Here is a 54,115-nt window from a genome sequence, read left to right on the forward strand (position 1 = left end):
CATGGTGGGCCAGCAGACCGTCGTCGCCCGGCTGGACTTGGGCAGCGACCGCGACCGCGGATTCGGCTCGCTGACCGCCGCGGCGTCGGTGGGGCAGATGGTCGGGGCGGGCGGGGGGGGGGCGCCGGCCCGCCGCCCCCCCCCCCCCGCCGGATCACTGGACGGACCAGGTCTCCGCGTTCCAGAGCGGACCGGCCTGGCTGGAGTTGTCCTCCACGCCCTCGATGGAGCTCTGCCACGCGATGAAGGTCGGCTTCTGGTACAGCGGGATGGTCGCGACCTCCTCCCACAGCAGGGCGTCGATCTGGTTGCCCAGCTCGGCCTGCGCGTCGGGGTCGGGCTCGGCGACGAACTGCTCGAACAGCGCGTCGATCTCCGGCGTGCCCTGGCGCGAGTAGTTCTGGCCGAGGCCGTTGGCCGGCGACCAGTAGATCGACTGGGTCGAGGACCGCAGCGGCGAGCCGACCCAGGCGAACAGCGCCGCCTGGAAGCCACCGGCCTCGAGCGAGGTCGGCTGCTCGGCACCGGCGAAGATGTCCGGGTTGGCGTTGAAGGTGGCCTCGATGCCCGCCTCGGCCAGCTGCGGGATCATGACCTCGATCGTGGTCTGCCGCAGCGGGTTGTTCGCGGTCGTGTCGATCTGGATGGCCAGCCGCCCGCGCTGCGGGTGGGTGTACACGCCGTCCGGACCCAGGGTGTAGCCCGACTGCTCGAGCAGCGCCTTGGCCTGGTCGACGTTCTGCTCCTTGTACTCCTCGGGAGCGGTGTCCTGGTACTGCGGCTGGTTGTTGAAGTAGATGCGGTTCTGCAGCACCTCGGCGTCGGAGGAGAACTGGCCGACGGTCTGGTCGACGATCTCCTGCCGGTCGAGCGCCATGGCGAACGCCTTGCGGACGTTCGGGTCGGCCAGGTGCGGGTCCTGGGTGTTGAAGTCCAGGTGCTCGAACGACAGACCGAAGGTGATCTCGCTGCCCACGTTCGGCTCGAGGCCCTCGATCTGGTCGACCAGGTCGAGCTGCGGCTGCGGGTAGATCACGCCGAGCTCACCGCTCTGCATGCCCTGGACCGCGGTCGTCGGGTCGTTGCCGATGTTCTGGATGATCAGCTGGTCCAGGTTCGGCGCCTCGCCCCAGTACTCGGGGTTCGGGGTGAGGACGACGATCTGGCCACCGACGTCGATGTTCTCCTGCAGCAGCTGGAACGGACCGCCGGAGATGTCCTCGGGCAGGCCCTCGGCGATCGGCCAGCCGGTGGTGATGGTCTCGCAGAGCGCCGCCGGGTCCGGGTTGTCCATCAGGTGCGCCGGCAGGATCCCGCCGCCGAAGTCGCCGCTGAACAGCGACTGCCAGTCGGCGAAGGGGGTCGCGTAGGTGACGGTGACGGTCTTGCCGTCGTCGGAGCCCTCGACCGAGGCGATGTTCTCGTACCCGGTGGTCGACAGCAGCGACGGGCAGCCGCCGGCCGCGGGGTCGGTGCTCTTGCCCGACCGCCAGGTGAACTCGAAGTCGTCAGCGGAGATCGGCGTCCCGTCGCTCCACACGGCGTCGGGGTTGATCGAGTAGGTGACGACCTGGCTGCCCCCCTCGTCGGAGAGGGTCGGCTCCTCGGTGAGCAGGTCGTCGTTGTAGACGACGCTGAAGTCGGGCTGGATCTCGAAGGCGCCCGGCAGGATGCCCCTCAGGATGTTGGCCGTCGAGGTGGCGTTGCCCGAGGCGATGTTCGGGAACAGGTTCTCGGGGAAGTCCGTGGACTCCCCGTAGACCACGCGACCACCCTGCGCGGCTTCGCCGCCCTCGCCGCCGCCACTGTCACCACCGCCGCAGGCGGTCAGCGCCATCGCGCCGGCCACGCCGGTCGCGACCAGCGCGGCGGAGCGCTTGCTCAACTTCACGTGCGATGCCTCCCTCGTCCCGCGACGCGCGGGGGGAACGGACCCGGTCGCCAGCACCGGCGGCGCAACCGTCCGGCGCTGGATGTTCATTCGGTAGCCACGCAGCGCAGGTGGACGCCTGCGCAGCGCGTCGGGGCGACAGTAGGCACGGCCTCGGAGAGGCGTCCACGACCGACACCGATTTGTGACCTGGGCTCACGATCGTCCCGCGACCGCACAACATACCCAGCGGTAACAGGCGCCCGACGACACCCGTTGCGGTCTCCCGGCCCTCCAGCCGCAGACCTTTCGGTTCCGTTGGGGTGTCGGCGTCGTCACCTGCGGGTATGCGCGCTGCTGTCCCACGGACCAGAGGAGGTCTCCGCGATGAGCGACAAGATGGAGAACAAGGCGCAGGAGCTCGCCGGCCGCGCGAAGTCCGCGGCGGGCGCCGCCACCGACAACCGCGACCTGCAGGCCGAGGGCGAGAAGGACAAGGCCGCGGGCAGCCTCAAGCAGGCGGGCGACAAGGTCAAGGACGCCCTGAAGTGACCCGGTCCGCCTGAGGACCACCGCCGAGCGCCGCTCCGGCCCCCGGGGCGGCGCTCCGGCGTGCCCGCGCTCAGACGAGCGGGTTCTCCGTCGCGAAGACGCCGTCCGGGTTCTCGTGCCCGGGGACCACCCAGGCGTGCAGCATCCACGACCAGTCCCACGGCGACCGGCACACGCCGACGCCGTCCCCGGCGAACAGCGGCCCGTCGGGACCGATGCACACGTCCCGGTGCTGGTGCCACACGTCCTGGTCCCCGGCGAAGCCGGTGGGCGGCTGGTGGACGACGTAGTAGGTCAGGCCCACCAGGACGGCCCCGGGCTGGTCGCCCGCGAACATCAGCATCTCCGGCTCGGCCGGGTCGAAGACCGCGTCGATGCGGTCGTAGCGCATCCAGTGCGAGCCGATGCGCGGGATGTAGTCGTCGGCGAGCGTCCAGCCGTCCGCGCGCGCGTCGGCGAGCGTCGGCCACCGGGTGGCGGCGGCACGGGCGGCAGCGAGCTGCTCCTCGAGGGTCGCCGCCGCGAGCGGTGGCACCGCGGGCCGCGCCGGGCCGGACGGCTCGTGGCCGGCGTGCTCGTGACCGGCCGGTCCCGGCGCGCCCGCGTTCGACGGCGCGCCCCCGAACGGGACGAGCACCGCGACCACCAGGGCGGCGGCCGCGACGGCCCCCGCGCGCAGGGCCAGGGCCCGCCCGCCGTCGCGGCGCCGGCCCAGCCAGAGCAGTCCGGCGACGGCGGCCGCGGCGACCGAGACGCCGGCGAGCGGGTCCCAGGGCCGCGCCGGCCGACCGGGGAGGCCGCCGACGTGCACGAGCAGCACGAGGGCGAGCAGGCCCGTGGCCAGCGCCCCGGCGCGCCCCCAGCTGCGCCGGTCGCCGCGGGCGGCCAGCAACCCCGCGACGACGCCCCCGCCCACCACCAGGGCCCACGCCGCCCACGTGCCGGGGGAGCCCGTGCCGACCGCGGCCGGGAGCAGCGCCGCCTGGACCAGGACGGCGACGAGCAGCGCCAGCGCTGCCACGAGCCTGCGCGCCATGGGCCTCTCCTCGGCGTCCCGCGCACGGGTAGCCGGCACGGTAGGGCATCGGCGGGCCGCCGGGGAGGCGTCGCGGCGTCAGCGCTCCAGCCGGGTCAGCAGCGCACGGACCGCCGGGAGCAGCGGGCGGTCGGCCGGGATCCAGTCGAGGGCGTCCAGCTCCCCGGCGCGCACCCACCGCAGCTCGGCGTGCTCGTGGGCGACCGGCTCGCCGCCGCCGCTCACCCGGGCCCACCACACGCGCAGCGTCGAGGCGCCGGGCTCCCCGCCGGCGACGACGCCGTCGAGCAGCACCTCCCCCACGAACGCCTGGGGGACGACGTCGACGCCGAGCTCCTCGCGGAGCTCCCGCACCAGCGCCGAGAGGTCGGACTCCCCCGGCTCGACCTTGCCGCCGGGGAACTCCCAGCGGCCGGCGTAGGGTCCGCCGGCCCGCTGGGCCACCAGCACCCGGTCGCCGTCGACGACCGCCGCGCCGACCACCTGGACAACCTCGAGCGCCCGGCGCGCGGCCGCGGCGGCGTAGAGGTCGAGGTGGGACTGCATCGCCCGCAGCACGCGCCGGCGCAGCAGCAGCTGGTCGACGAGGCCGCCGAGCACCCCGGGCAGCCCCGTCTCCCAGTCGACCTGCTCGTCGACGAGCGTGCCGGCCCCCGTGGCGGAGAAGCGGCGCGAGTGGGTGATCCAGCCGCGCCCCCGGCGCACGGCGTACACGTCGCGCTCCGGCCGCACCGACACGACCTCCTCCAGCGGGCCGCGCCAGGGGCGGCCGAGCGCCCGCGCGACGTCGAAGGCGACCGTCAGCGGCGCCTCCACCAGAGTGGTGAAACGCAGCTGGTGCACCGCTCGACCTTCCCAGACCCGGCAGGATGGGCACCGTGCGCATCACCGCCCGGGTCGACTACGCCGTCCGCGCCGCCCTCGAGCTGGCCGCGGTGGCGCCGGAGGCCCTGACCTGCGACCGCATCGCGACCTCGCAGGGCATCCCGAGCCGGTTCCTGCAGGCCATCCTCGGCGACCTGCAGCACGCCCGGCTGGTCACCAGCCAGCGCGGCCGCGAGGGCGGGTACCGGCTGGCGCTGCCGCCGTCGGAGATCTCGGTGGCCCGCGTGATGCGCGTGGAGCAGGGGTTCCTCGCCGACGTGCACGGCGAGCGGCCCGAGCTGCTCGAGTACCCGGGGCCGGCCGCGCCCCTGGCCAGCGTCTGGGTCGCCGCGCGGGAGGCCTACCGGCAGGTGCTCGACGACGTCACCCTGGCCGACGTCGTGGCCGGCAAGTTCCCCGGCCACGTCGCGGAGCTCATCGCGCTGGAGAGCGCCTGGCGGTCGTTCGGCGACGACCCGGCCGACCGCTGACGGGGGCCCGCGGCGCGTCGGGGACACTGGGCGGCATGTCGAGCCGCGGCACCACCGTGTTCCTCACCGGCCTGTCCGGGGCCGGCAAGTCGACCATCGCCGACGCGCTCGTCGCCGACCTCGCGCAGGACGGCGTCCCGGTCACGCTGCTGGACGGCGACGTCGTGCGCACCCACCTGTCCAGCGAGCTGACGTTCAGCCGCGAGCACCGCGACCTCAACATCCGCCGCATCGGCTTCGTCGCCGGCGAGGTGGTCAAGCACGGCGGCACGGTCGTCGTCGCCGCCATCGCGCCGTACGAGCAGGCGCGCGAGGAGGCCCGCAAGCTGGTGGAGGAGCACGGCCGCTTCCTGCTCGTGCACGTGTCGACACCGCTGGAGGTGGCCGAGCAGCGGGACGTCAAGGGGCTGTACGCGAAGGCGCGGGCCGGCGAGCTCCCGCACTTCACCGGCGTCAGCGACCCGTACGAGGTCCCCGAGCGCGCGGACGTGACCATCGACACGAGCGTGACGCCGCTGGAGGAGTCCGTGGCCCGCATCCGCCGGGCCATGGCCGGGTGAGCTGAGCCACACGGCCCGGACGGCGGGAGTGTGACACCATGGAGCGCATGACGGACCGTGGCGCCCTCCTCGTCGCGCGTCTGCACATCGACCTGGCGCTGGTGTCCAGCGCCGTGTGTCGCGCCGCGCGCTGACACCGGTCCTCATCCCGCAGCGACGCGGCTGCACCCTCCGGCCACAGCGCCCTCCCCCGCCCGGGCGGCTGCCCCGTGCGCGGACGGGCGCAGAAGGAAGCTCCCACGTGACCACCCCTCCCCGCACCAGCAAGCGGCCCGAGCGCGGCCAGGGCCAGTGGGCGCTCGGCTACCGCGAGCCGCTGAACCCGAACGAGCGGTTCAAGAAGGACTCCGACGGCCTCGACGTCCGTCAGCGCATCCTCGACATCTACGCGCACACCGGGTTCGACGGCATCGACCCGACCGACCTGCGCGGCCGGATGCGGTGGATGGGGCTCTACACCCAGCGCCGTCCCGGCATCCCCGGCGGCAAGACCGCCGTCCTGGAGCCCGAGGAGCTCGAGGACCCGTACTTCATGCTGCGGGTCCGCATCGACGGCGGGCAGCTGACCAGCGAGCAGCTGCGCGTCATCGCCGGGATCAGCACGGAGTTCGGCCGCGACGTCGCCGACGTCACCGACCGGCAGAACGTGCAGCTGCACTGGATCCGCATCGAGGACGTGCCCGAGATCTGGCGGCGGCTCGAGGCCGTCGGGCTGGGCACGACCGAGGCCTGCGGTGACACCCCGCGCGTGATGCTCGGCTGCCCGCTGGCCGGGATCCTCGAGGACGAGGTGCTCGACGCGACCCCGTACCTGGCGGAGACGGTCGACAAGTACGTCGGCAGCCGCGAGTTCTCCAACCTGCCGCGCAAGTGGAAGACGTCGATCTCCGGCTGCGCGGACCACTGCACCGGCCACGAGATCAACGACGTCTCCTTCGTGGGCGTGCGCGACGCCGACGGCCGGGCCGGCTTCGACCTGTGGGTCGGCGGCGGCCTGTCCACCAACCCCATGCTGGCCCAGCGGATCGGCGTCTTCGTCCGGCCCGAGCAGGTCAGCGACGTGTGGGCGGCCTGCACCGCGATCTTCCGCGACTACGGCTACCGCCGGTCGCGCAACCGCGCGCGGATCAAGTTCCTGATGGCCGACTGGGGCCCGGAGAAGTTCCGCCAGGTGCTGCAGGACGAGTACCTGCACCAGGAGCTCCCCGACGGCCCGGCCGCCGCGCCGCCGAAGCACGACGAGCGCGACCACGTCGGCGTGATGAAGCAGAAGGACGGCGCCAACGCGCTCGGCTTCGCGCTGCGCACCGGCCGGATCAGCGGCAGCCTGCTCGCCCGGGTCGCCGAGCTCGCGGACACCTTCGGCCGGGGCCGGATCCGCACGACGGCGCAGCAGAAGCTGGTCGTCCTCGACGTCCCCGACGAGAACGTGGAGCCGCTCGTCGAGGCCCTCGCCGCGCTCGACCTGCAGGTGCGCCCGAGCGCCTTCCGCCGCGGCACCATGGCCTGCACCGGCCTGGAGTTCTGCAAGCTCGCCATCGTCGAGACCAAGCAGCACGCCCAGGACCTCTACGCCGAGCTGGAGAAGCGGCTGCCGGGGTTCGACACCCCGATCTCCATCAACGTCAACGGCTGCCCCAACTCCTGCGCCCGGTTCCAGACGGCCGACATCGGCTTCAAGGGCTCCATGGTCCGCGACGACAACGGCGAGATGGTCGAGGGCTTCCAGGTGCACCTGGGCGGCCACCTCGGCGTCGAGGCCGCGTTCGGCCGCAAGTTCCGCGGGCACAAGGTGACCAAGGCCGAGACGGCGGACTACTGCGAGCGCGTGCTGCGCGGCTTCGAGGAGCGGCGCGAGCCCGGCGAGAGCTTCGCCGCGTACGTCGCGCGCGCCGACGAGGCCTGGCTGCTGTGACGGGCTCGCTGTGACGGAGGAGGCGCCGGGCGGGCGGACCCGCCAGCTCCCGCCGTTCCACTGCCCGTACTGCGGCGACGAGGAGATCTCGCCGTACGGGGACACCTCGGACGGCTGGCGCTGCGCGGCCTGCCTGCGCGCCTTCACGGTTCGACTGATCGCGACGGGAGTGAACGAGTGACGACCGCCGTCCGGCCCAGCCCGGAACTGGCCGCCGAGGCGAACGCCCGCTTCGAGGACATCGCCGACCCCGTGGAGCAGGCCCTCGCCGTGCTCGCCTGGGCCGGTGAGACCTTCGGCGACGACTTCGCGATCACCTCCTCGATGGCCGACGGTCTGCTCGCCCACCTGGCCAGCACCGCGATCCCCGGCGTCCGCGTGGTCTTCCTCGACACCGGCTACCACTTCGCCGAGACCATCGGCACCCGGGACTGGATCGCCAGCGCGCTGCCCATCACCCTGGTCAACGTCACCCCGCCGCAGACCGTCGCGGAGCAGGACGCCGAGCACGGGGCGAAGCTGCACGACCGCGACCCCGACCTGTGCTGCTCGCTGCGCAAGGTGCAGCCGCTGGCCGCCACGCTGGCCGGCTTCGCGGCCTGGGGCTCGGGCATCCGCCGCGACGAGTCCCCCACCCGTGCCGGCACCCGGCTGGTCGACTGGGACGCCAAGCGCGGCATGGTCAAGGTCAACCCGATCGCCGCCTGGACCCAGGACGACGTCGACGCCTACGTCGAGCGCCACCAGGTGCCGGTGAACCCGCTGTTCGAGCTCGGCTACGGCTCGATCGGCTGCGCGCCCTGCACCCGGCCGGTGGCGCCGGGCGAGGACGCCCGCGCCGGGCGCTGGGCCGGCCGGAACAAGGTGGAGTGCGGCCTGCACACCTGACGGAGGAGCTCCCCCCGCGACCGCGGGTCCCTGGAACGAGGCCCGTCCGGCACGGCAGGATCACCGCATGGCCCGTCCTCCGCGCCTCTCCCCCGACGAGCTGTCGGCCGCCCTCGCCGACCTGCCGCTGTGGTCCGGTGACGGCGAGGGGATCCACCGCACCGTGGAGCTGCCGAGCTTCCGGGACGCCGTCGCCGCGATCGGCGCCGTCGCCGACGTCGCCGAGGAGCTCGACCACCACCCCGACGTCGACCTGCGCTGGCGCACGCTGCACCTGCACCTGGTCACCCACTCGGCCGGCGGCGTGACGGCGAACGACCTCGAGCTCGCCCGCCGGATCGACGCCCTGCTGCCCGGCTCCTAGGAGAGCGGGCAGAACAGGTCGACACGGTAGCCGTCGGGGTCGGCCACGGTCGCGTAGCGCTGCCCCCACGGGGCGTCGAACGGCTCCAGGTGGACGGTGTGCCCGGCGTCCCGCACCCGGCCGGCCACCTCGTCGACTTGCGCCGGGGAGTCGCACAGCACCGCGAACGCCGAGGTGTTCCCCGCCCGCGGCTCCTCGCCGAACATGCCCTCGATCAGCGCGGCGCTGTCGATCATCAGCCGGATGCCCGCCTCGGCCTCGAGGTGCTGGGTGTCCGCCTCGACCGGCGGGAACGAGAAGCCGAGGAGCTCGTAGAAGGCGACGGCCCGGGACAGGTCGGTGGCGCACACACCCACGGCGGCGATCTGCATGCCCGGGGTCTACACCCGCCGTCCGACGGCTCCGGCCGGGACGGCGCCGCGCCGGGCCCCGCGGTGCGGGACCCGGCGCGGGCGGTCGGGTGCGGACGGTCAGCTGCCCAGGCGGCCGCCGTCCTGGCGGTAGGCCACCACGACGCTGGGTCGCGGGAACGGCCGCACCGGCAGGCGGTCGGGCCAGACGCTCGACGGGGTGTCCCGGGTCGACCCGGTGGTCTCACCGGGGTGCTGGACCGACACGAACACCGACCGGCCGTCGTCGGTGATCTCCGGTCCGCTGCACTCCGCGCCGACGGGGACGGTCAGGAACGCCTTGAGGTGACCGCGCTCGGGCCCCTCGGTCGGGACGGCGAAGAGCCCGTCGTTGGTGCCGGCGAACGTGCCGGCCTCCTGGTTGCGGGTGGACAGCACGTTGCCGTCGGTGGAGATCCACAGGTTGCCGGCCGGGTCGAACTCCAGGTTGTCCGGGCACGACATGGCGCTGACCTGCGACTTGTCGTAGCCGGCGAAGTAGGTGCCGGGGTCTTCGGGGTCGCCGGCGAGGAGGAAGATCCGCCAGTCGAACTTCTCCCCGGCGACGTTGCCCCGTTCCTCCCACTCGATGACGTGGCCGTTGCGGTTCCCCGCCCGCTGCTCGTAGGTGCCGTCCTCGATGTCGAAGGCGAACGAGCGGGTCAGCGGGTTGGCCTCGTCGGCGCCCGGCCGGCCGTCGGCGCCGGTCCGGTTGGAGTTGTTGGTCAGCGCCGCGTAGACCCGTCCGGTGACCGGGTTGACCTGGATGTCCTCGGGCCGGTCCATCTTGGTCGGCAGCAGGCTCTCGTCCACCACGACCGGGTTGTCCGGGTCGGGGAAGTCGCCGTTCGCGTCGAGCTGCTTGCCGAGCCGGTCGGCGGCCAGCCGGGTGAAGGTGAGCACCCACGCGACGTCCTTGCCCGGGATCATCGACCGCCCGTCCCGGACCAGCGGGATCCAGCGGCCGGTGCCGTCGAACTCGCCGTCCGCGGGGAGCCGGCCGCTGCCGTCGATCCCGGCGGCCGGCGAGTCGCCGGTGAAACGGGCGACGTAGAGGTCGCCCTCCTCGAGCAGGGTCATGTTGTGCTCGCGGGTGCGCCGGTCGTTCCCCTGCGCGTACTTCTTCCTCGAGACGAACTTGTAGATGTAGTCGAACCGCTCGTCGTCGCCGGAGTAGGCGACGACCCGGCCGTCCTGGCTGATCCGGACGTTGGCCGCCTCGTGCTTGAAGCGACCGAGGGCGGTGTGCTTGCGCGGGGTCGAGGTGGGGTCGTAGGGGTCCACCTCGACGATCCAGCCGAACCGGTTGATCTCGTTCGGCTCCTGCGACACGTCGAAGCGGCGGTCGACCTCCTCCCAGCCCCGCGTGGCGGCGTCCTCCGCGCTGACGCCGTACCGGCTGAGGCGCGGCTCGCGCGGGTCCTCCTCGAGCGGCACCGTGGTGCCGAAGTACTGGTTGAAGTTCTCCTCGCCGTGCAGGGTCGTCCCCCACGGGGTGAGGCCACCGGCGCAGTTGTTCAGCGTGCCCCGCACGGTCCGGCCCTCGGGGTCCTCGCTGGTGATCAGGTACTCCGAGCCGGCGGCGGGGCCGGTGAGCCGGAAGGGCGTCTCACCGGTGATCCGCCGGTTGCGGTCGCGCTGGCCGCTGGGCCGCCACAGCGCCGACCGGCCGTCCCGCTCGATCTGAACCACCGAGATGCCGTGGGCCATGATCGCGATGCGCTTCTGCTCAGGGGTGGTCGGCGCGCCCTCCTCCGCCACCCCCGAGAACATGAGCTGCTCGTCGGTGTACTCGTGGTTGACGACGAGCAGCGCCTTCCCCCCGTCCAGGGGCAGGAAGCCGATGAAGTCGCAGTTGTAGCCGAACTGCTTGGCCTGGGCCTCGGGGGTCTGGGCGTCGATGTCGAACTCCGGTGCGTCCCGCTCGACCGGGTCACCCCAGCGCAGGACGACCGAGTACGTGTAGCCCGCCGGGACGACGACGTCGTCGAGCAGGTCCTGCTCCACCGGCTGGAACGTCAGCGCCCCGTCGGGCCGCCCACCGCCTCGGCCGCGCCCGCCCCGGCGGTCGTCGGCGGCCGCGACGCCGACCGGGCCGGCCGCCACGACCAGCGCGCTCGCGCCGGCGGCCTTCAGCAGGTTGCGCCGGCTGAAGGCGGTCTCGACGACGGCGGCGAAGGTGGGGTTGTCGGTCCGGTTCGGCACGGGCGCGTCGCAGGCGTTCCCGCACTTGTAGAAGCAGGTGGTGTGGCTGCGGCTGCCGTGGCGCAGCGAGTTCAGCACGGGGAGGAGGCGACGCCGGGGCTCGCGGATGTCCGTCATCAGGGTCCTTCGGACAGGTGACACAGGGCCTTCGGACCCTAGGCAGACGGCCGCCGGGGGCAGGTGGCCGCGAGGTGAAGCCCTAGTGACCTGTGCGGCGGGTGTGCGCTGCCTGGGCGGACGGGGCGTCCACAGGCAGCACCAGCAGCCGCAGCAACCGGTCGGCCTCGGCGTCCGGGTCCTCGGTCAGCCCGGTGTGCACCGGGCCGGGCTGGACGACGGTGCTGCGCGGGGCGGTGAGCCAGCGGAACCGCGAGCCGAGGGCCTCGCGGCCGGCCGCGCCGGCGACCGGGTCGGCCGCGCAGACGTCGGCTGCGGCCTGCAGCGCCCGGCCGATCGCCTCGGCGTCGGCCGTCGGGTCGAGCGCGCGCAGCCGGTCGAGGTCGAGGTGCACCCGCGAGCCGAGGTAGTCCCGCTGCCGGCAGTAGACCAGGACGCCGGCGTTGAGCGCCTCGCCCCGCTCGACGCGCGGCACCACCCGCAGGACGGCGTACTCGAACGTGTCCCTCACCGCTGCGTCACCCCCTCGGGCGGCGGCGGGCCCAGCCAACCCGGCCGGTTCTCCCCGCGCGGTGCCCGGCGCCGCCCGGCGCCCCCGGCGGCGGCCGCGGCCACCAGCCCCGGCAGCCAGTCGTCGCGGGCGGCCAGCCGGTCCAGCAGCTGCACCGCGTACCGCTCCCGGACGGCGGACGGCGGCTCGTCCGGCGAGGGACCCTCCAGCCACTCGTCGGGCACCTGCGCCAGCACCTCGTCGAGCAGGGGGCGGGTCACCCGCGGCGCCAGCGCGGCGTCGGCCGCGACGACGTCCGGCGCGCACTCGACGAGCGCGTGCTGGCCCGCGTCGTACGGGCGGGCGACGGCGGCACCGGCGCCGGGCCAGTGGTGGTGGAAGGTGAGCGCGGCGCCGTGGTCGATCAGGTACAGCCCGCCGTGCCAGAACAGCATGTTGGGGTTGCGCCACGAGCGGTCGACGTTTCCGACGAGCGCGTCGAACCACAGCACCCGCCCGGCCAGCCCGGGCTCGACCGAGGCGACGCCGGCCTCGAAGTCCAGCGCCCCGGGCAGGTAGTCCAGGCCGAGGTTGCGCCCCGCGGAGCGCTGCATGAGCTCCTGCACCTCGAAGTCGGGCTCGCCCACCGCCAGCTCGGCGGCGACGTCGACCGTCACCAGCGCGGGCACCGGCAGGCCGAGGGCGCGGGCGAGCTCGCCGCAGACCACCTCGGCGACGAGGACCTTCACCCCCTGGCCGGCCGCCCGCCACTTGACCACGTAGGTGCCCAGGTCGTCGGCCTCCATGAGCCCCGGCAGCGAGCCACCCTCGCGCAGCGGGGTGACGTAGCGGGTGGCGGTGACGGCGGGCAGCACAGTGCGCAGGACGTTACCGGCAGGGAGGCTGACCCCGTGGGCCTGTTCCGCGCCGCCGACCTCCACCGGCTCGCCGCCGCGCCGCTGACCTACGCCGAGGTGGGTGCGACGCGGGACGGCGTGCTGCCCGCCGGCTACGCGCACGGCGTCCGCGAGGCGGTCGTGGGGCACGGGCCCGTCGCCTTCGAGCGGGCCGTCGCCGCCGTCTTCGACTGGCGCATGCAGAAGGGGCTCGGGCTGCGCGTCCGGGCGAGCGGGTCCCCGCGGGAGGTCGGCACCGTCGTCGTCCTCACCGCCGGGCCGCCCCGCCTCGGCTACGACATCCCGTGCCGCGTCGTCTGGGCGCGCACCGACGGCGACGAGCAGGGCTTCGGCTACGGCACCCTGCCCGGGCACCCCGAGAGCGGCGAGGAGGCCTTCGTGGTCACCCGCCGCCCCCGGGGCGAGGTCGTCTTCACCACCCGGGTGTTCTCCCGGCTGGCGAGCCCGCTGGCCCGGCTCGGCGGACCGGTCAGCCGGGCGGTGCAGTCCGCCGCGCTGGACCGCTACGTCGCGGCGGTCCGGCGGGCCGCCCGGGGCTAGACGTCGCGCCGCTCCAGCAGGACGGCGGCGAGCGCCCAGGCACCGACCCCCCACACCGCGAGGACGGCGACGCCGAGCGGCCACGCCGCCGCCCCGGCCAGGAACGCGTCCTCGCCCACCCGCAGCGCGGGCAGCGCCTGGCTGAGCCACGCGGTCACCCGGCCGCCCTCGGCGGCCAGGATCGGCGGGAGCAGGAACACCAGGGCGGTGCCCAGCCCGATCCCGCCGGCGCTGGACCGCAGCGCCGTCCCGAGGGCGACGGAGAGGACGACGACCAGCGCCGCGCAGGCCACCTGCAGCCCCAGCGCGCGCAGGACGCCGGGGTCGAGCAGCGGGACGCCGCCGGGCACCGTCGTGAGCGTCCGCGCCGCGAACACGCAGCCGACCTCGAGCAGCACCGTCAGCGCCGCCGCGAACAGCGCCACGACGGCCGTCTTCGCCAGGAGCAGCCGCGTCCGGCGCGGGACGGCGGTGAACGACGACACCGCCGACCCCGAGGTGAACTCTCCCGCCCCGGTCAGCACGCCGAGGACGACGAGCACGAGCTGGCCGAAGCCGAAGCCGGTGAGCGCGACGGCCACCGCGAAGTCGGCGCGGGGGGCGTCGTCGGTGATCGCCGCACCGAGCAGGCCCAGCGGGAGGACGACGACGGCGTACACCCCGGCGCACCACCAGGTGGAGGCCAGCGACCGCAGCTTGGTCCACTCGGACGCGAGCAGGCTCACCGGGCGGCCGCCCGGTACTCGACGTCGTCGCCGGTCAGCGCCAGGTACGCGGCCTCCAGCGACGCGGTGACGCGGGTGAGCTCGTGCACCGGCACGCCGGCGGCGAAGGCGACGTCGCCCACCGCGGCCGGCGCCAGCCCGGTCACCAGGAGCGCGCCGTCGTCCCCGGGCTCGACCCGCGCGCCGGCGCGTTCGAGCGCCGCTGCCAGCAGCCGGGCGGCGGGGGTGCGGACCCGCACGGCCGCGCGGGCGCCGAGCAGCTCGTCGATCGGCACGTCGGCGAGCAGCCGACCGCGTCCGACGACGACGAGGTGGTCGGCGGTGTCCTCCATCTCGCTCATCAGGTGGCTGGAGACCAGCACCGTGCGCCCCTCGGCGGCGAGGTCGCGCAGCAGCTCGCGCACCCAGCGGATGCCCTCCGGGTCCAGGCCGTTGACCGGCTCGTCGAGCAGCAGGACGTCGGGGTCGCCGAGCAGCGCCGCGCCGATGCCCAGCCGCTGGCCCATGCCGAGGGAGAAGCCGCCGACCTTCTCGTCGGCGACGTCGGCCAGGCCGACCAGCTCGAGCACCTCGTCGGCGCGGGACCGCGGCAGCCGGTTGCTCTGCGCCAGCGCCCGCAGGTGCGCCGACGCCGTCCGCCGCGGGTGCCGGGCGCGCGGGTCGACCAGCGCCCCGACCCGCCGCATCGGCGCGTCGAGCTCGCGGTAGGGCACGCCGAGGACCGTCGCCGTCCCCGCGGTGGGCCGGGTCAGGCCGACGACGCAGCGCATCGTCGTCGTCTTGCCCGAGCCGTTGGGGCCCAGGAAGCCGGTGACGCGGCCGGGCTCGATGCGCACCGTGAGGTCGTCGACGGCCACCCGCGCGCGGAAGCGCTTGGTCAGCCCGTCGAGCTCGATCACCCGACCAGCATCGCCAGCCGGGGCCGCGCGACCGCGGAGGCGCGGCCGTCAGCCGCCGTTCGTCACGGCCGCCCGCTCGCGCTGGATGAGCTCCTTGCTGCGCAGCAGCCGCAGGAAGGTCACCACCAGCAGCCCGCCGGCCATGTTCAGCAGCGCGGTGTACCAGAACCAGCCCAGCCAGTCGGCGTAGCCGAACGGGGCGCCGGTGTGCAGCGCGCCGAAGATGATCAGCGAGTCGAGGATGGAGTGGAACAGCGACAACCCGGCGAGCACGAAGGCGCCGGCGACCGCGGCCACGATCTTCGCCGGGTCGGACGTCGTCCCGTGCTGCATGCGGGTCATCAGGGTCAGCGTGCTGCCGGCGAGCAGGGCCAGGCAGACCGCGCGCGGGTCCAGCGGGGCGTCGACGAACGTGACCGCCGACTCGACCGCCGTCGGCGCCAGCTGCGGGAACGCGGTCATGATCAGCCACATCACCACCCAGCCACCGGCCAGGTTGGCGACGAGCGTGCCGCCCCAGAGCTTGCCGAGCTGGGCCCAGGAGGCCCGCTTGGCCACCACCGCCGTCACCGGCACGAGGAAGCCCTCCGTGAACAGCTCGCTGCGGGCCAGCAGCAGCGCCACGAAGCCGATGCTGAAGGCCAGCCCGGCGAGCAGGTGGCTGCCGGTCTCGGCGAGCACCGCCAGCAGGGCGAGCACGCCGGTGGCCACCTCGAGGCCGCCGGCGAGGCCGGTGGCCAGCACCTCGCGCCAGGTGCGGTGCAGCCGCTGGGCGCCCTCGCTGACGATGGTCTCGAAGGCCTGCGACACCTCGTCCTCGGCCGGTGCGTCCGAAGCGCCGAGCTCCGCCCGGGTGTCGTACGTCGTCACGGCGCTGCGGTACCCGGGTGGCGCACGGGCACGCCTCCCCGCGCGGCCCGCGTGCGGTACGGTCCACCGCGGCGGGCCCCCCGCCGCACCCTCTGACCGGTCGCCCACGCCGCCGGCACTCGCGAGGGCAAAGGGGATCGATGTCCTCGGGGCGACCTGGAACCGGCGGTGCCCACTTCTTCGCCGCGGCCGGGTCCGCTCGACGCGTGGGGTCGACGGACCCCTGCCGCCGAGGGAGCAGCGATGACCCGCCAGAAGCACCTCAAGGACCTCGTGCGCGCGCGCATGGAGCGCACCGGCGAGCGGTACAGCGCCGCCCGCCGTCACGTGGCCGGGGCGGCCGAGCCCGGCCCCGGCTCCGCGCACGACCCCGGCTCCGAGCACGACGCGCTGCTGCTGACGCGCGTGCTGGCGGCGGCCGGCGTGGCCGACCGGGACGGCCGGCCGCTGACCGAGCCGGTGGTGGCCGGCCTCGCCGGCGGCATCGGGTTCATGTACTTCTCGTTCAGCTACGCCGGGCAGCTGCCGACGATGACGATCGTGCCGCGGGTCCACCCGCGGCCGTTCGTCGCCGGGGCGCTGGAGCGGGCCGGGATCGCGCACCGCGTGGTGGAGACGACGAGCCCGGCCAAGGCGGGGCGGGAGCTCGACGCCGCCCTCGCCGCCGGGCGCACACCGATCTGCACCGTCGACCTGGCCGCGCTGGCGCACCGCCGGTGGGTGGTCGACCTGCCGGGCGCCTCGCCGCACGACGTCGTCGTCCTCGGCCGCCGGGACGGCGACGTGCTGCTCGACGACGCCCTGGGGGTGCCGGTCGAGATGGCGGCCGACGCGTTCGCCGGGGCGCGGGCCGGGCACCGGCAGAGCAGGCACCGGATGGTCGTCGTCGAGCCGTCGGACCCGGTGGACCTCGCCCCGGCGGTCCGGGCGGCGCTCGCCGTGACCGTGCACGACCTGACCGAGGACGTGGTGCCCGGCAACTTCGCGGGCAACTTCGGCCTGCGCGGGCTGGCCAAGTGGGCCGACGCCGTCGCCGACCACCGCCGGCGGACCGGCTGGGCCCGGCTGTTCGACAGCCGGCCCGCGTTCCACTCGGCGATGCACCGGCTGCACGACTGCCTCACCGCCGAGTACTCCTCCCCGGGCGCCACCCGGCCCCTCTACGCCGCGTTCCTCGCGACGGCGGCCGACCTGCTCGACGAGCCGGCCCTGCGGGAGGCGGCGGCGCGGTACGCCGACGCCGGCCGGCTGTGGCGCCGGATCGCCGAGGAGGCGGTCGCGGGGCCGCTGGCCCCCTACCGCGACCTGTGGGCCCGGCGGACGGCGCTGCTGGGGACGCCCGACCGGGTCGAGGAGATCCGCGCGCTGGCGCAGGAGGCGGCCGACCTGATCGCCGACGGGTACTCCGGCGAGGCCGACCGGGCGGCCCGGCTGGACGCGATCGCCGAGCTCGCCACGGCCGTCGTCCCCGTGGAGCGGGAGGCCTGCGCGGCGCTGCAGCAGGTGGTCGGCGCATAACCTCGGCCGGGTGAGCGGCGAGCCGGTGGTGACCCTGCACGTGTGGGGTGTGCCGGGGCGTGCGGTCCCCGCAGCGGTCGCGCGCATGGCGACCGACCGCCGGCCGCTGCGCCGCTCCCCCGGCCTGCGCTTCGCCAAGCTGCTCGGCACCGGCAGCGGGCGCACCTTCACGGTGCGCGACTCCGACCCGCGCCGGTGGGCGGCGCTGGCGGTCTGGGACGACGACGCCGCGGCCGACGCCTTCGACCGCGGCGCCGTCGTGACCGGCTGGCGGCGGCTGGCCGAGGAGGAGTGGCGGGCCCGCCTGCGGCCGCTGGCCGCCCGCGGCCGGTGGTCGGGGCGCGAGCCGTTCGGCGCGCCGTCGCCCCGGCGGTGGGACGGCCCGGTCGCCGCCGTCACCCGCGCCCGGCTGGTACCGCGCAAGGCGGTGACGTTCTGGCGCGCCGTGCCGCCGGTGTCGGCCGACCTGCACGCCGGCCCCGGGCTGCGCCTCGCCCTGGGCATCGGGGAGGCGCCGCTCGGGCTGCAGGGGACCTTCAGCGTGTGGGAGTCGGCCGCCGCGCTGAACTCCTTCGCCTACGACCGGCCGGCGCACGCGGCCGCGATCACCCGGACCGCGCGGGAGCGCTGGTACGCCGAGGAGCTGTTCGCCCGCTTCGCGCTGCTGGACGCCGCCGGCACGGTCGGCGGGCGGGACCCGCTGGCGTGAGCGGCTGGGACCCGGCGGCGCCCGGCGTGGTGCGGCTGCCCTCCGGCCGCCTGGTGCGCGGGCGCGGCGTGCGCCGGCCGGCGCCGGACGGGCCGCTCCCGGAGTTCGGCGTGTACCTGCTCGGCCGGGCGCCGGAGCCGCCGGCCTGGGACTCGGTGTGGGTGCGCTGGCCCGACTTCCGGCTGCCGCGCGACCCGGACGCGCTGCGCGCGGCCCTCGAGGAGGCGCTGGGCCGCGCCGCCGGTCAGCGCGTCGAGCTGGCCTGCGGCGGCGGGCGGGGCCGCACCGGCACCGCGCTGGCCTGCCTCGCCGTGCTCGACGGCGTCCCCGCCGCCGACGCCGTGGCCTGGGTGCGGGCCCGCTACGACCGGCGGGCGGTGGAGACGCCGGGGCAGGCCCGCTTCGTGCGCGGGTTCTCCTGAGGAGGTCCGCGCCCGGAGGCGCGCGGGAGCGGTGTCCCCTCAGCCGGACACCGCTCGCGTGCGCACGCCGGCGGCCGGCGGGCAGCTAGAGGCAGTCGTGCACGGCCGCCCAGAACGCGGTCGGCTCGTCCTCCTCGCCGAGCCACATCCGCTGGGTGAGCAGCACCGCGGCCAGGTCGCGCGCCGGGTCCACCCAGGCCGAGGTGCCGGTGCCGCCGTCCCAGCCCCACCGGCCGGGGGTGCGCCACGGCTGCACGGCCTCGACGTCGACGCTCACGTGCAGCCCCCACGAGCGGCCGGCGCCGAGGAAGTCCTGCACCGGCGCCCGCTGCTGCGGGGTGAGCGCGTCGCGGGTCATCGCGGCCGCGGACGCCGCGCTCAGCACCGGCCCGCCGCCGTCGGCCACCGCGCAGAGGAACGCGAGCACGTCGGGCGCGGTGCTCACCAGGCCGGCGGCCAGGCTCTCGAACCGCGGCTCCCGGGAGAAGACGCCGTCCCGGCCGTCGATCTCCTCGAGCCCGCCCTCCTGCGGCCAGTACTGGACCGCGAGCCGCGCGGGGTCCACCGCCCGGAAGGCGGTGCCGGCCAGCCCCAGGGGTCCGGTGACCCGCTCGGCGAGCAGCTCGCCCACCGACCGGCCGGTCGCGCGGGCCAGCAGGACGGACAGCACGTCGCTGCAGGTGTGGTAGTTCCAGACCTCCCCCGGCTGCCCGGACAGCGGCAGCTCAGCGAGCCGCCCGAGGTACTCGTCCGGCGCCAGCTCGGGCGGGAAGCCGCTCGGCCCCACGCCGCGCTCGTCCATCGCGTCGGCCAGCGGCCCGATGTCGGGCGCCCAGCCCAGGCCGGCGGTGTTGGTGAGCAGGTGCCGGACGGTGATCGGCCGCTCGGCCGGGACGGTGTCGTCCAGCGGTCCCCCCCGGCGCGCGGTCACCCGCGGCTCCGCCAGCTCGGGCAGCCACCGGGCGACCGCGTCGTCGAGGCCCAGGACCCCGTGCTCGGCCAGCGCGAGCGTCAGCGCGCCGGCGAAGGGCTTGGTCACCGAGGCCAGCCGGAACAGCGTGCCCGGCGCCATGGGGCTGCCGCCGTCGACCGCCGTGCGCCCCACCGCGATCACCTCGGTCGCCCCGCGGTGCCGGATCGCGGCGACGCAGCCGGGGAACCGGCCGGCGTCCACCTGCGCCTGCAGCAGCCGTGCCACGTCCTCGAAGGGCATGTCCTCGAAGGGCATACGGCTTCCGACCGGGCCGGCGCCCGGGACTCATCGGTCAGCCGCTGGGTCCGAAGCGCTCCACCCGGATGTCGTGGTCGGGCACGCCGACGTCGAGCAGCAGCTGGCTGGCCGCCTCGGCGAAGCGGGCCGAGCCGCAGACGTACGCCGTCCGGCCGGGCTCCCACAGCGCCCGCAGCTCGTCGGCCATCAGCCGGGCGGCGGCCCGGTCGCCGTAGGGCTCCCGGGTCAGCACGATGAGCGCCCCGGCGTCCATGAGCTCCATGGCGTAGGGCAGCTCGACCAGCGTCCGGCTGGACACGGCGATGCGCAGCAGGTCGGTGCGCCCCAGCCGGACGGCGTGGCGCAGCATCGCGAGGAACGGGACGACGCCGGTGCCGCCGCCGACCAGCAGCGCCGGTGACTCGCCGTCCCAGACGAACCAGCCGCCGATGGGCCCGCGCACCTCCAGCCGGTCGCCGGGCTCGACGACGTCGGCCAGGTAGGTGGACACCTCGCCGTCGTCGAGCCGCTCCACGAACAGCTCCACCAGCGCGTCCCCGGGCGCCGACGCCACCGAGTAGGAGCGCTGGGCCCGGTAGCCGTCGGGCGCGGTGAGCCGGACCACGTAGTGCTGGCCGGCCAGGTGCTCCACCCGGTCGGGGACGTCGAGGCGCAGCTCCACCGTGCGCGGGATCGGGTGGCGCACCGTGGCGACGGTGGCCGTCCGCCAGCCCCCCGCGGGGGCCGACGGGCGGGTCGCGAGCTCAGTCACCCTGGTAGCGCTGCTCGCGCCATGGGTCGCCGCGGTCGTGGTAGCCGTTCTGCTCCCAGAAGCCCGGCTGGTCGCGGGTCAGCAGCGTCAGCTTGGAGATCCACTTGGCGCTCTTCCAGAAGTACAGGTGCGGCACGAGCAGCCGCACCGGGCCGCCGTGCTCCACCGGCAGCGGCCCGCCGTCGTACTCCCACACCACCCACGCCTTGCCGCCGGTGACGTCCTCCAGCGGCAGGTTGGTGGTGTAGCCGGTCTTGGACGTCGCCATGACGAAGTGCGCGTCCTCGGTGGGCTGCGCGGCCTCGAGCAGGGTGTCGACGCTGACCCCGGCGAACCAGGTGTCGAACTTCGACCAGGTGGTGACGCAGTGGATGTCGCCGCGGTACTCCGAGCGCGGCAGGGCGTGCGCCTCGTCCCAGGTCCAGGTCGTCGGGGTGGCGACCCGGCCGTCGACGGTGATGGTCCACGTCTCCGGGGCGATGCGCGGGGTCGGCTCGGCGGTGAGCACCGGCCAGTCGCGGCCGACGTCGTACTGACCGGGAGGCAGCCGCGGATCGCGCTCGCGGCGGCGGCCGAAGAAGCCGCGGGTCGGTGTGGTCATGACCGGTGTCCTCCCCACGGCCCCCGGGACGGCAGGGGCCGGTCGAACCCTAACGGCCGGACCCGGGTAAGGGTGCCCTTACGAGAGCGTGATCACCTCGTGTTGACATGGCCGCAACCTTCGGTGCGGCTTAGCGTGGTGGCTTGTGGTGACGGTGACTTCCGCGGGCCAACGACGGACCCCGAAGGCGGCCAAGACGAACTCGGTCGCGAAAAAGATCATCATGGCCGTCAGCGGCATCGTCATGGTGCTGTTCCTGATCGCGCACATGATCGGCAACCTGCACGCGTTCCAGGGGGCCGAGTCCTTCAACCACTACTCGCACTGGCTGCGGACCTTCGGTGAACCGGCCCTGCCGCCGCGGACCGTCCTCACGCTGATCGAGGTCGGCCTGGTGCTGGCGGTGGTCGCGCACATGTGGGCGGCGATCTCGCTGTGGAAGCAGGCGCGCCTGGCGCGGCCCGAGCGGTACGCGGTCAAGAAGGCGGCCGCCCAGAGCTACGCGTCGCGCACGATGCGCTGGGGCGGCGTGATCATCGCGCTGTTCATCGTCTACCACATCCTCGACCTCACGGTCGGGGTGGCGAACCCCGCCGGGCGCGACTCCACGCCCTACGAGCGGCTCGTGGAGGGCTTCCAGAACCCGATCGTCACCGCCGTCTACACGATCACGCTGATCCTGGTCGGGATGCACCTGCGGCACGGGATCTGGAGCGCCACGCAGACCCTGGGGCAGAGCAACAAGCGCCGCGAGAAGACCGTCAACCTCTTCGCGCTCGGCTTCTCGGTGCTGCTCATCGGCGGGTACCTGCTCGTCCCCTTCGCCATCCTCTTCGGGATCGTCGACTAAGGAACTCCATGCCTCTCGACCTCTTCACCGTCGGCGACCCGATCGCCGACACCAAGGCACCCACCGACGTCCCGATCAACGAGCGCTGGAGCGAGCGCCGCTTCCGCGGCAAGCTGGTCAACCCGGCCAACCGGCGCAAGATGACGATCATCGTCGTCGGCACCGGGCTGGCCGGCGGCTCGGCCGCCGCCACGCTCGGCGAGCAGGGCTACAAGGTCAAGTCGTTCTGGTACCAGGACAGCCCGCGCCGCGCGCACAGCGTCGCCGCGCAGGGCGGCATCAACGCCGCGAAGAACTACCGCAACGACGGCGACAGCGTCCACCGGCTGTTCTACGACACGGTCAAGGGCGGCGACTTCCGCTCCCGCGAGAGCAACGTGCACCGCCTCGCCGAGGTCAGCGTCAACATCATCGACCAGTGCGTCGCGCAGGGCGTGCCCTTCGCCCGCGAGTACGGCGGCCTGCTCGACAACCGGTCCTTCGGTGGCGCGCAGGTCTCGCGCACCTTCTACGCCCGCGGCCAGACGGGCCAGCAGCTCCTCTACGGCGCCTACCAGGCGCTGGAGCGGCAGATCGCGGCCGGCAACGTCGAGCAGCACGCGCGCACCGAGATGCTCGACCTGGTCGTCGTCGACGGTCGGGCCCGCGGCATCGTCGCCCGCGACCTGGTCACCGGCGAGATCAGCACCCACTTCGGCGACGCCGTGGTGCTGGCCACCGGCGGCTACGGCAACGTCTTCTACCTGTCCACCAACGCCAAGGGCTCCAACGCGACGGCGATCTGGCGGGCGCACAAGCGGGGGGCGTACTTCGCCAACCCCTGCTACACGCAGATCCACCCGACGTGCATCCCCGTCAGCGGCGACTACCAGTCGAAGCTGACGCTGATGAGCGAGTCGCTGCGCAACGACGGTCGCGTGTGGGTGCCCAAGGAGCGCGGCGACACCCGCGACCCGCGGCAGATCCCCGAGGACGAGCGCGACTACTACCTCGAGCGCATCTACCCGTCGTTCGGCAACCTGGTCCCCCGCGACATCGCCTCCCGGCAGGCGAAGAACGTCTGCGACGAGGGCCGCGGCGTCGGTCCGAACGGCCTGGGCGTCTACCTCGACTTCGGCGAGGCGATGCAGCGGCTGGGCCGCAAGGCGATCGAGGCCAAGTACGGCAACCTCTTCGACATGTACGCCCGGATCACGGGCGAGGACCCGTACGAGGTCCCGATGCGGATCTACCCGGCCGTGCACTACACGATGGGCGGCCTGTGGGTGGACTACGACCTGCAGTCGACCATCCCGGGCCTGTTCGTGATCGGCGAGGCCAACTTCTCCGACCACGGCGCCAACCGGCTCGGCGCCAGCGCCCTCATGCAGGGCCTGGCCGACGGCTACTTCGTGCTGCCGGCGACGATCAGCGACTACCTCTCCGGCGCGCCGTTCCCGAAGGTCGACGAGAGCCACCCGGCCGCCGTCGAGGCGGTCGACGGCGTGAAGGCGCAGATCCACAAGCTGCTCACCATCGACGGCAACCGCAGCGTGGCCTCGTTCCACCGCGAGCTGGGCCGGCTGATGTGGGACCTGTGCGGCATGGAGCGCTCCGAGGAGAGCCTGCGCAAGGCGCTGGACCGGATCCCCGAGATCAAGCAGGAGTTCTGGACCAACGTCAAGGTCGTCGGCGACTGGAGCTCGTTCAACCAGAACCTCGAGCACGCCGGCCGCGTGGCCGACTTCATCGAGCTGGCCGAGCTGATGTGCATCGACGCCCTCCACCGCAACGAGAGCTGCGGCGGCCACTTCCGCGCGGAGAGCCAGACCCCCGAGGGCGAGGCGCTGCGCGACGACGAGAACTTCGCCTACGTCGCCGCCTGGGAGTGGACGCCCGACGGCCAGCCGCCGGTCCTGCACCGGGAGAACCTCGAGTACGAGTACGTCCACCTCGCGCAGCGGAGCTACAAGTGACGATGACGGCCCCCGGCCCGCACACCGAGCGGCGGACCATGAACCTGACCCTGAAGATCTGGCGGCAGAAGGGCCCGTCGGTCAAGGGCAAGCTGGTGACCTACCAGGTCTCCGACATCTCCCCGGACATGTCGTTCCTGGAGATGCTCGACGTCCTCAACGAGAAGCTGATCCTCGACGGCGACGACCCGGTCGCCTTCGACCACGACTGCCGCGAGGGCATCTGCGGCATGTGCGGCGTCATGATCAACGGGCAGGCGCACGGCCCGGAGCAGACGACCACCTGCCAGCTGCACATGCGCTCGTTCCGCGACGGCGACGAGATCGTCATCGAGCCGTGGCGGTCCCGCGCCTTCCCGGTGATCAAGGACCTCGCCGTCGACCGGCGGGCCCTCGACCGGATCATCCAGGCCGGCGGCTACATCAGCGCGCCCACCGGCACCGCGCCCGAGGCGCACTCGATCCTGGTGGACAAGAAGTCGGCCGACGCCGCCTTCGACGCCGCCACCTGCATCGGCTGCGGCGCGTGCGTGGCGGCCTGCCCCAACGGCTCGTCGATGCTGTTCACCGCGGCCAAGGTGACCCACCTCGGCCTGATGCCGCAGGGCCAGCCCGAGCGCAACGACCGGGTGGTCAACATGGTCGCCCAGCAGGACCGGGAGGGCTTCGGCGGCTGCACCAACATCGGCGAGTGCTCGGCGGCCTGCCCCAAGGGCATCTCGATGGAGACCATCTCCCGGCTCAACCACGACCTGCTCGGCGCCCTGCGCGCCGGCGCACGCCCCAAGAGCTGACGCCGTCCCTCCGCGAGATCTGCGCAGTGGTGGCCCTCAGCGGCTGATGGCCGCCACTGCGCGGATCTCGCGCGGCTCGGCCGTGCTGCGTGGCGCCGCGTCGGTTTGATGTGCAAACCTGGGCGCGTGGTGCAGCCCTTCGCGTTCGACACGCTCCCCGGCCGGCCCTGCCCCATCGCGGCCTCCCTCGAGCTGGTCGGCGAGCGCTGGGCGCTGCTGGTGGTCCGCGAGGTGTCGCTCGGCAACCACCGCTTCGGCGAGATCGCCCGCGGCACCGGTGCGCCGCGCGACCGGCTCTCGGCGCGGCTGTCGGCGCTGGTCGACGCCGGAGTCCTGGAGCGGCGCCCGTACAGCACCGCTCCCCCGCGCTCGGGCTACCACCTCACGGCCGCCGGGCGCGACCTGCTGCCGGTGCTGCAGGCCCTCCTGCAGTGGGGCAACCGGTGGCTCACCGAGGAACCGCCGGTGGAGCTGCACCACGCCCCCGCCGGCCACGAGGACCACGTGATCGACGCGGAGTGGGTGTGCCGCACCTGCGGCGAACCCGTGACCGGCTCGCGCGCCGAGCGCGTGCTCACCCCCGCCGGCCGGCTGCTGTCCGGCCTGCCCACCGAGGAGGACGACGTCCGTGACCGCTGAGCTCGCCGCCGAGGGCACCGCACCGGACGGCTGGGGCGAGCCGCGCTCGCGCACGGTGACCTGGCACGACCCCATGCTCACCGCCGCCGGCGCGCTGGAGCGGTCGGGCCTGGAGACCATGCAGGCGATCCGCGACGGCGTCCTGCCGCCCCCGCCGATCGCCCGGCTGCTGCAGATGGAGTTCGTCGACGTCGCCGAGGGCCGCGTCGAGTTCCGCTGCGACCTCGACGAATCGGTCTACAACCCGATCGGCGTCGTCCACGGCGGCGTCGTCTGCACGCTGCTGGACTCCGTGCTCGGCTGCGCGGTGCACACGACGCTGCCGCAGGGCACGGGCTACACCTCGATCGAGCTCAAGGTGAACTACCTGCGCGCGGTGCACGCCACCAGCGCCCCGCTCACCGCCGTCGGCACCGTGGTCAAGCCCGGGCGCCGGGTGGCGTTCGCGGAGGGTGAGGTGCTCGACGCGCAGGGCCGCGCGGTGGCGACGGCGTCGAGCTCCCTGCTCGTCTTCCCGATCCCGGCGTAGCCGTCTACCGCGACGGGACGGCGGTCTCCGCGGGGCTGCGCTCCTCGAGCCAGGCCCACAGCGCCTCGGGCGGCAGCGGCCGGCTCAGGTGGTAGCCCTGCAGGACGTCGCAGCCGAGGAAGGTGAGCACGTCCACCGTCTCCTGGTCCTCGACGCCCTCGGCGACGAAGACCAGCCCGAGCGCGTGGGCCAGCTGCAGCGTCGAGGTGACGATGGCCTCGGCCCGCGGGCTGCCGGCCATGCCGCCGACGAAGGCGCGGTCGAGCTTCAGCTCGGTCACCGGCAGCGTGGCCAGGTACTCGAGGCTGGAGTAACCGGTGCCGTAGTCGTCGATCGCCACGCCCACGCCGTAGGCCTGCAGCCGGCCGAGCACGTCGGCGGCCCGCTCGCGGTCGGCCATGAGCAGGCTCTCGGTCACCTCCAGCACGAGCACCCCCGACGGCACGCCGTGCTCGCTCAGCAGCCGGGCGACGTCGGACGGGAACTGCTCGTCGACCAGGTTCGACGGGCTGACGTTGACCGCGACGGTCAGCCAGCGCCCGGCGTCGGCCCACCGGCGGCACTGCGCCAGCGCCAGGTCGATGACCCGGGTGGTCAGCTGCGCCATGAGACCGGCCGACTCGGCCAGCTCGATGAACTGGTCCGGGTAGACCAGGCCCTTCGTCGGGTGCTGCCAGCGCACCAGTGCCTCCACCCCATCGACCTCGCCGGTCGAGAGCGTGAGCTTGGGCTGGTAGTGCAGGACGAGCTGCCCCTCCTCGATGCCGCGGCGCAGCATGGCGACGTCCTCCAGGCGGTGCCGGCCCGACCCGTCGCGCGCCTCGTCGTACACCGCGGCGCCGGTGCGGCTGCCCTTGGCCGCGTACATGGCCAGGTCCGCCAGCTGCAGCAGCTCCTCGGCCGAGCGGGCGTGCCCGGGGCCGACGGCGATGCCGAAGCTGGCGTCGACGGTCAGGCCCATGCCGCCGAAGCGGAACGGGCGCTGCAGCTCGGAGCGCAGCCGCGCGGCCAGGGCCAGCGCGCCGTCGCCGTCGAGGTCCTCGGCCAGGACGACGAACTCGTCGCCGCCCAGGCGGGCGAGCAGGTCGCCGGAGCGCAGGTGCTCGGCCAGCCGCGGCCCGACCTGGCGCAGCAGGGCGTCGCCCGCCGCGTGCCCGAGGGAGTCGTTGATCTCCTTGAACCGGTCGAGGTCGATGACGACGACCGCCATCTGCCCGCCGGCGGCGAGCCGCTGGTCGGCCTCCCGCAGCGCCTCGTACACGGTGCGCCGGTTCGCCAGGCCGGTGAGCTCGTCGGTGCGCGCCTGCCGCCGGCTGTCGGCGAGGGCCCGCACGTCGCGGAAGGTCAGGGCGGTCCGGGCGAGGGCGGCCAGCACGGCGCCGAGCGCCAGCACTCCGGCCAGGGGGTCGCCGCCGTCCTGGTAGCCGTGGAAGAGCAGGCCGAGGGCGGCGATGGCGCACGCCGCCGGCACCACGAGAGCGGTGGCGCCCTCCGGCCGGTACGGCTCGGCCTGGGCCCGCGGCAGGCAGGCGGCGACGCCGAGGCACCCCAGCGCCAGCCCGTAGCCGGCGTCGAGGGAGCCGGACTCGTAGCCGCCGTGGACGAGCCCGTAGAGGAAGAGGGTGTCGGTGACCGCGAAGACGGCCACGCCCCCGGCCAGCCACCACCAGCAGCCGCCGGCCCCGCGCCCGATGACCACCAGCGCGGCGGCGACGAGCACGAGCAGCAGCAGGTCGGCGATGGGGTAGGCGGCGCCGGCGAGGACCACGGCGACACTGCCGCCGGTCAGCCGCAGCGCCGCGCCGAGCGCGAGGGTGGCGGCGAAGGCGGCGACGGTGAGGCCGGTGACCACGCCGTCGAGCAGCATGCTCGGGGTCAGCCGGCGCACGCGCGAGCGCAGCATGAGGAACAGCGCGACGTAGGTGAGCGGGTAGAAGCCGACGAAGCCGAGGTCGGCCCACGAGGGCCGGGGCACGACGGCGGCGTCGCGGTAGAGCAGCTGGTGCACGACCGCGCCGGCCAGGTAGGAGCCGGCGCCGGCGGCGAGGAACCGCCACGCCGCGCGGTCCTCGGCGGCGACGCGCGACCGCAGGACGAGGACGACGACGAGGCCGACGAGGAACAGCACGTGCCCGCCGCCGGCGAGCACCCCCCAGACGCCCGTCGCCCCGAGACCGGTGGCCAGCAGCGAGAGCAGGTAGGTCCCGCCGAACGTGGCGGCGATCGCGCGCACGGCGGCCAGCGGCCGGTCGGCGCTGCGCCGGTCGTACGGGCGCCGCTCGACGCCGATCCGCATCAGGACCATGCGAAGGGCATCGGCCGTTCTCCTCCCGGGCTGCAGCCGGACACCCCCTTCGGGTGGCATCGGTGCGACGATCCGACCCCGACCAGGAGGGACGAGATGGCGAGCTGGGACGACGTGAGCCGGGCGTGCCTCGCGCTGCCGGGCACAGAGGAGGTCGTGTCGCGCGAGGGCCACCGGCAGTGGCGGGTGCGGGACAAGTCCTTCGCGTGGGAGCGGCCGCTGCGCCGGCGCGACCTCGAGGAGCTCGGCGAGGCCGCCCCGGACGGTCCCGTGCTGGCCGCCTCGGTGCCCGACGAGGGCGCCAAGTTCGCCCTGGTCGCCGACGAGCCCGAGGTCTTCTTCACCACCGCCCACTTCGACGGCTACGCGGCCGTGCTCTGCCGGCTGGACGCGCTCACCGGTGAGGCGCTGACCGAGCTGGTCGGCGAGGCCTGGGCCTGCCGCGCCCCGAAGCGGCTGCTGGCCGAGCACCGCGGGACCTGATCGTCGGTCTTGCGGATCTCTTGCGCCTTCCTCGCGGGCCCGGTGCGGGACGCCGCGCAGAGTCCGTTCTGCCGGCCGGCGAACGCCCGGGCGGAGCGGAACGAGAAGGAGATCTCGGCATGCGGGTCCTCACTCCCGGCCGGGCGCGCACGACGAAGAGGGTGGCCGGCTCGGTCGCCGTCCTCGGCGTGGCCGCCGCGGTGGCCGGCCTCGGCACCTACAGCACCTTCACCGACAGCACGAGCCCGGTCGGCACGCAGGTCGACACCGGCGTGCTGTCGCTGTCGCTCACCAGCGGTGGCGTGGCGGCGACCCAGCCGTTCGCGGGCGGCGCGCTCATGGCCGGCGACTCGATCAGCGAGGTCCTCGACCTGGTCAACGACGGGACGACGGCGTTCGGCTCGGTCACCATGCGCATGACCGCGACGTCGTCGAGCATCCTGGACAGGGACGCGACGCACGGCCTCCAGCTGCGGGTGCAGTCCTGCACGCAGCCGTGGAGCGGCGGGAAGGGCGCGTTCTCCTGCCCCGGCACGCGCAGCACGGTGTACTCGGGCCCCGTGGTGGTCACCGAGGACCTGACCGGGGCGGCGAGCCTCGCGCCCGGCGGCACCGACCACCTGCTGCTCACCGCCAGCCTGCCGGAGTCGGCGAACGGCTCGGCGTACCAGGGCCAGGCCAGCACCCTGAGCCTGACCTTCGAGGGGGTGCAGCGTGCGGGCGGCGACCGCTGAGCACAGCGAGGTGACCTACCTCGCCACCGTCGTCCTGCCGTACCACGACGTGCGCAGCGCGGCCCGCGGGCTGCGCTCGGAGCTGCGGCACCGCGTGGCCGCCGTGGGCGGCGGGGACGCCGACTGGGACAGCCTGGTGCTCTCCGGCCCGGTGCCGGTCAGCGACGGCCTCGGGCGGCCCTGGTTCGAGTACACGGCCGCCGTCCGCGGCCCGGCCGGTGCGGAGGTCGCCGTCCGTCAGTCCTGACGGGCGGCGGCCACCGCCGCCAGGTGCCGCTGCTTGTCCGCGTCCGGCAGGAAGCTGGCGTGGAAGCTGTTCTCGGCCAGCCGCCGGCGCTGCGCCGGCGTCAGGCCGAGGGCGCGGGTCACCGCCGCGACGTTGTCGTGGAGGTACCCGCCGAAGTAGGCCGGGTCGTCGGAGTTGACGGTGGCGACCAGGCCGGCGTCGAGCATGGCGCGCAGCGGGTGGTCGGCCAGCCGGTCCACGCAGCGCAGCGCCACGTTCGACAGCGGGCACACGGTCAGGGGCACCTGCTCCTCGCGCAGGCGGGCCACCAGGTCGGGGTCCTCCAGGCTGCGGATGCCGTGGTCGACGCGCTCGACGCCGAGGCGGTCGAGGGCCGCCGCCACGTACGCGGGCGGGCCCTCCTCGCCGGCGTGCGCCACCCGGTGCAGCCCCTCGTCGGCGGCCCGGGCGAACACCCGCTCGAAGAGCTCGGGCGGGCGGCCGGCCTCGGCGCTGTCGAGGCCGACGCCGATGACGAGGTCGCGGTAGGGCAGCAACCGGGGCAGCAGCTGCTCGGCCTCGGCCGGATCGCGGTCGCGGAGGAAGCACGCGATCAGCCGGGCCGTCAGGCCGTGCCGCTGCTCGGCGGCGGCGAACGCCTCGCCCACCCCGTCGAGCACCACCTCCAGCGGCACCCCGCGGGCCAGGTGGACCTGCGGGTCCACGAACACCTCGGCGTGCCGCACGCCCTGCCCCGCCGCCCGGGCCAGGTAGGCCTCGGCCAGGTCGGTGAAGTCCCGCGCGGTCCGCAGCACGCCGGCGAGCTCGTAGTACAGGTCGAGGAACGACTGCAGGTCCGAGAACGCGTACGCCCGGCGCAGCTCGTCGAGGTCGGGGAAGCGCAGCGGCGTCCGGTTGCGGGCGGCCAGCTCGAGGGCGAGGCCCGGCTCGAGGGTGCCCTCGAGGTGCACGTGCAGCTCGGCGGTGGGCAGCGGGGGGACGTCGTCCGAGGGGGTGTCGTCGGCGGGGGTCACGCCGCGCATCCTGCCCCGGTCAGGCCAGGTCCATCGCCTCGGCGGTGAGGGTGACCGACCGCAGCCGCTGCTCGGTGGTCGGCGACTGGTGGGCGACGATCAGCTCGTCGGCGTCCGCCTGCTTGGCGAACCCCTCGAGGAAGTCGCGGACCTCGTCGCGGGTGCCGACGGCGCTGTACGTGAGCATCTGCTCCACGTGCCGCCCGGCCGGCGACTCCAGGAGCAGGTCGGCCTCCTCGTCGGAGTAGGTGCGGTCGCGCCGGCCGAACAGGCCGACGGCGCGGATCCGGCGGGTCTCGTCCAGCTGCCGCTGGGCGTCCTCGCGGGAGTCGGCGGCCAGGACGTTGACGCCGGCGATCACGTACGGCCGGTCGAGCTGCGCCGACGGGCGGAACTCCTGGCGGTAGGCGGCCACCGCGGGCTCCAGCATCTGCGGCGCGAAGTGCGACGCGAAGGCGTAGGGCAGCCCCAGCGCCGCGGCGAGGGTGGCGCCGAACATGGACGAGCCGAGGACGTAGAGCGGCACGTCCGACCCCTTGCCGGGGATCGCGTCGACGCCGGGGACGCGGGACTCGCCGGCCAGGTAGGCCTGCAGCTCGAGCACGTCCTGGGGGAAGCGGTCGGCCGAGCGCTCGTCCCGGCGCAGCGCGTACATGGTGTTCTGGTCCGACCCGGGCGCGCGGCCGAGCCCGAGGTCGATCCGCCCCGGGTACATGGCCTCGAGCGTGCCGAACTGCTCGGCGATGGTCAGCGGGGCGTGGTTGGGCAGCATGACGCCGCCGGCGCCGAGCCGGATGGTGCGGGTCTGCGCCCCGACGTGCGCGATCAGCACGCTGGTGGCCGACGAGGCGATGCTCGGCATGTTGTGGTGCTCGGCGTACCAGACCCGCGACCAGCCGGTCTCCTCCGCACGCTGCGCCAGCGCGACGCTGGCGGCGATGCTCTCGCTCACGGTGCCGCCCCGGGAGATCGGAGCGAGGTCGAGGACGGACAGCGGGATGCGCATGGGGTGCCTTTCACGAGGGGTGCGCTCAGGGCAACCGCGCCGGCGCCCCGAGGCTTCCCGCCCTTACCCCGGCCGAGCAGGCGGGCGGCGTCGTACCGGCCAGCAGCCCGCGGATCACCGGCTCGTCGTCGACCACGAGCACGCGCGGCGCGCCGGGCTCGAGGTCGGGGTCCGCAGGGTCGGGGCGGAGGTCGTCGTCATGCCGAAACCGTGCGCCCGCTGCCCGTGCACCGGCTGGGCGCCGGGGTGGAACTGCCGGTCAGCGGCTGCCCAGCGCGTCCGGGGCGCGGTCAGCGCGCCGCCGTCGGGGTGCGGCGTCGAGCGTGCCGCCCCGCAACGCGACCAGCCACCCGACCAGGACGACGTTCGCGGCCAGGTCGATCCCGGCGCCGTAGCGGACCCCGAGGAGGTCGGTCTCCAGGCTCGCCCGCGTGGCCGAGGCCGGGTCGAGGTGCCGCCCGGGTCCGCCGTCCTCCGTGGCGTGGTCGGCGTGCTGCACCTGCAGCAGCGCCGCCTGCAGGCGGTAGTCCGCCGCCGCGCTGAGCCCGAGCTCCGCGGTCCCCACCACGGTGGCCGCCGCCGCGACGAGCAGGGCACCGGCCACGACCTTCCGCGCCGAGCGCAGGTCCGCACCCATGCGCCGACGGGCGAACAGCAGCGCCCCCAGCACCGCCGCGTAGAAGACCGGGAGGCTGAGCGCCGAGAACTCCAGCCAGCTGACGAACGGGCCCTGGCTGCGCTCGATCGCCCCGACCGCGCCCTGGACGGCGACGAGGACGAAACCGTCGGCGGCCGCGAGGAGCACCGCGAGGACGGTGACGACTCCCCAGGGGAACGGCGCCGGGCCCAGGACCGCCCGGAGGCGCTGCCGGCCCGGCGACCGGCGGACGGCCACGGTGGTCACGGCGTGATCTCCCAGCCGAACATCATGGCGTGGTCCTCGTGCGCGAGGTTGTGGCAGTGGGCGACGTACTGCCCGGTGAAGTCGCGGAACCCGCGGTAGATGATCACCGACTCGCTGGGATCGAGGGCGACGAGGTCCTCGCGCGAGTAGTCGTCGGGGTGCCCGGGGCTGCCGTTGCGCGCGGTCACGTCGCGGTTGTTCCGCATGACGACGCGGTGCTCCTCCATGTGCAGGTGCATGGGGTGGACCCAGCCGCCGCCCCCGTTGCGGATCTCCCAGAGGTTGAAGCTGCCGACCTTCTGCTGCGCCAGCGGCGTCTTCCCGGCCCGGTTCTTCAGGCTGGCCGCGGGTTTCGACGGGTCGAATGCCTCACCGTTGATCAGCCACTCGGCCTCCCCGCCCGCGCTGCCGCGCTGGAGCTCGAAGATCATCCGGTTGTCGAGCATGCTCTGCCAGTTGCTCGGCAGGGGCGGAAGCGCGCGCAGCGCCCTGCCGTCGGAGACGACGCTGTTGTCCTCGACCATCTCGGGTCCCTCGATGACGATCTTCATGATCGGCACCTTGTACTCCCTGTCCGGCGAGAACCGCGACGAGTTCGACCACATGCGGCCGTCGGGCATCTTCATCACGTTCGTCAGGTAGATGACGTCGCCGTCGCTGGTCGGCGAGCCGTCCATGTACCGGGAGAAGTCCACGACCATCTCGCGCCGCTTCGCCGGCCAGAGCTCGAACGAGTCGCGGGTGAACGCGAACGGCACCAGGCCGCCGTCGGAGGCGATCTGCAGCCACTTCATGCACTGCTGCCCGTCGGGGATGCGGTACTGGCCCTGCAGGTCGGCGTCCTTCAGCCCGAGGTCGCGCGCGGCCACCGGGCCCTTGGTGGAGGTCATCAGCTGCAGCTCGTAGACGCGCGCGATCGACGCGTCGAGGAAGCGCAGCCGGTACTTGCGCCGCTTGACGCGCAGCGTCGGGTAGGCGACGCCGTTGACGGTGAAGACGTCGCCGACGAAGCCGTGGTTCGGGAAGTGCTTGAAGAACGTCGTGCCCCACCACTCCGGGTGCGCCCTGTTGCCGGACTCCGGGAACTCCGCGTCGTGGATGTCGTGGTGCGTGGTGACGCCGTCGTCGAGACGGCAGTCGTAGAGGGCCAGCGGGATGTCGTACTGGACGTCGAACGCCCCGTCCGGCCGGTCGGTCCGCTTCCCCGGCAGGCGCAGGCCCCTGGTCTCGTCACCCGGGTCGAGCACCGGGTCGTAGATCGGGTAGAGCCCGACCATGCCCTTGTAGACGTTGGACCCCGTCTGGTCCATCCGGTGGTCGTGGAACCAGAAGAAGCTCTGCTTCTCGCGGTCGTCGCCACCGGCCGGCCAGTTGAGGTAGAGGTTGTCGCACCACTCACCCGGCCGGTAGCCCTCGTACTTCGGGCCGTTGCGCATCGAGTAGTGCGGGTTGCCGTCGCTCTCCGGCGCCGTGTGGGCGTTGTGCAGGTGAGTGAGGAACGACAGGTCGTGGGTGCCGAAGTCTCCCCGGTCGAGGCCGAGCGGGTTGTCCTCGAGGTCGTTCGCGAACCGCACGAGCACCGGCCTGCCGTACTCGGCGTTGATCATGGGGCCGGGGAACGTGCCGTTGAACCCGTAGATCGTGCTGGGAGGCAGCGCGATGCCGGCCGCGCCGACGGTCACCGGTCGTCCGGAGGTGTCGAAGGCGTTGGTGAACGTCCCGTCGGCCTTGACGGGCCGCACCTTCGACGTCGTGAAGGAGTGCGCCCGGGTCTGCAGCTGGATCCGGTAGACGATCGGGTCCGGGTAGCCGACCCGGCGATCGGTCGGCCAGAGCTGGTGCCGCTCGTTGTTCAGCGAGCTCTGCTGGCCCGGCCCGGGACCCGGCGCGCCGCCGGGCAGGCTGCCGGGGTCCGAGACGGGCGCGAGCGCCTTGGGGATGGGCAGCTCGTCGGTGAACGGGCTCAGGACCAGCGGGCTGGTCGGCCACACCTCGGTGTAGATCGAGTCGGCCACGGCGATGGAGGCCGCGCCGAAGAGCCCGTCGGCGGACAGGAGCCCCCGCTGGGACAGCGACGGCCCGAGGACGGCGCCCGCTGCCGAGAGGCCGACCGCGCCGGCGAAGCCGGCGCCGAGGCGCAGGAACATGCGCCGGGACACCTCGCGCGGGCTCGGGGGTTCCTCGCGCTCGTGGATCACGGCGGAGGCGGACGACGGTCGTGCGGTCGGAGCCATCGCGGACTCCCTCTCTGCTTGCCCCGTTCGGCGATGGCAAGGAGGGTCCGCGCCGCGCACGGGCCGGCACAGCCGTCAACAGGGGGGAGGTCGCCCCGAAAGTTGGGGGTCGCAACCATCCGGTTCCGATACCGGCGGATCCGGGACCGGCGGCTCCCCGTCCGGCCGGTCCCGGGCCTCCCTCAGCGGCTCTGCAGGGCGTCCAGGGCGACGGCCATCGCGGCGGCGACGCGGAAGTCCAGCCGCGGGTCGGGCACCGTCACGGTGTACCGGTCGCGGATGGCCTTGCGCCGCTCGCTGACCAGCACCGGCTGGCCGGTGGCGGTGTCGACGAAGTCGAAGTGGAAGACGAAGGGCACCCAGATGTCGCCGAGGTAGGGGATGAACTCCCAGATGCGGCGCAGGATCGCGATGACCGGCCGCCGCTCGCGGCCGACGGCGGTCAGGCCCGGGGCGGAGAGGTTCCAGGTGGAGCGCAGCAGGCTGGCGCCGAACTGCTTGCTGAAGCTGCCGAGGGGCACGCCGTTCTCGTCCAGCACGTCGTGCTCGGCGTGCACGTCGAGGCGCTGGCGGGCCTTGAACGAGAACACCCGCCGGGTCTTCGACTCGTCGGTGTAGAAGTTCACCTCCTCCTTGAGCTTCATCCGCCGCTGCTCGGCGAACGCCAGGAGCTGCCCCTCGCTGCCGTCGGGGTTGGCCGCACGGATCTCGTAGCGGTTGACCATCACGGTGATCCGCTGCGCGACGAAGAACTTCGGCACCACCATGGCGGCCGACGGCTGCCCTCCGGCGGGGACGGTCATGGGACTTCTCCAGGGGTCGGACGACGGATGTCGTGCCCATCCTGGCGGACGTTCCCGTCCCCGTTGTCCCTGCGGTGCCGCGGGACTAGCTTCGGCGGCCGCATCGGTGCGGGGGACGACGCGATCGGCACCCATCCCCGGAGGCAGCGATGCTGAACGACAGCAGGGTCGAGGCCAACATCCCCGCCGCCGACCTGCAGCGGGCCAAGGACTTCTACGCCGACAAGCTGGGCCTGACGCCCGTCCGCGAGATGGACGGGGTCTCCCTGGCCTACGAGACCGCGGCCGGCACGCGGTTCAACCTCTACGAGACCGCCTACGCCGGGCAGGCGGGCCACACCATCGCCCAGTGGCACGTGGCCGACATCGAGTCGGAGGTGCACGACCTCAAGGCGAAGGGCGTCGCCTTCGAGGTCTACGCCGACATGCCTGGCGTCTCCTGGGACGGCGAGATCGCCGCGCTGCCCGGCGTGGGCCGCGCGGCCTGGTTCCGCGACAGCGAGGGCAACGTCATGTGCCTCGACCAGTCGGAGACCTGACCCCGGCCCGCCGTCCCTGGAGAACCGCGCGCCGGGGCCCGGTCGCCGTCGTGCCCGGCGGCGCTCAGCCGCGGTGCTCGACCACCTCGACGGTGCCGTCGGCGGTCACGACCGGGTGCTCGGAGGTGCTGTCGGACAGCGGCATCTCGCGGGCGACGTTGCCCGGCGCCCGCCGCGCCGACTCGGCGACCGGGGCGGTGCGCTGGGCGGGGGTGCGCAGCGGCGGCTTCGGCAGGGCGGAGGGCTCGGCCCGGCCCCACTCGGTCTCGACGTCGGTGAGCAGGGCCTCGAGGTACGCGCGCAGCTGGGTGCGGCAGGCCTGGGCGAACGCCTTGAGGTAGGCGACCTGCTCCTCGAGCTCCTCGGTGGTGGCGGTGCGCGGCGCGGCGACCTCGGTGGCGCCGGCGGGCTCGCCGCCGACCATCCGGGCGGCCGCCTCGTGCGCGGCCTGGATGATCCCGCCGGCCGTCTCCCGGGCGTGCTTGAGCTGCTCCTCGTAGCGGGCCCGGGCGTCGGCGGTCATCTGCCGGCTGAAGTCCTCGGCCTCGGCGACGTAGGCGTCGGCGGTCTGCTGCGCGGTGGCCAGCAGCCGCACCGCCTGGTCGCTGGGCGGGACCGGCACCGAGGCGTCCTCGACCTGCTGCTGCAGGGCGTGCACCTGGTCGCGCAGCTCCGCCTTCTCGGCGTAGAGGCGGGCCAGCTCCTGCGCCGTCCGGTTGAGGAAGCGGTCGACCTCCTCCTCGTTGTAGCCCGGGTGCAGCATCGTGCCGCGGTTGAACCGGACGCTCTGCACGTCGGCCGGGGTGATCCTTCTCCCCCGGTCCTCGGCCCCGTGGGCGTCGCTGGTCATTCGGTCACCTCTCCGTCGACGTTCGGGCTCTGCCGGCTGGGCGCGAAGACCTCCGACTGGATCCGCTCCGGCGGCACGCCGTCCGCCAGGAGTCTCGCCTGCGTGTCCTCCACCATGACACCCGGCCCGGCGATGTACACGTCGCGGCTGCGCCAGGGCCCGTGCCGCGCCACGACGTCACCGACGTCGCCGTGCTCCAGCGCCGACTCCTTGTCGTCGGACACCGCGTAGTGCACCGTCAGCCACCCGTTCTCGGTGGCCAGCCGGTCCAGGTCGGGCCGGTCGTAGAGCTGGTCCTCGACCCGCGCCCCGACGTACAGGTCGACGCGGCGCTTCGGGCCGAAGCGGGCCACCTGGTCGACGAGCGCCTTGAGCGGCGCCAGCCCCATGCCGCCGGCGACCAGCAGCAGGTCGCGGTCGGAGGCGGTGTCCAGGCCGAGGTGCCCCAGCGGCGGCCCCAGCCGGAGCACGTCGCCGACGGTCACCTGGCGCACCAGCGCCGAGCTGACCGGCCCGCCGTCGCGCGCCTTGACGTGCAGCTCCATGACGCCGTCGGGGCGCGGCGCGTTGGCCGGCGAGTAGTAGCGCCACAGCTTGGGCCGCAGCTCGGTCTCCAGGGAGATCGACTGGCCGGGCTTGTACCCGAACGGGGCGTGCGGCTTGATCCTGAGGACGGCGACGTCGAACGTGCGGCGCTCGTGCGCCACCACGTCGGCGTCCCACCAGGCCGGCTGGTCCGCGGCCGACTCGGCCGCCTCGATCATGACCTTGGCGACCAGCTGGTAGGCCGCCGTCCAGTCCTGGGCGAGGTCGGCGTTCCACTGGTCGTCGAAGTGCTCGAGCGTGGCCAGCAGGCTGGCGCCGACCGCCGGGTAGTGCTCGGCGACGGTGCCGAACTTGCGGTGGTCCCGGCCGAGCGCCTGCAGGATGGGCACCAGCGTGTCGAGGTCGTCGACGTAGTGGACGATGTCGCCGAGGGCCTTGAACAGCCGGTCGCGCTGGTGCGCCATCGACACGGGGAACAGCCGCCGTGTCTCGGGGTGGCTGAGGAACAGGTGGGAGTAGAAGTACAGCGGGGCCTCGTCGCCGGCGGCCGCGGCCTTGGCGAAGTTGGCCCGCATCGCGGGGATGTCCACGCGGAGGATCCTCCGGGCTCAGGCCGGCGCGGGCGCGGTGACGATCTCGTCCCGGTGGGCTCCCAGGACCTCTCCGACGGTACCGATGTCCTCGGCGGGGACGCCGAGGGAGGTCAGGGTCGCCACCAGGTGCTCGACCACGCGGTCGAAGTCCCCGGGTGTGATGCCGAGGCGATCGTGCGCGGCGGCGAGGTCGCGCCCGGCGTAGCCGGCCGGCCCGCCGGTGACCTGCACGAGCAGCGCCGTCTGGTGGCCCCGCAGCTTGCGCAGGTCGACGTCGTCGAAGTAGTGCGACAGCTGCGGATCACCGACGACGCGCTCGTAGAAGTCGTCGACCGCAGCGCGGATGCCCTGCTCCTCGCCCAGCCGCTGGTAGATCGACATCACCCTCTCGCCTTCTCCCCCGTGATGCCGGCTCGGCCCCCACCTTGTCATGATGGCCGGCACATCACTACCCGGGGTCTCACGGTTACCGCCAGTCGAGCGACTCGGCAGGGAGCCGCCGGACTCAACCCGAGAACGGCGAGAAGGCCTCCCGGGCACTTCGTCAGATCGTGGAGGTGCGTCGTCCGTCGGCGCCGGGGGGCCCGGCCCGCATCATCGTCCGGTGCCGCAGGAGGCGGCGCGGGACGACGGTCAAGGAGGACTCCGGTGCACGTCCGTGCCTGCACGCGGCCTCCGGTCGTCTGCCTCCCCTCGGCCCGGCGCCGGCCCGCCAGGCGCGGGATCCCCCGCTGGGTGCACCCCTTCGCGCAGGAGCCGGCGGACCGCGGTGACGGCCCGGACGAGGCGCCCGAGGGGCGCTGAGCGGGTTCACGCAGGCGAAACGCGCCGGCCGTAGCGTGCGGCCGCGTGAGCGAGCACCAGGTCGTCGACGTCCCCGCCGTGTCCGGGCGAGCCGTGCGGCTCGCCGAGAACGACGTGCTGCGGGTGGTGGACGTCGAGGGTCAGCAGGTCGCCGACCTCGTCGCCTTCACCGGGCCCGGGCTCGGGGAGCGGCTGTCGCAGGGCTTCACCCGGATGCTGCACGGGTCGACACGGGTGGGCGGGCCCGGCGCCCGGCTGCACTCGGACCTCGGCCGGCCGCTGCTCGAGATCGTCACCGACCCGCTCGGCGTGCACGACCTGCTCTACCCGCCGTGCAACGAGCTGTACTACCGGGAGGTGCACGGGCTGGCCGGAAAGACCGGCTGCCGCGAGCACCTGACCTCGGCGCTGGCACCGTTCGGCGTGCCGTTCGCCGCCGTCACCGACCCGTTCAACGTCTTCATGAACACCGCCGTGGGCGGGGACGGGCGGCCGGTGATCGCCGCACCGCTGACGACGGCCGGCGACTTCGTCGAGCTCCGCGCCCTCACCGACCTGGTCGTGGGCGTCTCGGCCTGCGCCGCCGACATGGGCCCGTGCAACGGCGGCCGGTGCACCGGGCTGCGGCTGGTCGTCAACCCGCCGGCCGCGAGCGCGGCGGCGTGACGGCCTGCGGGCCGGCGTCCGCCCGCCACCGGGCGCGCCAGTCGGGCGCGTCCCAGGGGTCCATCGAGTACGCGGTCTCGCGGCTGACCAGCCCGTCGCGGAACTCCGCGAGGTCGACGCCGAACAGCCACGGGCCTTCGTCGTAGCGCAGCTGCAGCTCGACGAACCAGGTCGCGCCACCGCCCCGGACGCGGTCGATGGTGAAGTCGACCCGGGCGGGGTACTGCCGTCGCCACGCGCGGAAGTTCTCGACGCCGACGAACCGCTCCCCCGACTGCGGGAACTCCAGCACGGCGTCCGGGGCGTAGATCTCGTGCGCGGTGTCCGGGTCGGCCGCGTCGAAGTAGCGCCGCATCGTCGCCCGCACGGTGTCGGCGTCGAGGTCACCGGCGGGGGGCGTCGTGGGCACGGCGGTGCTGTCGGTGGCGCGCCAGGGCGCCCGCCACGCGGGGGGCTCCCACGCCTGGGCCCAGTAGATGGACTCGCGGGACACCTTGCCGCCGGTGAACTCGAGGATGTCGACGCCGAAGTCCCACGGGCCGTCGTCGTAGCGGACCCCGAGCTCGGCGGCCCAGACGTCGTCGCGGCCGCGGACCCGGCGCGGGACGATGTCGACGCTCTCCGCCGGGTACGCGCGCCTCCACTCGAGGAAGTTCGGGACGCCCTCGAACCGCTCGCCGGACTGCGGGAACTCCAGCACGGCGTCGGCGACGTAGATCTCGTGCGCCCGTTCCTCGTCGCCGTCGGCGCTGCAGTCGATGTAGTGCTGCAGGGTGGCGCGCACCCCGGCCTCGTCCATGCCGCCCCCTCACCGGTACCGGGGCTTTCCGGATGGCGGTCGAAGGTAGACCCGGGGGGTGCGGACCGGTAGCGGTCCGACGCCCCCAAAGCAGGGGCGTCGCGGCGCGCCGGCCGCTAGCGTGCGCGCGCATGACGCCGAGCCGCAGCCGACCTCCCGCGGTGGCCGACGAGCGCACCCAGCTGCTCGGCTGGCTGGGCCTGCAGCGGGCGATCGTGCACTACAAGTGCGAGGGCCTGGCCGACGACGACGCGCACCGCGCGCTGCTGCCGACGTCGCCGCTGACCACCGTGGCCGGGGTGGTCGCGCACCTGCGGTGGACCGAGCACTGCTGGTTCGACGTGATCTTCGCCGGCGGTCCGGAGGACGCGAACCCGCAGTTCGGCGACGTCGCCGACGCCGACTGGCAGGTGGCCGGGATCCCGCTCGCGGAGCTGCTCGGCGAGTACGAGCGGCAGTGCGCCCGGTCGGACGAGATCGTGGCCGGGGCCTCGTTCGACGACGTGGCGGCGCACGGCCGGTACGGCGGGGAGACGCTGCGCTGGATCCTGCACCACATGCTCGAGGAGACCGGCCGGCACGTGGGGCACCTGGACCTGCTGCGCGAGCAGCTCGACGGCACGAAGGGCTACTGGTAGCCCCTGCGCGACCCGGCGCGCCGGCCGCACCGACACGCCCGGCGAGCTGCCGGTGTTCCGGAACGGCCCGTCCGGGGCATGCCCGCGCCGTCACACGGCGTAGCGAGCGCGCAGCGGTACGGGAGCGGGGATGGGGCGGTACGAGGGGGAACACCGGGCGACCACGGAGACCGGACGACATCGGGTCTGGCCGCCGGCCAGGGCGGCCCGGCCGGCTCTGCTCACCGCCGGGGGCGGTCTCGCGGTCGCCGCGCTCAGCGCCACCCTGCTGAGCGGACCGGACGCCGTCCCGGAGACGACCGAGGACGCCGCGGCGGACCCGGTGCGCCCGCCGGTGGCCGCGCCCGGTGACCTGCCGGCCACCGACGACCCCGCGAGCGGGATCGGCCTGGCCCGGCTCCTCGACCGCGTCACCAGCAGCGCCAGCGGGTTCGTCGCGAGCCCGGCGGCCGTGCCCGCGGAGGAGCCCGCTCCGGGGACCACGACGCCCGCGAGCTCGGCTCGACGGTCGGCCGCACCGCAGGATCTCCTGCCCCCCGCCCTCTCCGTGCCCGCGTCCCCGCCGCCCGAGGCGGTGGACCTGGCCCGGCCCGGCCCCGCGAGCACTCCTCCGCCGCCGGTGGCGGTTCCGGTCCCGCAGGTCGTGGCCCCCCCGCCCACGGGGGTGCTCGGCGCCTCGGCCGTCGAGCCCACCGACGCCGACGTCCCGGTCGACCCCGCTGCCTACGGCCGGCACGCGGCACCCCCGGCCGACGAGGGTCCCGCCGGGGAGGGGCGGACCGTCGTGGAGGAGGTGCCGGAGGAGCCGCAGCCCGTCGTCGCGGAGGAACCGGAGGAGCCGGAACCCGTCGTCGGGACCGGGGGCCGCCACGCCGCACCCGAGGCGGACGACGTGCCCGCTCCCGCCGCGCCGGTCACGCCGACCGGCGGAGGACGCCACGCGGCGCCCGAGCCGGAGGAGCCGCCGGCGCCCGCCCCCGCCCCCCGGCCTCCGGCAGCCGTCCCCGAGGCGCCGCCCCGGCCGGCGCCGGTCGACGAGGAGCCGACCGAGCGGGGCGCCCACCGGCTCCCCGAGCAGGCCGCGGACGTCGCCGAGCAGGTGACCGAGCACCTCCCGCCGCAGGGCTCGGCCGGCCACGGAGCCGTGGAACCGGCCGCCCCCGGCGCGCCGACTCCCTGATCCGCCCGCTCGCAGCCGATCCCGTCGCAGCCCGAAGGAGCACGGCGCGGGCTTCCGGTACCGGAAGCCCGCCCACCCTCCGGGCTTCCGGTACCGGAAGCCCCTCGACGGGGTGAGGCGCCGGCGGCGACCTGCGGCCCGTGGACGAGCCGATCATGGCGCGGGGACCACGGACGGCGGGCTCCTGGCGGTCGCAGCGCCATGAGCGCGGAGGTGCCGGACGTGGCGGTCCGACCTGCGGAGACTGTCGGTGGCCGGGCCTACGGTGTGGCCGACGACCCACCGATGACAGGAGCCGGCCGTGACGACGCTGCCCGATCGCCCCCGCACCGCGCTGGTGGTCATCGACGCGCAGAAGGGGGTCGTGGACGGCGCCCACGAACGCGACGCCGTCGTGGCGAACATCGGCGCCCTCGTCGAGCGGGCCCGGGAGGCCGACGTCCCGGTGGTCTGGGTGCAGCACTCCGCCGACGACCTGCCGCAGGGCAGCGAGCCCTGGCAGTTCGTGCCGGAGCTGTCCCGCGACGCGGCGGAGCCGCTGGTGCACAAGACCTACGGCGACTCGTTCGAGGACACCGACCTCGAGCAGGTGCTCGCCGCGGCCGGCGTCGGCCACCTGGTCGTCACCGGGGCGCAGTCCGACGCCTGCATCCGGTCGACCATCCACGGCGCCTTCGTGCGCGGCTACGACGTGACGCTCGTCGGCGACGCCCACACCACCGAGGACCTGTCCGCCTACGGCGCCCCCGAACCCGGCCGGGTCGTCGCGCACACCAACCTCTACTGGCGGTTCCAGTCCGCGCCGGGGCGCACCGCCGCCGTGACCACGACGGAGGACGTCACGTTCAGCGGCTGACACCCCCTCGCGTCGGCCCTTTTCGCGGAAAGCAGAACAATTCAGCAGTTGGCTGAATTCGCCATTCTGGCGCATGCGGATACGCCATTTCCGCCACACTCCGGGACGTCGGGAACACACCGCACCGGAGGTCGCCGGAAATGCCAACCCCCACCCTGACCAGCAACGACGCCCGCATGCTGGAGGGAGGTGCGCGCTCGACGCTGCAGGACGCGATCTACGACCGGCTGCTCCAGGAACGGATCATCTTCCTCGGCCGCCAGGTCGATGACGACATCGCCAACCAGATCGCGGCGCAGATGCTCCTGCTCTCCGCGGCGGACGCGAAGCGCGACATCCACCTCTACATCAACTCGCCCGGCGGCTCGGTCAGCGCCGGCATGGCCATCTACGACACCATGCGGTTCGTCGACTGCGACGTCGCCACCTACGGCATGGGGATGGCCGCCTCGATGGGCCAGTTCCTGCTCACCGGGGGCACCTCCGGGAAGCGCTACGCCCTGCCGCACACCCGCGTGATGATGCACCAGCCGTCGGCGGGCGTCGGGGGCACGCAGTCCGACGTCGCGATCCAGGCCGAGCTGTTCGGCCGGCTCAAGCGCGAGGTCAACGAACTGCAGGCGCAGCACTCCGGGCAGCGCGTGGAGCAGATCGAGCGCGACTCCGACCGCGACCGCTGGTTCACCCCGCAGGAGGCGCGCGCCTACGGGTTGATCGACGAGGTGGTCGCCTCGGCCGCCGCCCTGCCCGGCGGAGCCGGCGCCGGCCGCTGACCCGCCCGACGCCGCCAGGCGCCTGACGGCGCGGTTCCGTCAGGCGCCCGGCGGCGCGGGGCCGTCAGGCGCCGGCCGGCGTGTCGGACGCCCAGGTCACCGTGGGCGCGACGCCTCCGCCGGTCGGCTCGCGGCGCGCCTCCCCGTCGGCGCGCGCGGCGGTCGCGCCCCGCGTCGAGGTGACGAGCGCGAGGGCCACACCGAGGACCACCAGCACGCCCAGTGCCGGGATCCGCTCGTCGACGGTCGCGGCGGGCGCGGCCAGCTGCGTGTCGCGGGCGAGGGCCTCGTTCTGCTGCTCCGCCATGATCGTCAGCAGGTCCTTGGCGACCCAGCCGTTGACCACCTGCTGCTGCGGGGCCGAGCTGGCCGAGATGTCGTTGAGCTCGTAGTCCGACAGCGCCTGGTCGATCTGCGCGCTGCGGTCGGCGACGCCCTTGACGGTGATCGGCTCCGGGTCCTCCGGCGCCATCAGGAACCAGATCGCGACGGCGGCGACCGCGATCAGGGCGGCACCCACTCGGCGGGCGATGAGCACGGGGTTCTCCTCGGGTAGGGGCCCGCAGGCTAAGCGCGGCCGGCGCCCGGGCCGGGCAGGTCGGTGGTGCGACTGGGCCCCGAGCGACTTGCGGAACGCCCGTGGCCGGATTCGGTGGAGCGTGACCCCGGGGTGACCGCCGTCCTCACCCGATCGGGCTCCCGCACCCGGACGGCGATGAGTTCCGCGAGCGGCCCCGGTCCACCCTGCGAACCCGATCCCGCGGACCCGAGGAGAACCCGTGAGCTTCCAGGCCTACCTCGACACCATCGAGCGCACGACCGGGCTGACGCCCCGCCAGCTGATCGCCCAGGCGCACGAGCGCGGGTTCGACGCGACGACCAAGGCCACCCCGATCGTCGACTGGCTCAAGGAGGAGCACGGCCTCGGCCGGGGCCACGCGATGGCGCTGGTCCACGTGATCAGGAACGGCCCGCGGATCGGCGACAAGCACGTCGGGACGAGCGGCTCCCACCGCGACGCCTCGGACACCCTCTGGCTCGACGGGATCGCCACGCGCCCGTAAGCGCCTATTCGGAACACGATCGGGCGGATCCGGCTTGGCTTGAGGGTCTCAACCCAGTAGAACGTCGCTCGTGGACCTGGCCGAGTTCCTGCTCGCGCGCATCGCGGAGGACGAGCTGATCGCCGTCTCCGCCGCGATGACCGAGGAGGAGTACGGCCCGCTGGGCAACTTCGCCGGGTCGACGACCGACGCGCGGCTCGCCCACGCGGCCCGGTGGGGCACCGAGCGCGTCCGCCTCGAGAACGCGATCCGCCGCCAGCTCGTGCAGATCCACGGCGAGCCCGAACGGCCCTGCTGCGGGTCCCCCGCCGAGCGGCGCCCGGTCGAGCCGTGCCCCACCCTGCGGCTGCTCGGCCTGGGCTACGCCACCCATCCCGACTACCGGGCCGACTGGCGGCCCTAGCCGCCACCCCGGTCCTCGCCCGCTGCGCCGAGGGCGGCGGTCATGCGGACGCGGGTGAGGGTCACGCCGGCCAGGTCGACGGTCTCGACCTCGTCCCGTCGATAGCCCGACCGCTCGAAGACGGGCGCGGCCCGCCACGACGCGTGGGTGAGCAGCTCCCCCAGCCCGGCCTGCCGGGCGAGGGACGCCACGGCGCCGAGCAGGCTCCGCGCCACCCCCCGGCCACCGTGCGCGGGGTCGACGAACAGCTGGTCGACCTCGCCCGCCTGCAGCCGGCCCACCGGCCCGAGCGCGACGCTGCAGAACCCGGCGAGCTCGCCGTCGACCTCGGCGGCGAGGACGGCGGTGTTCCGCACCATCCACAGGTGTCCCTCGACGCTGCGCGTGCCCGCCCAGGCGGCCAGCTGCGCCCCGTCGTAGTGCCCGGCGGCCGACCCGTGGATCGCCCGGAGGCTGAGGTCGTGGAGGGCCGCGGCGTCGTCGTCCCCCGCACGTCGCACGGCCACCGGTGATCCGCCCACCGGGCGACCGTACCGACCACCCGGGGGCGTCCGGGACGGCCGCCCCGGGACACGGTTCGCACCGTTGCGCAGGTCAGCACGCGGACGGCCGCACGGACGGCGCATGCTGTCCCCGTGCCGGACAAGCCCATCGCCCGGGAGACCACCGGCGCCGAGATCGCGGCGCCGGCCGTGGCCCCCGCTGCCGTCGCCGAGGCGGAGCCCGCCCGGCCGAGCGCCGCGCGCCGGCTGGTCCACCGCACCTTGGGCAACGCCTGGAACGACGACATCTTCAGCGAGTCGGCCGGCGCGGCGTTCTGGCAGACGCTGTCCGTGCCACCGCTGCTGCTGGGGCTGTTCGGCACGCTCGGCTTCGTCGGCGGGCTGTTCGGGCCGGAGGCCGTGGAGGCGGTCCAGCGGTGGATCATCCAGCTCACCGGCGGCTTCTTCAGCCGTGAGGCCCTCGACGAGATCGTCGTCCCCACCGTGGCCGACATCCTCAACACGACCCAGGCCGGCGTCGTCTCCGTCGGGTTCGTGCTGTCGTTCTGGTTCGGGTCGTCGGCGATGGCGGCGTTCGTCGACGCGATCACCCGCGCGTGGGACCAGTACGAGATCCGCAACCTCGTCTGGCAGCGCCTGCTGGCGGCCGTCATGTACCTGGTCAGCCTGGTCACCGGGATCATCGCGATCCCGCTGCTGACCCTCGGTCCCGAGCGGCTCGTGCCGATCCTCCCCGACTCCTGGGAGGAGCCGGTCAAGGCCGTCGGGCACGCCCTCTACTCCCCGCTCACCGGGCTCGTGCTGCTCCTGGCGCTGACGACGCTGTACAAGGTGGCGCTGCCGCTCAAGCCGCCGTGGTACCGCGGGCTGCCGGGGGCGCTGCTGGCCGCGCTGGTCTTCCTGCTCGGCTCGACCGGCCTGCGCCTCTACCTGGACTGGATCGGCTCGACCGGCTACACCTACGGCGCGCTCGGCGCCCCCATCGCCTTCCTGCTGGTCACCTTCTTCATCGCGTTCGCGATCATCCTCGGGGCGCACCTGAACGCGTCGATCCAGGCGCTCTGGCCGGCGCCCCTGCGGGACCGCCGCGGCCGGCGCGACCGGGTCGGGCCCGGGACGCCGGCGCTGCGCCGGGCCGTGCACGAGCACCCCGAGGCCGCCGCCGCGGTGCTGCGGCAGCTGGACTGGAAGGTGGAGCCGCCCGACAGGAAGGGCTGAGCCGACGGAATGCCTGCCCCCGGCGCGGGCACTGTAGGGGGCGTGACCGCCGCACCGCCGTCCACCGTGGCCCTCGACGACCGCTTCGCCCGCGAGCTGCCCGAGCTGGCTCTGCGGTGGCAGGCCGGCGAGGCGCCCGACCCGCGGCTGCTCGTGCTCGACGAGCAGCTCGCCGCGGAGCTCGGCCTCTCCCCCGGCTGGCTGCGCAGCCCCTCCGGCGTCCGGTTCCTGGTGGGCAACGAGGTGCCCGACGGCGCCACCCCGGTGGCGCAGGCGTACGCCGGGCACCAGTTCGGCTTCTACTCGCCGCGGCTCGGCGACGGGCGGGCGCTGCTGCTCGGTGAGCTCGCCGGCCGCGACCTGCACCTCAAGGGCTCGGGGCGGACGCCGTTCTCCCGCGGCGGCGACGGCCTGGCCGCGGTCGGCCCCATGCTGCGCGAGTACGTCGTCAGCGCCGCGATGCACGCCCTCGGCATCCCGACGACGCGTTCGCTCGCCGTGGTGGCGACCGGTCGGGACGTGGTCCGGGAGACGGTGCTGCCCGGCGCCGTCCTCGCCCGGGTGGCGAGCAGCCACCTGCGGGTGGGGACGTTCCAGTACGCGCGGGCGACGGGGGACGTCGACCTGCTGCGCCGGCTCGCCGACCACGCCGTCGCGCGGCACCACCCCGCCGCGGCCGACGCCGAGCGCCCGGCCCTCGCGCTGTTCGACGCCGTGGTCGAGGCGCAGGCGTCGCTGGTGGCCCGGTGGATGCTCGTCGGGTTCATCCACGGGGTGATGAACACCGACAACATGACGATCTCGGGCGAGACCATCGACTACGGGCCCTGCGCCTTCCTGGAGGCGTTCGACCCGGCGACGGTCTACAGCTCGATCGACCAGACCGGCCGCTACGCCTACGGCAACCAGCCGGTGGTCGCCGAGTGGAACCTCGCCCGGTTCGCCGAGGCCCTGCTGCCGCTGATCGACGACGAGCAGGACACCGCGGTCGAGCTGGCCGTGGCCTCGCTGGGCCGGTTCCGCGAGCGGTACAGCGCGGCCTGGTCGGCCGGCATGCGGGCGAAGCTCGGCCTGCCCGAAGGGCTCGACGACGCGGCGGCCACCGCGCTGGTCGACGAGCTCACCGGCCTGATGCAGGCCAACCACGTCGACCACACGTCGTTCTTCCGTGCGCTCGGCACGGCCGCGCGCGGCGACGTCGACCCGGCGCGCAACCTGGTCCTGGACCTGGCCGGGTTCGACGCCTGGGCCGAGCGCTGGCGTGCCCTGGAGCCCGACGCCGACGCCATGGACCGGGTCAACCCCGTCCACATCCCGCGCAACCACCTCGTCGAGGAGGCGCTGGGCGCCGCGACCGACGGCGACCTGGCCCCGCTCGAGCGGCTGCTGGACGCGGTGACCCGGCCGTTCGACGAGCGCCCGGGCCTCGAGCGGTACGCCGCGCCCGGGCCGGAGAACTTCGCCGCCACCTACCGCACCTTCTGCGGCACCTGAGGCCCGTCGGGGTGGTGCCCCCGGGGGCCGGTGGTGCGCCCGTGCCCCCGGTGGTGTCGTCCCCGTCGTCCTCCGCGTTCACCCGATCGGGTGGTGCCAGGGTGGTCCGTCCATCAGCGGGAGCACCTGCCGACCGAGGGGAACCACGTGAAGGGGAAGCCGGGGGTCGACCACCCCGCCGAGCGCGAGAGCGTCGACGTGGCCGCGGCCGGCCGCGACGACTTCCTGCAGAGCTTCGTCGACCAGGTCGGCGAGAGCACCCTGGTGCTGACGGTGGGCGAGGACAAGGACCGCGCGCGCGTGCGCCTGGAGCCGGGCGAGCTGCTGGAGCTCGTCTGGCGCGGACCGGGCGGCATGCGCGTCGTCCCGGCCGAGCTGCTGCGGGTGCGGCCGTCGGAGCACCGGCCGACCTGGGAGGTCCGCCTGACCGGGCCGGCCACCGACGGGCAGCGGCGGGCCGCCGTCCGGGCGCCGTCCACCTTCCCGGTGGGCCTGCGCCTCGCGGACTCGGTCGTCGAGGCCACCGGCGTCGACCTCAGCGAGACCGGGCTGCGCTGCTGGCTGGCCCTCGCGTCGCTGCCGACCGCCGCGGCGGAGCCGCTCGGGGACGGCGTCACGGTCACCGCGGCGGTGACCCTCGGGCCGCACGTGGTCGAGGGGGAGGCGGTCGTCATCCGCGGCCGCGTCGGCGAGGGCGAGCGCATGGAGGTCTCCCTCCGGTTCACCGACCTCGACGAGCGGCGCGAGGACGTCATCCGCCGCTTCGTCTTCGCCCAGCTGCGGGAACTGCGCGCTCGCGGCATCGCCTGACCCACGACGCGGCCTCTACGCTCCTCCGCCACGACGTCCACGACGTCCACGACGAGAGACGAGGACGATGGCGACGAACCCGCGGATCAGGCCGGTCGAACGGGCCACGAACCGGTCGTGGGACGAGTGGCTGGCGTTCATGGACGGCATCGGCGCCGAGGATCTCGACCACCACGAGATCGCGCTGCGGGTCCACGCGGAGCTCGAGGGCACGATCGACCAGCTCGGCTGGTGGACGCAGGCCGTCACCGTGGCCTACGAGCAGCACATCGGCCGGCGGATCCCCGGCCAGCGGCCCGACGGCACCTTCCAGACGAGCGTCAGCAAGGCGACGCGGCTCGGCATGGCGGAGCTGATGGACAGGTGGAAGGCCTTCGCCGCCGACGACGAGACGGTGCGGGGCGCCGTCGTGGGCGAGACCCTGCGGGTGAGCGGCACCGACCGGCGGATCACGTGGCGGGCGAAGGCCCCCGACGGCTCGTCCGTCACGGTCACCAGCGAGCCCAAGAAGAACGGCACCGCGTCGATCATCGCCACCCAGATCGGGCTCCCGTCCCTCGAGGCGAACGACGCCGCCCGGCAGCGGTGGGCCTCCGTCCTGGCACGGTTCCTCGACGGCCTCAGCTGAGGCGGAAGGCCGCCGCCGCGGCGAGCGAGCCCAGCGAGTTCGTGGCCAGGTGCAGCAGCGCCGGGGCCAGCAGGCTGCCGCTGCGCAGCCGCAGCCAGCAGAACAGCACGCCGGCGGCGGCCGTGCCGAGGCAGGCCAGCAGCACCGCGCCGGCGGTGTGCCACGGCCCCTCGACGACGTCGTTGGCGGCCAGCGCCGCGAGGGTCGGCCGGACGTGCCAGATCCCGAAGAGCGCGGACGACGCGGCGAGGGCCGCCGGCAGGGACACCAGGCGGGCCAGCGCCGCCAGCAGCACGCCGCGGAAGGCCACCTCCTCCCAGAGCACCGTGCCGAGCGGGACGCGCACCAGCGCCTGGTAGGCGACCTCCCCGCCGTCCAGACCGCCGATGCGCGCGTCGGTGAGCAGCGGGCGCAGGGCCGGCACGGCCAGCGCGATCCCGTAGCCGGCCGCGACGGCGCCGAAGCACGCCCCGCCCCACCGCAGCCCCGACGGCGACCGGCGCCGGGCGAGCCCGAGCTCCTCCCAGGTCAGGCCGCTCGCCCGGGCGGCCGCCACCGCCGCCGCGGCGGCCGCGACGTTGGCGACCACGTACGAACCGGGGTAGCCCGGCAACCGGGTGACGACGAGGTTGTTCCACGCGGCCAGGACGGCGGCGAGCCCTCCCGCCAGACCACGCACCCGCCGTCGGCTTCCTGCGCGAGCATGCACCGGTGCTGTCTTCCCGCACCGCGCGCCGCCTCACCCCCGTGGTGCTCGGAGTGCCGTGCACCGCGGCGGTCACCGCCTACGGCGAGCTGTCCGCCGGCGCGCTGGTCGCGGTGGCGGTCACGGGCCTCGCGCTGGCCGGGACCGCCCTGGCGCTGCGGGCCGGCGCGGCGGCGCCGGCGGTGGGCCGGCGCGGCGTCCCCTGGCTGGGCCTGCTGGGCGCGGCGGTGTGCTGGGAGCTCCTGCTGCTGGGCGACGACCGGCTCCCGACGCTGAGCGACGCCCTCGACCCGGTCCTCGCGCATCCCCCCGTGCGCGGCCTGGCCACGGTCGTCTGGCTGGTCGTCGGGGCGTGGCTGCTCGCCCGCCCCCGCCGCGAGGAGCACCGCGGGTGAGCGGCACCGCGGTCAGCCTGCTGGGGTTCGCCGTCCTGCTCGCCGCCGCCGTGGCGCTGGAAGGGGCCGCTCGCCGCCGTCCCGACGCGGCGGTGACCGCCGCCCGGGCGCTGGGCGCCGCCATGCGCACCACGCCCGGGCGGGTGGCCGTGCTCGCCGGCTGGTTGTGGCTCGGCGTGCACTTCCTCGCCCGCTGAGCCGCCGCGCCGGTTGACCGGTGGAGCGGCCGGGTACCCCGCCGCCGCCCGAGATGGGGGAGGCGGCCATGGCGATGCCCGGACGGAGCAGGATCCACGAGTGGGTCGGCCGGTCGGTGGTGGACCGCGAGGGCGCCGAGATCGGCGTCTGCAGCGCCGTGCTCACCGACGACGCCACCGGCCTGCCGGAGTGGCTCTACGCCGACGCCGACGGATCGACGGTCGTCGTCCCCCTGGTCGACGCGACCGAGGTGGGCGACCGGGTGCAGGTCACCGTCAGCCGCGGCGACGCCGTCACCGCGCCGTCGCCCGCCGGCGACCCCGAGCACCTCTCCCGCAGCGAGGAGGCGGCGCTCTACCAGCACTACGGGATCGAGTTCTCCACGGCGGCGTCGGAGAGCGTGCTGCCCGCCGAGGCGGCCCAGAGCGCTCCCGCCGGCACCCCGGAGGAGGAGGCGGCGGACGGCGGCGGTGCCGAGCGCGCCGGCCCCGGTCGGTGGGTGGCCGCAGCGGTGGCCGCGGTCGCCGGCCTGGGCACCCTCGTCGCCGTGCTGCTCCGCCTGCGCAGGGCCCGCCGGGCGCGGGCGACGACGCGGGCCGGCACCCGGGGCGCAGCGGCGCTGGCTGGCCTGCGGTCGGTCGCGGCGTCGGCCGCCCCGGTGGCGGGGTCGACGGGGCGGCTGGTGGTGCACGGCGCCCTCGCCGGCGCCACGTCGGCCGGCCGCGCGGCGGGCGCCGCCGCCCGGGGCGCCGGGACCGTCGCGGGCTCCGCGGGTCACCTGGGCAGGGAGGCGGTCGCGGCGTCGGCCCCGCTCCTGGCGTCCACCGGGCGCCTCGTGCGCAGCGCCCTGATCACCGCGGCGGCCGGCGTCCTGTACGCCGCCGAGGCGACCGCCCGCCTCGCCGGCGCGGCCGCCCCCGTGGTGGCCGAGCGCGGTCTGGACGTGGCCCGGACGGGGGTGGACGCTGCAGCCCGGGTGGGCAGCGCGCTCGAGGTCGTCCCCGAGACGCTGACCACGACCGGCAGTCGGCTGCGGAAGGGCTGGAGGAAGGTCATGAGCAGGTTGTCGCTGGGGCTCGGGTTCGGCGTGGGCTACGTCCTCGGCGCCCGCGCGGGACGGGCGAGGTTCGAGCAGATCAAGCGGGCCGCGGGCGGCCTCGCGGAGCGGCCGGAGGTCCAGCAGGCGCTGGAGAAGGTGAGGGACGCCGCCCCGGCCCCGCTGCGCAGCAGCCTCGACAAGCTGTCCTCCCGCTCCGGCGGCACCCCGCAGGGCACCACGGTCGACGTCGGCGGGAGCCCGACCGTGGTCCGCACTAGCCCGGCCGTGGTGACACCGGTGGACCCGGTCGCGCCCGGGGTCGTCGAGCCACCGGACCTGCCCGGCGACGGCGCCTCGGGGAGCCGCTCCTCCTGACGGGCTCGTCCGGTTGAGCGGCACGGGTCGGGGGCAGAACCGGAGGAGCACCGCCCGCCGAGCCGAGGAGCCCCGGATGCCCAGGTCCACCCGCCCCCGTCCGCTGCGCGCGGCGGCGGCCGCCTTCGCCATCACCGCCGCGTCGCTCACGACGGTCGCCTGCGGGTCCGACGTCGTCGACGACGGGGTCGAGCAGAACGTGGAGGACACGGTCGAGGACGCCGAGCAGGAGGTCGAGGAGCAGACCGGCGGCGGGGAGGGCGACGGCTGAGGTCGCGCGGCGCCGCACGGTCGGGCGCTGCCCCCGGCCGACGCGTCCGCGGACGGCCCCCTGCGGGGCGGTGCGGGGCATCATGGACACCCCTTCCGCACCGCGCCCCGGCCGGCGCGCGGACACCCCCTCCCGGAGGGCGCCATGAGGTCTGGAGCAGTTCGGTCGACGGCCACCGGGGCCACCGCGGTCGGGGCCGCGGCCACCGGGGCGCGGAGCGTCGCCTTCGCCTCCCTGCTGGCCCTCGCCTCGGGGGCGGTCGCCTCCGCCGCGGTGGCCATCTGGCACCTGGCGATCCGCCGGCTCGCGATCGAGCGGATGACGGTCGGCTCGCTCGAGATCGACGACCTGACGGTGCGCCGCCTGCACGTCCTCGAGCAGAACTGACCGCCCGGGCCCGTCGGTCCTCCCCGTGAGCGCCCCCGCGGAACCGGACACGCGGTACGCGCGGCTCGGCGACGAGCGCATCGCGTACCAGGTGGTGGGCAGCGGTCCCCCCGACCTCGTCCTGTCGGCGGGGACCTTCAACAGCATCGACCTCGACTGGGAGGACCCGGCGCTGGCGGCCATGTACCACCGGATGAGCCGGTTCTGCCGGCTCATCCGGTTCGACCGTCGCGGCTCGGGCGCCTCCGACCCGCTGCCGCTGCGGTCCCTGCCCCCGTGGGAGTCGTACACGGAGGAGGTCGTCGCGGTCATGGACGCCGTCGGCGCGCGGCGGGCGGCCGTCATGGGCGTGTTCGACGCCGGCCCCATGGCGGCCCTGTTCGCGGCGACGCATCCCGGCCGGACGGTCGCGCTCGTCCTCGTGAACACCGCCGCGCGGGTCCTGCGCTCCGACGACTACCCGATCGGCACCGAGCCCGAGCGCGCCGCCGCCGTGGTGGACCAGGTGGTCGACACGTGGGGGTCGGAGGAGCAGGTCCACCTGCAGGTGCCCAGCCGGGCGTCCGACGAGCGCTTCCGCCGGTGGTTCGCCCGCTACACCCGGAGCATCGCCAGTCCCGGCGCCGTCCGCGCCTACCTGACCGCGATGCTGCAGGCCGACGCCCGCGCGGCGCTGGGCAGCGTGCACGTGCCGACGCTGGTGATGCACCGGCGGGACTACGCGATGTACCGGATCGAGCACGGCCGCTACCTGGCCGACGCCATCGAGGGCGCGACCTTCGTCGAACTGCCCGGCCGCGACGGTCCGCTGGCCTGGGAGCACCCGGGGACGGCGGTGGACGCGATCGAGGAGTTCCTCACCGGCGCGCGCCGCAGCACCTCGCCGGAGCGGGCGCTGGTGACCATCGTCTTCACCGACATCGTGGGCTCCACCGAGCTCGCCGACCGGCTCGGGGACCA

63 protein-coding genes (1 of these 63 cut by a window edge) are annotated in these 54,115 nt (G+C 74.6%); 37 read left to right on the forward strand and 26 right to left on the reverse strand.

Translation table 11 applies throughout. From position 1 onward, the window contains the following. Positions 1 to 154: 154 nt before the first annotated feature. Entirely contained in the window at positions 155 to 1,891 is a 1,737-nt protein-coding gene (locus ACI78S_RS19890) for an ABC transporter family substrate-binding protein (RefSeq protein ID WP_456976550.1), read from the reverse strand. 366 nt (positions 1,892 to 2,257) lie between these two features. On the opposite strand from ACI78S_RS19890, the gene ACI78S_RS19895 reads away from it, so the two are divergent. Next, positions 2,258 to 2,422 (forward strand): CsbD family protein, encoded by a 165-nt coding sequence (locus ACI78S_RS19895; protein ID WP_456976552.1) that lies wholly within the window; start codon positions 2,258 to 2,260, stop codon positions 2,420 to 2,422. A 70-nt stretch (positions 2,423 to 2,492) separates the two neighbouring features. Here the strand turns inward: ACI78S_RS19895 and ACI78S_RS19900 are convergent, their stop codons facing one another. Both ACI78S_RS19900 and ACI78S_RS19905 read right to left on the reverse strand, forming a co-directional pair. Further along, a complete protein-coding gene (locus ACI78S_RS19900; protein WP_456976554.1) occupies positions 2,493 to 3,458 on the reverse strand; it encodes a hypothetical protein in 966 nt (321 codons plus the stop codon). Between the two features lie 78 nt (positions 3,459 to 3,536). Beyond that, complete coding sequence (locus ACI78S_RS19905; RefSeq protein ID WP_456976556.1) at positions 3,537 to 4,301, reverse strand: (deoxy)nucleoside triphosphate pyrophosphohydrolase; 765 nt, start codon at positions 4,299 to 4,301, stop codon at positions 3,537 to 3,539. Positions 4,302 to 4,327: 26 nt separating this feature from the next. On the opposite strand from ACI78S_RS19905, the gene ACI78S_RS19910 reads away from it, so the two are divergent. The 6 genes from ACI78S_RS19910 (at position 4,328) to ACI78S_RS19935 (ending at position 8,540) form a co-directional block, all read left to right on the forward strand. Then, the gene (locus ACI78S_RS19910) at positions 4,328 to 4,813 is read left to right on the forward strand and encodes an RrF2 family transcriptional regulator (RefSeq protein WP_456976558.1); all 486 of its coding nucleotides are present in this window, start codon (positions 4,328 to 4,330) and stop codon (positions 4,811 to 4,813) included. A 35-nt stretch (positions 4,814 to 4,848) separates the two neighbouring features. Then, positions 4,849 to 5,373, forward strand: coding sequence for an adenylyl-sulfate kinase (gene cysC / locus ACI78S_RS19915; protein WP_456976560.1), 525 nt, complete (start codon positions 4,849 to 4,851; stop codon positions 5,371 to 5,373). A 241-nt stretch (positions 5,374 to 5,614) separates the two neighbouring features. Further along, positions 5,615 to 7,288 (forward strand): nitrite/sulfite reductase, encoded by a 1,674-nt coding sequence (locus tag ACI78S_RS19920; RefSeq protein WP_456976562.1) that lies wholly within the window; start codon positions 5,615 to 5,617, stop codon positions 7,286 to 7,288. A 10-nt stretch (positions 7,289 to 7,298) separates the two neighbouring features. Next, positions 7,299 to 7,469 (forward strand): hypothetical protein, encoded by a 171-nt coding sequence (locus ACI78S_RS19925; RefSeq protein WP_456976564.1) that lies wholly within the window; start codon positions 7,299 to 7,301, stop codon positions 7,467 to 7,469. Next, a complete protein-coding gene (locus ACI78S_RS19930) occupies positions 7,466 to 8,176 on the forward strand; it encodes a phosphoadenylyl-sulfate reductase (RefSeq protein ID WP_456976566.1) in 711 nt (236 codons plus the stop codon). The genes ACI78S_RS19925 and ACI78S_RS19930 overlap by 4 nt, the downstream gene beginning before the upstream one ends. A 67-nt stretch (positions 8,177 to 8,243) precedes the next feature. Next, entirely contained in the window at positions 8,244 to 8,540 is a 297-nt protein-coding gene (locus ACI78S_RS19935; RefSeq protein ID WP_456976568.1) for a 4a-hydroxytetrahydrobiopterin dehydratase, read from the forward strand. On the opposite strand, the gene ACI78S_RS19940 is transcribed toward ACI78S_RS19935, so the two are convergent. The 4 genes from ACI78S_RS19940 to ACI78S_RS19955 form a co-directional block, all read right to left on the reverse strand. Continuing rightward, positions 8,537 to 8,911 carry a VOC family protein gene (locus ACI78S_RS19940; RefSeq protein WP_456976570.1) on the reverse strand — a complete coding sequence of 125 codons (375 nt, stop codon included), beginning with the start codon at positions 8,909 to 8,911 and terminating at the stop codon, positions 8,537 to 8,539. The genes ACI78S_RS19935 and ACI78S_RS19940 overlap by 4 nt on opposite strands. A gap of 99 nt (positions 8,912 to 9,010) precedes the next feature. Continuing rightward, positions 9,011 to 11,251 carry a PhoX family protein gene (locus ACI78S_RS19945; protein ID WP_456976572.1) on the reverse strand — a complete coding sequence of 747 codons (2,241 nt, stop codon included), beginning with the start codon at positions 11,249 to 11,251 and terminating at the stop codon, positions 9,011 to 9,013. A gap of 82 nt (positions 11,252 to 11,333) precedes the next feature. Then, positions 11,334 to 11,762, reverse strand: coding sequence for a DUF3037 domain-containing protein (locus ACI78S_RS19950; RefSeq protein WP_456976574.1), 429 nt, complete (start codon positions 11,760 to 11,762; stop codon positions 11,334 to 11,336). Further along, positions 11,759 to 12,616, reverse strand: coding sequence for a HipA family kinase (locus tag ACI78S_RS19955; protein ID WP_456976576.1), 858 nt, complete (start codon positions 12,614 to 12,616; stop codon positions 11,759 to 11,761). Before ACI78S_RS19955 ends, ACI78S_RS19950 begins: the two co-directional genes overlap by 4 nt. A 36-nt stretch (positions 12,617 to 12,652) precedes the next feature. Here ACI78S_RS19955 and ACI78S_RS19960 point away from each other — a divergent pair, with 36 nt between their 5' ends. After that, positions 12,653 to 13,198, forward strand: coding sequence for a DUF1990 family protein (locus tag ACI78S_RS19960; protein WP_456976578.1), 546 nt, complete (start codon positions 12,653 to 12,655; stop codon positions 13,196 to 13,198). Here the strand turns inward: ACI78S_RS19960 and ACI78S_RS19965 are convergent. The 3 genes from ACI78S_RS19965 to ACI78S_RS19975 are packed head-to-tail and all read right to left on the reverse strand — an operon-like array spanning position 13,195 to position 15,692. Beyond that, entirely contained in the window at positions 13,195 to 13,923 is a 729-nt protein-coding gene (locus ACI78S_RS19965) for an ABC transporter permease (protein ID WP_456976580.1), read from the reverse strand. The genes ACI78S_RS19960 and ACI78S_RS19965 overlap by 4 nt on opposite strands. Then, positions 13,920 to 14,822 (reverse strand): ATP-binding cassette domain-containing protein, encoded by a 903-nt coding sequence (locus tag ACI78S_RS19970; protein ID WP_456976582.1) that lies wholly within the window; start codon positions 14,820 to 14,822, stop codon positions 13,920 to 13,922. The genes ACI78S_RS19965 and ACI78S_RS19970 overlap by 4 nt, the downstream gene beginning before the upstream one ends. Positions 14,823 to 14,870: 48 nt before the next feature. Continuing rightward, positions 14,871 to 15,692, reverse strand: coding sequence for a formate/nitrite transporter family protein (locus tag ACI78S_RS19975; protein ID WP_456976584.1), 822 nt, complete (start codon positions 15,690 to 15,692; stop codon positions 14,871 to 14,873). A gap of 243 nt (positions 15,693 to 15,935) precedes the next feature. Here ACI78S_RS19975 and ACI78S_RS19980 point away from each other — a divergent pair, with 243 nt between their 5' ends. Genes ACI78S_RS19980 through ACI78S_RS19990 form a run of 3 tightly spaced genes read left to right on the forward strand, consistent with a single transcriptional unit; the run spans position 15,936 to position 18,341 of the window. Next, positions 15,936 to 17,210: a BtrH N-terminal domain-containing protein gene (locus ACI78S_RS19980; RefSeq protein ID WP_456976586.1), complete on the forward strand. Its 1,275-nt coding sequence runs from the start codon at positions 15,936 to 15,938 to the stop codon at positions 17,208 to 17,210. A gap of 10 nt (positions 17,211 to 17,220) precedes the next feature. Further along, positions 17,221 to 17,919 (forward strand): monooxygenase, encoded by a 699-nt coding sequence (locus ACI78S_RS19985; protein WP_456976588.1) that lies wholly within the window; start codon positions 17,221 to 17,223, stop codon positions 17,917 to 17,919. Further along, entirely contained in the window at positions 17,916 to 18,341 is a 426-nt protein-coding gene (locus ACI78S_RS19990) for a protein-tyrosine phosphatase family protein (RefSeq protein WP_456976590.1), read from the forward strand. Before ACI78S_RS19985 ends, ACI78S_RS19990 begins: the two co-directional genes overlap by 4 nt. Before the next feature lie 85 nt (positions 18,342 to 18,426). On the opposite strand, the gene ACI78S_RS19995 is transcribed toward ACI78S_RS19990, so the two are convergent. Genes ACI78S_RS19995 through ACI78S_RS20005 form a run of 3 tightly spaced genes read right to left on the reverse strand, consistent with a single transcriptional unit; the run spans position 18,427 to position 20,924 of the window. Then, on the reverse strand, positions 18,427 to 19,554 hold the full coding sequence (locus tag ACI78S_RS19995; RefSeq protein WP_456976592.1) for a serine hydrolase domain-containing protein: 1,128 nt from the start codon (positions 19,552 to 19,554) through the stop codon (positions 18,427 to 18,429). Between the two features lie 52 nt (positions 19,555 to 19,606). Continuing rightward, complete coding sequence (locus ACI78S_RS20000; protein WP_456976594.1) at positions 19,607 to 20,323, reverse strand: FAD-binding oxidoreductase; 717 nt, start codon at positions 20,321 to 20,323, stop codon at positions 19,607 to 19,609. Further along, a complete protein-coding gene (locus ACI78S_RS20005; RefSeq protein WP_456976596.1) occupies positions 20,316 to 20,924 on the reverse strand; it encodes a sulfite oxidase-like oxidoreductase in 609 nt (202 codons plus the stop codon). The genes ACI78S_RS20000 and ACI78S_RS20005 overlap by 8 nt, the downstream gene beginning before the upstream one ends. A 154-nt stretch (positions 20,925 to 21,078) precedes the next feature. Here ACI78S_RS20005 and ACI78S_RS20010 point away from each other — a divergent pair, with 154 nt between their 5' ends. From ACI78S_RS20010 to ACI78S_RS20030, 5 genes are all read left to right on the forward strand, one after another. Next, a complete protein-coding gene (locus ACI78S_RS20010) occupies positions 21,079 to 21,774 on the forward strand; it encodes a succinate dehydrogenase cytochrome b subunit (RefSeq protein WP_456976703.1) in 696 nt (231 codons plus the stop codon). 8 nt (positions 21,775 to 21,782) lie between these two features. Next, positions 21,783 to 23,729 (forward strand): fumarate reductase/succinate dehydrogenase flavoprotein subunit, encoded by a 1,947-nt coding sequence (locus ACI78S_RS20015; protein WP_456976598.1) that lies wholly within the window; start codon positions 21,783 to 21,785, stop codon positions 23,727 to 23,729. Between the two features lie 2 nt (positions 23,730 to 23,731). Then, the gene (locus tag ACI78S_RS20020; RefSeq protein WP_456976705.1) at positions 23,732 to 24,523 is read left to right on the forward strand and encodes a succinate dehydrogenase/fumarate reductase iron-sulfur subunit; all 792 of its coding nucleotides are present in this window, start codon (positions 23,732 to 23,734) and stop codon (positions 24,521 to 24,523) included. Positions 24,524 to 24,649: 126 nt separating this feature from the next. Beyond that, on the forward strand, positions 24,650 to 25,162 hold the full coding sequence (locus tag ACI78S_RS20025; RefSeq protein WP_456976600.1) for a winged helix-turn-helix transcriptional regulator: 513 nt from the start codon (positions 24,650 to 24,652) through the stop codon (positions 25,160 to 25,162). Continuing rightward, positions 25,152 to 25,691, forward strand: coding sequence for a PaaI family thioesterase (locus ACI78S_RS20030; RefSeq protein WP_456976602.1), 540 nt, complete (start codon positions 25,152 to 25,154; stop codon positions 25,689 to 25,691). The genes ACI78S_RS20025 and ACI78S_RS20030 overlap by 11 nt, the downstream gene beginning before the upstream one ends. A gap of 4 nt (positions 25,692 to 25,695) precedes the next feature. Here ACI78S_RS20030 and ACI78S_RS20035 read toward each other — a convergent pair whose 3' ends face one another. Beyond that, the gene (locus tag ACI78S_RS20035) at positions 25,696 to 27,996 is read right to left on the reverse strand and encodes a putative bifunctional diguanylate cyclase/phosphodiesterase (RefSeq protein ID WP_456976604.1); all 2,301 of its coding nucleotides are present in this window, start codon (positions 27,994 to 27,996) and stop codon (positions 25,696 to 25,698) included. A gap of 96 nt (positions 27,997 to 28,092) precedes the next feature. Here ACI78S_RS20035 and ACI78S_RS20040 point away from each other — a divergent pair, with 96 nt between their 5' ends. The 3 genes from ACI78S_RS20040 to ACI78S_RS20050 all read left to right on the forward strand — a co-directional run bounded on the left by ACI78S_RS20040 (position 28,093) and on the right by ACI78S_RS20050 (position 29,460). Then, on the forward strand, positions 28,093 to 28,479 hold the full coding sequence (locus ACI78S_RS20040) for an MmcQ/YjbR family DNA-binding protein (protein WP_456976606.1): 387 nt from the start codon (positions 28,093 to 28,095) through the stop codon (positions 28,477 to 28,479). 119 nt (positions 28,480 to 28,598) lie between these two features. Beyond that, positions 28,599 to 29,213 (forward strand): hypothetical protein, encoded by a 615-nt coding sequence (locus ACI78S_RS20045; RefSeq protein ID WP_456976608.1) that lies wholly within the window; start codon positions 28,599 to 28,601, stop codon positions 29,211 to 29,213. Between the two features lie 10 nt (positions 29,214 to 29,223). Next, a complete protein-coding gene (locus tag ACI78S_RS20050; protein ID WP_456976610.1) occupies positions 29,224 to 29,460 on the forward strand; it encodes a hypothetical protein in 237 nt (78 codons plus the stop codon). Here ACI78S_RS20050 and ACI78S_RS20055 read toward each other — a convergent pair. The 5 genes from ACI78S_RS20055 to ACI78S_RS20075 form a co-directional block, all read right to left on the reverse strand. Beyond that, complete coding sequence (locus tag ACI78S_RS20055) at positions 29,451 to 30,473, reverse strand: adenosine deaminase (protein WP_456976612.1); 1,023 nt, start codon at positions 30,471 to 30,473, stop codon at positions 29,451 to 29,453. The genes ACI78S_RS20050 and ACI78S_RS20055 overlap by 10 nt on opposite strands. Positions 30,474 to 30,492: 19 nt before the next feature. After that, positions 30,493 to 31,479, reverse strand: coding sequence for an LLM class flavin-dependent oxidoreductase (locus ACI78S_RS20060; protein ID WP_456976614.1), 987 nt, complete (start codon positions 31,477 to 31,479; stop codon positions 30,493 to 30,495). A 259-nt stretch (positions 31,480 to 31,738) separates the two neighbouring features. After that, positions 31,739 to 32,383 (reverse strand): hypothetical protein, encoded by a 645-nt coding sequence (locus ACI78S_RS20065; RefSeq protein WP_456976616.1) that lies wholly within the window; start codon positions 32,381 to 32,383, stop codon positions 31,739 to 31,741. Continuing rightward, positions 32,380 to 34,617, reverse strand: coding sequence for a multicopper oxidase family protein (locus tag ACI78S_RS20070; RefSeq protein WP_456976618.1), 2,238 nt, complete (start codon positions 34,615 to 34,617; stop codon positions 32,380 to 32,382). The genes ACI78S_RS20065 and ACI78S_RS20070 overlap by 4 nt, the downstream gene beginning before the upstream one ends. A 182-nt stretch (positions 34,618 to 34,799) precedes the next feature. Beyond that, a complete protein-coding gene (locus ACI78S_RS20075; RefSeq protein WP_456976620.1) occupies positions 34,800 to 35,420 on the reverse strand; it encodes a hypothetical protein in 621 nt (206 codons plus the stop codon). A 149-nt stretch (positions 35,421 to 35,569) separates the two neighbouring features. Here ACI78S_RS20075 and ACI78S_RS20080 point away from each other — a divergent pair, with 149 nt between their 5' ends. Next, on the forward strand, positions 35,570 to 35,959 hold the full coding sequence (locus ACI78S_RS20080; protein ID WP_456976622.1) for a VOC family protein: 390 nt from the start codon (positions 35,570 to 35,572) through the stop codon (positions 35,957 to 35,959). A gap of 64 nt (positions 35,960 to 36,023) precedes the next feature. Here the strand turns inward: ACI78S_RS20080 and ACI78S_RS20085 are convergent, their stop codons facing one another. From ACI78S_RS20085 to ACI78S_RS20095, 3 genes are read right to left on the reverse strand one after another with little or no spacing between them, the layout of a single operon-like run. Then, positions 36,024 to 36,809: a DivIVA domain-containing protein gene (locus ACI78S_RS20085; RefSeq protein WP_456976624.1), complete on the reverse strand. Its 786-nt coding sequence runs from the start codon at positions 36,807 to 36,809 to the stop codon at positions 36,024 to 36,026. Further along, positions 36,806 to 37,945: a globin domain-containing protein gene (locus ACI78S_RS20090; RefSeq protein ID WP_456976626.1), complete on the reverse strand. Its 1,140-nt coding sequence runs from the start codon at positions 37,943 to 37,945 to the stop codon at positions 36,806 to 36,808. Before ACI78S_RS20090 ends, ACI78S_RS20085 begins: the two co-directional genes overlap by 4 nt. A gap of 18 nt (positions 37,946 to 37,963) precedes the next feature. Next, positions 37,964 to 38,329 (reverse strand): group I truncated hemoglobin, encoded by a 366-nt coding sequence (locus tag ACI78S_RS20095; RefSeq protein ID WP_456976628.1) that lies wholly within the window; start codon positions 38,327 to 38,329, stop codon positions 37,964 to 37,966. 468 nt (positions 38,330 to 38,797) lie between these two features. Between ACI78S_RS20095 and ACI78S_RS20100 the strand changes: the two genes are divergently transcribed. Next, positions 38,798 to 39,418: a DUF1989 domain-containing protein gene (locus tag ACI78S_RS20100; protein ID WP_456976630.1), complete on the forward strand. Its 621-nt coding sequence runs from the start codon at positions 38,798 to 38,800 to the stop codon at positions 39,416 to 39,418. On the opposite strand, the gene ACI78S_RS20105 is transcribed toward ACI78S_RS20100, so the two are convergent. Continuing rightward, positions 39,387 to 40,217, reverse strand: coding sequence for a nuclear transport factor 2 family protein (locus ACI78S_RS20105; protein WP_456976632.1), 831 nt, complete (start codon positions 40,215 to 40,217; stop codon positions 39,387 to 39,389). The genes ACI78S_RS20100 and ACI78S_RS20105 overlap by 32 nt on opposite strands. 131 nt (positions 40,218 to 40,348) lie before the next feature. On the opposite strand from ACI78S_RS20105, the gene ACI78S_RS20110 reads away from it, so the two are divergent. The 4 genes from ACI78S_RS20110 (at position 40,349) to ACI78S_RS20125 (ending at position 43,664) form a co-directional block, all read left to right on the forward strand. Beyond that, positions 40,349 to 40,855 carry a DinB family protein gene (locus ACI78S_RS20110; protein ID WP_456976634.1) on the forward strand — a complete coding sequence of 169 codons (507 nt, stop codon included), beginning with the start codon at positions 40,349 to 40,351 and terminating at the stop codon, positions 40,853 to 40,855. Positions 40,856 to 40,985: 130 nt separating this feature from the next. Beyond that, positions 40,986 to 42,035, forward strand: a complete 1,050-nt coding sequence (locus ACI78S_RS20115) for a hypothetical protein (RefSeq protein WP_456976636.1) — start codon at positions 40,986 to 40,988, stop codon at positions 42,033 to 42,035. 301 nt (positions 42,036 to 42,336) lie between these two features. After that, positions 42,337 to 42,891, forward strand: a complete 555-nt coding sequence (locus ACI78S_RS20120) for an isochorismatase family protein (protein WP_456976638.1) — start codon at positions 42,337 to 42,339, stop codon at positions 42,889 to 42,891. Positions 42,892 to 43,031: 140 nt separating this feature from the next. After that, positions 43,032 to 43,664: an ATP-dependent Clp protease proteolytic subunit gene (locus ACI78S_RS20125; protein WP_456976641.1), complete on the forward strand. Its 633-nt coding sequence runs from the start codon at positions 43,032 to 43,034 to the stop codon at positions 43,662 to 43,664. A gap of 64 nt (positions 43,665 to 43,728) precedes the next feature. Here the strand turns inward: ACI78S_RS20125 and ACI78S_RS20130 are convergent, their stop codons facing one another. Further along, the gene (locus ACI78S_RS20130) at positions 43,729 to 44,202 is read right to left on the reverse strand and encodes a hypothetical protein (RefSeq protein ID WP_456976642.1); all 474 of its coding nucleotides are present in this window, start codon (positions 44,200 to 44,202) and stop codon (positions 43,729 to 43,731) included. 241 nt (positions 44,203 to 44,443) lie between these two features. On the opposite strand from ACI78S_RS20130, the gene ACI78S_RS20135 reads away from it, so the two are divergent. Continuing rightward, positions 44,444 to 44,728 (forward strand): DUF4287 domain-containing protein, encoded by a 285-nt coding sequence (locus ACI78S_RS20135; protein ID WP_456976644.1) that lies wholly within the window; start codon positions 44,444 to 44,446, stop codon positions 44,726 to 44,728. 70 nt (positions 44,729 to 44,798) lie between these two features. After that, positions 44,799 to 45,131, forward strand: coding sequence for a DUF6221 family protein (locus tag ACI78S_RS20140; RefSeq protein ID WP_456976646.1), 333 nt, complete (start codon positions 44,799 to 44,801; stop codon positions 45,129 to 45,131). Here ACI78S_RS20140 and ACI78S_RS20145 read toward each other — a convergent pair. Next, positions 45,128 to 45,637, reverse strand: coding sequence for a GNAT family N-acetyltransferase (locus ACI78S_RS20145; protein WP_456976648.1), 510 nt, complete (start codon positions 45,635 to 45,637; stop codon positions 45,128 to 45,130). The genes ACI78S_RS20140 and ACI78S_RS20145 overlap by 4 nt on opposite strands. A 129-nt stretch (positions 45,638 to 45,766) precedes the next feature. Here ACI78S_RS20145 and ACI78S_RS20150 point away from each other — a divergent pair, with 129 nt between their 5' ends. The 4 genes from ACI78S_RS20150 (at position 45,767) to ACI78S_RS20165 (ending at position 49,784) form a co-directional block, all read left to right on the forward strand. Further along, the gene (locus tag ACI78S_RS20150; RefSeq protein ID WP_456976650.1) at positions 45,767 to 46,852 is read left to right on the forward strand and encodes a YihY/virulence factor BrkB family protein; all 1,086 of its coding nucleotides are present in this window, start codon (positions 45,767 to 45,769) and stop codon (positions 46,850 to 46,852) included. A gap of 42 nt (positions 46,853 to 46,894) precedes the next feature. After that, positions 46,895 to 48,346 (forward strand): protein adenylyltransferase SelO, encoded by a 1,452-nt coding sequence (locus ACI78S_RS20155; RefSeq protein ID WP_456976652.1) that lies wholly within the window; start codon positions 46,895 to 46,897, stop codon positions 48,344 to 48,346. 147 nt (positions 48,347 to 48,493) lie between these two features. Beyond that, positions 48,494 to 49,156, forward strand: coding sequence for a PilZ domain-containing protein (locus ACI78S_RS20160; protein ID WP_456976654.1), 663 nt, complete (start codon positions 48,494 to 48,496; stop codon positions 49,154 to 49,156). 67 nt (positions 49,157 to 49,223) lie between these two features. Further along, entirely contained in the window at positions 49,224 to 49,784 is a 561-nt protein-coding gene (locus tag ACI78S_RS20165) for a hypothetical protein (RefSeq protein WP_456976656.1), read from the forward strand. On the opposite strand, the gene ACI78S_RS20170 is transcribed toward ACI78S_RS20165, so the two are convergent. Further along, entirely contained in the window at positions 49,777 to 50,463 is a 687-nt protein-coding gene (locus ACI78S_RS20170; RefSeq protein WP_456976658.1) for a CPBP family intramembrane glutamic endopeptidase, read from the reverse strand. The genes ACI78S_RS20165 and ACI78S_RS20170 overlap by 8 nt on opposite strands. 32 nt (positions 50,464 to 50,495) lie before the next feature. On the opposite strand from ACI78S_RS20170, the gene ACI78S_RS20175 reads away from it, so the two are divergent. The 6 genes from ACI78S_RS20175 to ACI78S_RS20200 form a co-directional block, all read left to right on the forward strand. Further along, positions 50,496 to 50,885: a hypothetical protein gene (locus ACI78S_RS20175; protein ID WP_456976660.1), complete on the forward strand. Its 390-nt coding sequence runs from the start codon at positions 50,496 to 50,498 to the stop codon at positions 50,883 to 50,885. Beyond that, positions 50,882 to 51,082, forward strand: coding sequence for a DUF6186 family protein (locus ACI78S_RS20180; RefSeq protein WP_456976662.1), 201 nt, complete (start codon positions 50,882 to 50,884; stop codon positions 51,080 to 51,082). The genes ACI78S_RS20175 and ACI78S_RS20180 overlap by 4 nt, the downstream gene beginning before the upstream one ends. Positions 51,083 to 51,150: 68 nt before the next feature. After that, positions 51,151 to 52,497 carry a PRC-barrel domain-containing protein gene (locus ACI78S_RS20185; protein ID WP_456976664.1) on the forward strand — a complete coding sequence of 449 codons (1,347 nt, stop codon included), beginning with the start codon at positions 51,151 to 51,153 and terminating at the stop codon, positions 52,495 to 52,497. A gap of 76 nt (positions 52,498 to 52,573) precedes the next feature. Then, a complete protein-coding gene (locus ACI78S_RS20190; protein WP_456976666.1) occupies positions 52,574 to 52,768 on the forward strand; it encodes a hypothetical protein in 195 nt (64 codons plus the stop codon). A gap of 144 nt (positions 52,769 to 52,912) precedes the next feature. Then, on the forward strand, positions 52,913 to 53,155 hold the full coding sequence (locus tag ACI78S_RS20195) for a hypothetical protein (protein WP_456976668.1): 243 nt from the start codon (positions 52,913 to 52,915) through the stop codon (positions 53,153 to 53,155). 25 nt (positions 53,156 to 53,180) lie between these two features. Continuing rightward, positions 53,181 to 54,115, forward strand: the 5' portion of a protein-coding gene (locus ACI78S_RS20200) for an adenylate/guanylate cyclase domain-containing protein (protein ID WP_456976670.1). 409 nt of this gene lie beyond the right edge of the window; only the first 935 of its 1,344 coding nucleotides appear in the window; it begins with the start codon at positions 53,181 to 53,183; its stop codon lies beyond the right edge, outside the window.

This window comes from Geodermatophilus sp. SYSU D00815 (genome assembly GCF_054050035.1).

What these genes read in the sequence shown, in the direction of transcription:
- ACI78S_RS19895 (WP_456976552.1), top strand. Translation starts at nt 2,258, where the DNA reads ATGAGCGACAAGATGGAGAACAAGGCGCAGGAGCTCGCCGGCCGCGCG.
- ACI78S_RS19900 (WP_456976554.1), bottom strand. Translation starts at nt 3,458, where the DNA reads ATGGCGCGCAGGCTCGTGGCAGCGCTGGCGCTGCTCGTCGCCGTCCTG.
- ACI78S_RS19910 (WP_456976558.1), top strand. Translation starts at nt 4,328, where the DNA reads ATGGGCACCGTGCGCATCACCGCCCGGGTCGACTACGCCGTCCGCGCC.
- cysC (WP_456976560.1), top strand. Translation starts at nt 4,849, where the DNA reads ATGTCGAGCCGCGGCACCACCGTGTTCCTCACCGGCCTGTCCGGGGCC.
- ACI78S_RS19935 (WP_456976568.1), top strand. Translation starts at nt 8,244, where the DNA reads ATGGCCCGTCCTCCGCGCCTCTCCCCCGACGAGCTGTCGGCCGCCCTC.
- ACI78S_RS19940 (WP_456976570.1), bottom strand. Translation starts at nt 8,911, where the DNA reads ATGCAGATCGCCGCCGTGGGTGTGTGCGCCACCGACCTGTCCCGGGCC.
- ACI78S_RS19945 (WP_456976572.1), bottom strand. Translation starts at nt 11,251, where the DNA reads ATGACGGACATCCGCGAGCCCCGGCGTCGCCTCCTCCCCGTGCTGAAC.
- ACI78S_RS19980 (WP_456976586.1), top strand. Translation starts at nt 15,936, where the DNA reads ATGACCCGCCAGAAGCACCTCAAGGACCTCGTGCGCGCGCGCATGGAG.
- ACI78S_RS19995 (WP_456976592.1), bottom strand. Translation starts at nt 19,554, where the DNA reads ATGCCCTTCGAGGACGTGGCACGGCTGCTGCAGGCGCAGGTGGACGCC.
- ACI78S_RS20005 (WP_456976596.1), bottom strand. Translation starts at nt 20,924, where the DNA reads ATGACCACACCGACCCGCGGCTTCTTCGGCCGCCGCCGCGAGCGCGAT.
- ACI78S_RS20015 (WP_456976598.1), top strand. Translation starts at nt 21,783, where the DNA reads ATGCCTCTCGACCTCTTCACCGTCGGCGACCCGATCGCCGACACCAAG.
- ACI78S_RS20020 (WP_456976705.1), top strand. Translation starts at nt 23,732, where the DNA reads ATGACGGCCCCCGGCCCGCACACCGAGCGGCGGACCATGAACCTGACC.
- ACI78S_RS20035 (WP_456976604.1), bottom strand. Translation starts at nt 27,996, where the DNA reads ATGGTCCTGATGCGGATCGGCGTCGAGCGGCGCCCGTACGACCGGCGC.
- ACI78S_RS20040 (WP_456976606.1), top strand. Translation starts at nt 28,093, where the DNA reads ATGGCGAGCTGGGACGACGTGAGCCGGGCGTGCCTCGCGCTGCCGGGC.
- ACI78S_RS20045 (WP_456976608.1), top strand. Translation starts at nt 28,599, where the DNA reads ATGCGGGTCCTCACTCCCGGCCGGGCGCGCACGACGAAGAGGGTGGCC.
- ACI78S_RS20060 (WP_456976614.1), bottom strand. Translation starts at nt 31,479, where the DNA reads ATGCGCATCCCGCTGTCCGTCCTCGACCTCGCTCCGATCTCCCGGGGC.
- ACI78S_RS20070 (WP_456976618.1), bottom strand. Translation starts at nt 34,617, where the DNA reads ATGGCTCCGACCGCACGACCGTCGTCCGCCTCCGCCGTGATCCACGAG.
- ACI78S_RS20075 (WP_456976620.1), bottom strand. Translation starts at nt 35,420, where the DNA reads ATGACCGTCCCCGCCGGAGGGCAGCCGTCGGCCGCCATGGTGGTGCCG.
- ACI78S_RS20080 (WP_456976622.1), top strand. Translation starts at nt 35,570, where the DNA reads ATGCTGAACGACAGCAGGGTCGAGGCCAACATCCCCGCCGCCGACCTG.
- ACI78S_RS20085 (WP_456976624.1), bottom strand. Translation starts at nt 36,809, where the DNA reads ATGACCAGCGACGCCCACGGGGCCGAGGACCGGGGGAGAAGGATCACC.
- ACI78S_RS20095 (WP_456976628.1), bottom strand. Translation starts at nt 38,329, where the DNA reads ATGTCGATCTACCAGCGGCTGGGCGAGGAGCAGGGCATCCGCGCTGCG.
- ACI78S_RS20105 (WP_456976632.1), bottom strand. Translation starts at nt 40,217, where the DNA reads ATGGACGAGGCCGGGGTGCGCGCCACCCTGCAGCACTACATCGACTGC.
- ACI78S_RS20110 (WP_456976634.1), top strand. Translation starts at nt 40,349, where the DNA reads ATGACGCCGAGCCGCAGCCGACCTCCCGCGGTGGCCGACGAGCGCACC.
- ACI78S_RS20115 (WP_456976636.1), top strand. Translation starts at nt 40,986, where the DNA reads ATGGGGCGGTACGAGGGGGAACACCGGGCGACCACGGAGACCGGACGA.
- ACI78S_RS20125 (WP_456976641.1), top strand. Translation starts at nt 43,032, where the DNA reads ATGCCAACCCCCACCCTGACCAGCAACGACGCCCGCATGCTGGAGGGA.
- ACI78S_RS20165 (WP_456976656.1), top strand. Translation starts at nt 49,224, where the DNA reads ATGGCGACGAACCCGCGGATCAGGCCGGTCGAACGGGCCACGAACCGG.
- ACI78S_RS20185 (WP_456976664.1), top strand. Translation starts at nt 51,151, where the DNA reads ATGGCGATGCCCGGACGGAGCAGGATCCACGAGTGGGTCGGCCGGTCG.
- ACI78S_RS20190 (WP_456976666.1), top strand. Translation starts at nt 52,574, where the DNA reads ATGCCCAGGTCCACCCGCCCCCGTCCGCTGCGCGCGGCGGCGGCCGCC.
- ACI78S_RS20195 (WP_456976668.1), top strand. Translation starts at nt 52,913, where the DNA reads ATGAGGTCTGGAGCAGTTCGGTCGACGGCCACCGGGGCCACCGCGGTC.